Genomic DNA, 41,410 nt, shown 5'->3' with positions numbered 1-41,410 from the left:
ACCCGCCCCCCCCGCCCCCCCCACCCCCCCCGGCCGGCCCGCGGGGGGCCGGGGCCCGGCCCCCCCCCCCTGCCCGGCGGAGCCGGGTTCCTCGGGGCGCCGCCCCGAAGCCCGCGCCTCAAACGCCGGCGGGGCTGGAGTTGGCGGCCCCGGGCTTCGGGATGGGGGCGGAAGCTCTGGGATCCCGGCTCCGCCGGGTACGGGGCTCTGCCCGGACCCGCGCCTCAATCGCCGGCAGGGCTTGATTTGTCGGGCCCCCGGCTCAGGTGGTGGCGGGGTCGGTTGGGTTTCTGGGGCGCTGCCCCAGGGCTCGCGCCTCAAGCGCCGGCGGGGCTGGAGTTGGCGGGCCCCCGCTTCGAATGGTGGCGGGGGCCGGGGGTGCCGGAGACGGCTGCGAAGGGCGGGTTACCAGCGGAAGGTGCGCATGCGCATTTGTTGGCGCATGCGGGCTGCGCGGGCGCGGCGGGGTTGGACCCGGTCGCGCAGGGCGCGCGCTTCCATCAGGTCGCGCAGGAACTGCGCACGGCGCGCTCTGCGCTGCGCCGCGGTTTCCGGCGCCGCGTCCTCGCCGTCGTCTCGGCTCGGCTGCGTCTCGGGCATCGGCACCACCCCAGGCTGGTCCGCTCGTACACCCCCGCACCCCACCTTCCCTCGGACGGCCGGTTTGATGCCACCCCTTCGCAGGTCAGGCGTCGTCCGACAGGGCGGGCACCACGGCGACCGGGCCGTGCGCGTGGTGCAGGACCGCGTGGGCCACCGAGCCGATCGCCAGCCCCCGGACGCTGCGGCGCGGGTGGTGGCGGCCCACCACGACCAGGGCCGCCGACCGGGAGGCGTCCACGAGGCGGCCCGCCGCGTCCCCGGGCACGGCGGCCTGCTCGACCGGGACCTGCGGCCAGCGGTCCCGCAGCGGCTGCAGCCGTTCCGTCTGGGCGCGCAGCATCTCCCGTTCGGCCGGGACGGCGTCCGCCTCGTCCGCGAGCCCCTCGGGGGTGAGGACGGCGAAGGGGGTGTCGACCATGACGACGGGCGCGGGCGGGATGGCGTACGCCGAGACCACCTGGACGGTGGTCCCCCGTGCGGCGGCCTCCGCGAAGGCGAAGGCCAGGACGTCCTCGGGGGTCTCGGCGGCGTGCAGGCCGAGGACCACCCGCCCGGCGGACGGCCCGGGACCGGGGGCAGCGCCTCCTGAGTCCCCCGCGTCCCCCGTGTCCCCCGCGGCGCGCTCCGCGTGCGGGACGACCACCACCGGGCACGGCGCCGTCGTGGCCACGGCGCGGCTGTTGGAGCCGAGCAGCAGGGCGGTGAAGCCGCCGCGCCCGCGCGAGCCCATCACCAGCATCCGGGCCTCGGCCCCGATCACCCGCAGCGCCTCCGGAACGGAGCCCTCCAGGGCCTCGTACCGCACCTCGTCCGGCAGTTCGGGGGCCTCCTCCAGCAGGGCCCGGACCCGGTCCGCGACCGGGTCGGGGTATTCCTGCGGGGCGGCCGGGTCGGCCAGGGCGGTGCGCCGGCCCGCGTACAGCTGGGCGCTGTCGGGCAGGACGTGGGCCACGACGAGGCCCGTGCCGTGCCGGAGCGCCGCGCTGCGGGCCCACTCCAGGGCCCGCAGGCTGTGCTCGGATCCGTCCACGGCCGCGATCACGGGTGCGGTGCTCACCCGTCCAGGGTGCTGGGCCACCGGGCGGGCCGCATCCCGGGCGTTCGGGCGCACGGGGGTGCGCACACCGCGTAGCCTTTTGGCTGTGGGTCGCGAAACCGTGCGGCCGTTTTTGCTGGTCGCAGGTCGAAACCCGACTCTTGAGCCTTGGAGGATGTTGTGCGTTTGCAGGTCGTCGATCACCCGTTGGTGGCGCACAAACTGACCACCCTGCGCGACAAGCGCACCGACTCCCCCACCTTCCGTCGGCTCGCCGACGAGCTGGTGACGCTCCTCGCGTACGAGGCCACCCGGGACGTGCGCACCGAGCAGTCCGACATCGAGACCCCGGTCGCGGCGACCACCGGTGTGAAGCTGTCGCACCCGCGCCCGCTGGTGGTGCCGATCCTGCGCGCCGGCCTCGGCATGCTCGACGGCATGGTGCGGCTGCTGCCGACCGCCGAGGTGGGCTTCCTGGGCATGGTCCGCAACGAGGAGACCCTGGAGGCCTCCACGTACGCGACGCGCATGCCCGAGGACCTCTCGGGGCGCCAGGTCTACGTCGTCGACCCGATGCTGGCCACGGGCGGCACGCTGGTCGCGGCGATCCAGGAGCTGATCAAGCGCGGCGCCGACGACGTCACGGCCGTGGTGCTGCTGGCCGCGCCGGAGGGCGTCGAGGTCATGGAGCGCGAGCTCGCGGGCACGCCGGTGACGGTCGTGACGGCCGCGGTGGACGAGCGGCTCAACGAGCACGGCTACATCGTTCCGGGCCTGGGCGACGCGGGCGACCGCATGTACGGCTCCGCCGAGTAGGACGCCGGCGACGCGCTGCCGCCGTACGCGGGCGGCGGCAGCGCGGTCAGCAGGAGGCGGCCGGCACCGGCTGGGGGTGGGCCAGGAGGGCCAGCTCCTTGTCGGCGGCCTCCTTCGGGCTCAGGTCCTTGAAGGCGTCGCCGAGGATCAGGTCGATGTCGGCGCCCTCGCGGGCGTCGTTCTGCTGCGAGTCGCCCTCGATCTGCGTGCTGAGCACGGCGTACGCGGCCTTGGCGGTCTTGGCCGAGCCCACCAGCATCCCCGTCCCGGGGACCTTCTTGTCGAAGTCGGCGGGGGCGTTGCCGACGTGGCCGATGGCGAAGCCGCGCTTCTTCAGCTCGTCGCCGACGGCCTTCGCCAGCCCCGCCCGCTGCGTGGCGTTGTACACGTTGACCGTGATCTCGCCGGGCTGCGGGAGGGCGACCGGGGCGGCGGCGCTCGCAGGGGCGGCGCCCGCCTTGGGCCCCTCGCTCGGGCAGTGCTTCGCGGCCGTGGCGCCGCCCTGTTTCGCGCTGCCGCCCTCCCCGCGGAACACGTGGATGAGCTGCAGCGATCCGTAGCCGAGCACGGCGAGGCCGAGGACTGCGCCGAGCAGGGTGAAGACGATCCGGCGGCGGCGGCGCGGACGGCTCATGCGGGGGTAGGCCGCTCCCGTCACGCGGTACTTTCCGCCCATGCCGGGGGGAGTGAGCATGCTCATGGGCGCAGCGTAATACCGGCCGCTGCCGATGCCCACCGAATGATCTGTTGATAGGGCAAGACCGACCCGAAAGGCGCAATTCGCGCGAATCGGGAACCGAAGAAGCGACCGGCGGCATCCGCTCGCCGGTTCGGGGGACGCAGTGCGTCGCGCGGTGTCGCGAGGCGGTGCGTCAGTCCATTTCGAGGACGCGCGCGTGCAGCACCTGGCGCTGCTGGAGGGCCGCGCGCACGGCGCGGTGCAGCCCGTCCTCCAGGTACAGGTCGCCCTGCCACTTCACGACGTGGGCGAAGAGGTCCCCGTAGAAGGTGGAGTCCTCGGCGAGCAGCGTCTCGAGGTCCAGCTGCCCCTTGGTCGTCACCAACTGGTCGAGCCGGACCGGGCGCGGGGCGACATCCGCCCACTGCCGGGTGGTTTCCCTGCCGTGGTCGGGGTACGGCCGCCCGTTTCCGATGCGCTTGAAGATCACACGGAAAGCCTACCGGGCCGGTGCCTGCGGGCGCAGCCTCGCCCGGTCGGTGCAAAAGTGGCATAGGGGCCTCATTCGGGAGAGTTCTATGAGCGAGAGCACCGACCCGGCGTCTTCGGCGTCTTCGGCGTCTTCGGCGTCTTCGGCGGCGTCGGCGCCTTCGGGGTCCCCTGCCTCCCCGGCCGCCGACCGGATCGCCGCCGGGTACGCCTTCACCGGCCCCGCACTCGAACTGGGCGCCCTGCTCTGGGACGGGACCTGTCTGCCGGACCGCCAGATCCGCATCCCGCTCTCGATGCTCAACCGGCACGGGCTGGTCGCGGGCGCCACCGGCACCGGCAAGACGAAGACCCTCCAGCTCATCGCCGAACAGCTCTCCGCGCACGGCGTGCCCGTGTTCCTCGCCGACATCAAAGGCGATGTCTCGGGCATCTCGGCGCCGGGCGCGGCGAACGACAGGACCGCGCAGCGCGCCGCCGAGGTCGGCCAGGACTGGAAGGCGGCCGGAGTCCCCGCCGAGTTCTACTCGCTCGGCGGGATCGGGCCGGGCATCCCGCTGCGGGCCACCGTGACCGGCTTCGGCCCCGTCCTGATGTCGAAGGTGCTGCAGCTCAACCAGACGCAGGAGCAGTCCCTCGGCCTGATCTTCCACTACGCCGACGCCAAGGGCCTGGAGCTGATCGACCTCAAGGACCTGCGGGCGGTCGTCGCCTTCCTCGTCTCCGACGAGGGCAAGGCCGAACTGAAGGGCATCGGCGGGCTGTCGACCGTCACCGCCGGGGTGATCCTGCGCGCGCTCACCGCGTTCGAACAGCAGGGCGCCGGCGCGTTCTTCGGCGAGCCCGACTTCGACACGGGCGAGTTGCTGCGCACCGCCGCGGACGGGCGCGGGGTGGTCTCCGTACTGGAGCTGCCGGCGGTCCAGGACAAGCCGCAGCTCTTCTCCACCTTCCTGATGTGGCTGCTCGCCGACCTCTACGGCGATCTGCCGGAGGTCGGCGACCTGGACCGGCCCAAGCTCGTCTTCTTCTTCGACGAGGCGCACCTGCTCTTCAACGGGGCCTCGAAGGCGTTCCTGCAATCCATCACCCAGACCGTCCGGCTCATCCGCTCCAAGGGCATCGGCGTGTTCCTCGTGACGCAGACGCCCAAGGACGTCCCGGCGGACGTCCTCGCCCAGCTCGGCAACCGGGTCCAGCACGCGCTGCGTGCCTTCACCCCCGACGACGCCAAGGCGCTGAAGGCCACCGTGAAGACCTTCCCGAACTCGGAGTACGACCTCGAGGAGCTCCTGATGCAGCTCGGCACCGGCGAGGCGGTGGTCACCGTGCTCAGCGAGAAGGGCGCCCCGACCCCGGTCGCGGCGACCCGGCTGCGCGCCCCGCAGTCGCTGATGGGCCCGGTCGGGGCGGCGGAGCTGGACCGGGCGGTGAAGTCCTCGCCGCTGTGGCCGCGTTACGCCGAGCCGGTCGACCGCGAGTCGGCGTACGAGAGGATCAGCGCCGAGCAGGCGGCCGCCGAGGCGGCGGCGGAGGCCGCGGCGGCCGAGGCGGAGGCCGCGAAACAAGCCGAGAAAAAGGCCAAGGAGGCAGCCAAGGAGGCGGCCGAGGAAGCGGCGAAGGCACACCGCCGCGCGCCCCGGCAGGAACCGTCGCTCACTCAGCAGGTGGTGGGGAGCGGGCTGTTCCGCTCACTGGCCCGCTCGGTCGGGACCCAGCTGGGCCGGGAGATCTCGCGCTCGCTCTTCGGGACGGCCAAGCGGCGCAGGTGACGGACGTACGGGGCACCCGGACGTACGGGGTCACGGGTCTGGGCCGCGGATACAGCGGATACAGGTGACGGATTGCGGGCCGGGTTCCGCGGCCGGGTGACGCCGGGCGGCCCCGCGCTGACAGACTTCGGGGCATGCGCACCGAACTCACCGACACCACCTCCGGCAAGGTCGACCGGGCCCTGCTCGAAGCGCGGCGCGCGATCGGCAGCCCCACCAGCGGCCTGGTGCTGACGCTCGTGATCGCCACCGACGAGGAGAACGCGTACGACGCGATCCGCGCGGCGACGGAGGCCTCGCGCGAGCACCCGTGCCGCATCATCGTCGTCATCAACCGCACCGCCCGCGGCCCGCACAAGCTGCGCCAGACCCGGCTGGACGCCGAGCTCCGCGTCGGCTCGGACGCCGGGACCGGGGAGATCGTGGTGCTGCGCCTGCACGGGGCGCTCACCGGGCAGGCGGGCTCGGTGGTCCTGCCGCTGCTGGTGCCGGACGCCCCGGTGGTGGCCTGGTGGCCGGCCGACGCCCCGGCCGATCCGGCCCGGGATCCGCTGGGCGCGCTCGCGCAGCGCCGGATAACGGACGCCGAGGCGGCCGTGGACCCGGTGGCCGCCCTGGACGAGCGGGCCGCCGTGTACGCGCCCGGCGACACCGACCTGGCCTGGACGCGGCTGACGCCCTGGCGCTCGCTGCTGGCGGCCGCGATGGACCAGAAGCCGCTGCCGGTCACCGGCGGGGCGGTGGAGAGCGAGCCGGACAACCCGAGCGCCGAGCTGCTGGCGCGCTGGCTGGAGGACCGGCTGGGGGTGCCGGTCGAGCGCGTCGCCACGGCCGGTCCGGTGGTCACCGGGGTCCGGCTGGACACCCCGCAGGGCGAGATCCGGGTCGACCGCCCCGACGGGGCGCTGGCCGCCCTGATCCTGCCGGGCAGCCCGGACCGCACGGTGGCCCTGAAGATCCGCAGCCTGGCCGAGCTGCTCGCGGAGGAGCTGCGGCGGCTGGATGCGGACGAGGTCTACGCGTCGGCGCTGCGCAGGCGCCCGGCCCAGGCCCCGCTCTCCGCGTAGTGGTTGTCGTACACGGGCTGGCTGTCGATGATGTCCTGCACCGTGGCCCCGCCGGCGCGGACCCGGCCCAGCAGCCGGTAGTAGTCGAAGCGGCCCATGCCGGGCGTGAATCCGACGAAGACCTCGGCAGCGTGGCCCGGCGAGGGGGCGAAGGCGTGCTTGACGCCGGCCGGGACCGAGAGGAAGTCGCCTGCGGTCAGCGTCTTGACCTCGTCGCCGACGAGCACGTCGAGCCGGCCGGAGATGACGTGGAAGAACTCGGTCGCCCTGGTGTGGAAGTGCACCGGGGCTCCGGCCGCGCCCTCCTCGAAGGTGGCGGTGTTGCAGGTGAGCTCGGGGGTGTCGGTCAGCAGGGTGATCGTGCTGCCGGGACCGTCGGTGATCGTCTCGGCGGTGGCGGCGCGGGTGAGGACCTCGTTCGACTGCGTCTCGTTCGGCTGCGTCTCGTTCGGCTGCGTCATCTCGTTCATGACCCCCAACCTACGGGCCGGGTTGACCGGCCACAGGGGTCAATCGGGGGCCTGGATTCCCGGTCAATCCGGCACGGCCGGAAGGTCACTTCCCGCCCTCGGCTGCCTTCCCGGGCTTCTCGGCCTTCCCGGCCTTCTCGGACTTCTGCGCCTTTGCCGCCGCCTTCATCTCCTGCTTGTGCGCCCGCACCTTGGCCAGGGACTCCGGCCCCGTGATGTCCGCCGCCGACCGGTACACGTTCGCCTCCCCGTAGCCGCCGGCCGCCTCGCGCCAGCCCTTCGGGCGCACGCCCAGCTGCTTGCCCAGCAGCGCCAGGAAGATCTGCGCTTTCTGCTCGCCGAAGCCGGGCAGTTCCTTGAGCCGCTCCAGCAGCTCCGCGCCGCTCTCCACGCCGCGCCAGATGCCTTCCGCGTCCCCGTCGTAGTGCTCCACCAGGTACGCGCACAGCAGCTGCACCCGCTTCGCCATCGACCCCGGGTAGCGGTGCACGGCCGGCTTCTGCGAGAGCAGCGCCGCGAAGGCCTCGGGGTCCTGGGCGGCGATGGCGTGCGCGTCCAGGTCGTCCGCCCCCATCCGCCGGGCGATCGTGTACGGACCGGAGAACGCCCATTCCATCGGCACCTGCTGGTCCAGCAGCATCCCGACGAGCGCGGCGAGGGGACTGCGGCCGAGCAGCTCGTCGGCCTCCGGCTGCTGGGCGAGGCGCATCGTGATGTCCATGGATCCAGCCTCTCGCGTGGGCGCGTTCCCCGCGCGCGAGGCACACCGCGGCCCTAGCGTGAGAACCCGGAACCGGAACACGAGTCACGCACGACCTCACGACACGACACAGGAGTCGATCGATCATGGGTGAGTTCCCGGAAGGCACGCCCTGCTGGACGGACGCGATGTTCAAGGACGTGGAGGCCGCCAAGTCCTTCTACGGGGAGGTGCTGGGCTGGACCTTCGGCGAGGCCGCCGGAGAGTACGGCAACTACACGCAGGCCTACTCCGGCGGCAAGGCCGTGGCGGCGGTCGTCCCGCCGATGCCCGGCGCCGACGCCCCGTCGCAGTGGTGTCTGTACTTCGCGTCGAACGACGCGGCGGCCACCGCGGAGAAGATCAGGTCGGCGGGCGGCGAGGTGATGATGGGCCCGATGCAGGTGGGCTCGTTCGGCACCATGGTGATCGCCAAGGAGCCGAGCGGCGCGGTCTTCGGCGTCTGGCAGCCGGGCGAACACAAGGGCTTCGAGAAGGTCGGCGAGAACGGGGCCTTCGCCTGGGCGGAGGTCTTCAGCCGCGACGTCGCCAAGGCGGACGCCTTCCTCCCGCGGGTCTTCCCGTACGGCGCCCAGCAGATGGACATGGGCGACAGCCCCGAGGCGGCCGGGATGGACTACCGGGTCTACCACCTCGGCGGCGCGGACCGGCCGGTGCTGGGCCGGATGGGCATGGGCGAGGAGTTCCCGGCGGAGATCCCCTCGTACATCCAGGTCTACTTCGCGGTCCCGGACTGCGACGAGGCCGTGGCCAAGGCGAAGAAGCTCGGCGGGCAGCTCCACTTCGGGCCGATGGACAGCCCGTTCGGCCGCTTCGCCGCGCTGACGGACCAGCAGGGCGCGGCCTTCGCCGTCATCGACATGTCGACGAAGGTCGGCGACATGCCGAAGATGACGGAGGTTTAGCCCGTGGGCAGCCTGAGCATCCGGAACCAGATCGCCGGCACCGTCACCTCCCTCACCTCCGGCGAGGCCATGACCACGGTCAAGGTCCGGCTGGAGGGCGGCCAGGACCTCACCGCCGCCATCACCACCGACGCCGCGAAGGACCTCGGCCTTGCCGCCGGCTCCGCCGTGAAGGCCCTGGTCAAGGCGACCGAGGTGGCGCTGGCCACCGCCGCCGTCGACGGGATCAGCATCCGCAACCAGCTGTCCGGGACCGTCGCCGACGTCTCCGTCGGCGGCGCCATGGCGTCGGTCAAGGTGGACGTGAACGGGGCCGGGCTGACCGCCGCCATCACCAAGGACGCCGCCGAGGCCCTCGGCCTGTCCGCCGGGTCCTCCGTCGTCGCCCTCATCAAGGCGACGGAGATCTCCCTGGCCACCGCCTGACGCCTGACGCCTGACCGGCTGACCGGCAGGGTCCGGCGGAGCGAGCGCGCCGAACCACACCTGTGTCACGGCGCTGACGTACCGCGCCCCGCACCGGTCCGCCGGCACCACCAGCTGCGCGCCCGCCCCGTCGACCTCCTCCCCGTCGAGGCGGGTCGCCAGCAGCACCGGGCTGTCCCCGAAGTCCGCGTCGAGCTCGGCCCAGGACAGGACGCCGTGGTGCCCGTCCCCGCCGCTCACCGCCAGCAGGAACGCCCAAGCCTCCCGTCGGGATCGAGGATCTGATCCTGACCAGCGCCCGGGACAGCGTGCCGGTCTTCGTGCCGAGCCGCGGCGGCGGTCGGGCCGACCGCCACATGTGGGTTCCTCGCACCGACTGCCGGACCTGGCGGGAGCTGACCGGTCAGTGGGATCCCCTGTCCGAGGTGCCGGAGCCGGAGGCTGACGACGAGATCACCTTCTCCGAGCAGGAGATCGATCGCTCCTGCCGAGCCGGCGAGGAAGGGGGGTTTCGGAGCGATGCCAGGCCGGTCAGGGATCTTGGGCAGCCCACGGGCGGCTTCACCCTCGCCCGCATGCCGACCCAGCGGAAGCGGCGTGCGATGTGGATCACACAAGTGGAGCGGGCTGCAGCCGCGGCCACTCTGGGATGTCCCCGTGGGAGGTCGGTCCGTGCATCGGTGGCGGCCAGTTGATGCGCCAGTACGGGGGCAACGCCCCTATCGCCTGTGACTCCTGCCGGGTCCCGGCCATCCCGCGGCAGCGAGGGGCGTAGATCGGGAACTGCAGCCAAAACTGCAACCACGGAACGACGAAGGTCCCGGCCGCTGAGCGGTCGGGACCTTCGTTTGCCCTGGTGGGCAGAGGCGGAGGATACGAGATTCGAACTCGTGAGGGGTTGCCCCCAACACGCTTTCCAAGCGTGCGCCCTAGGCCTCTAGGCGAATCCTCCGCGACGAACAATACAAGACGATGAGGGGTGCTTGCGAACTCGATACCCGGGGGCTCCATCCGCTAGGGTGGGGCTAGCCCCTCACGTGGCGCTATCTCACCCAACTCCCCCAGGGCCGGAAGGCAGCAAGGGTAAGTGGGCTCTGGCGGGTGCGTGAGGGGCGCTTTGCGTTCCGGGGCGGGCGGCCGGGCACCGGGGACGGTCGGTTCCGGGGAGACGAGGGCCGCCTTTGTCGGCGGGCCCGGATAACCTCGTAGACGTGTCGTCCCTTGCGCTGTACCGCCGCTATCGCCCCGAGTCGTTCGCCGAGGTCATCGGGCAGGAGCATGTCACTGTCCCGCTGATGCAGGCCCTGCGGAACAACCGGGTCAATCACGCGTACCTGTTCAGCGGGCCGCGCGGGTGCGGGAAGACGACCAGCGCGCGCATCCTGGCCCGCTGCCTCAACTGTGAGCAGGGTCCCACTCCCGACCCCTGCGGCGCGTGCCAGTCCTGCCGGGACCTCGCAAGGAACGGGCCGGGCTCGATCGACGTGATCGAGATCGACGCCGCCTCGCACGGTGGTGTCGACGATGCGCGTGATCTTCGCGAGAAGGCCTTCTTCGGGCCTGCGAGCAGCCGGTACAAGATCTACATCATCGACGAGGCGCACATGGTCACCTCGGCGGGCTTCAACGCCCTGCTGAAGGTGGTCGAGGAGCCCCCGGAGCACCTCAAGTTCATCTTCGCGACCACCGAGCCCGAGAAGGTCATCGGGACCATCCGGTCCAGGACGCACCACTACCCCTTCCGGCTCGTGCCGCCCGGCACCCTGCGCGACTACCTGGGCGAGGTCTGCGGCCGCGAGGGCGCCAAGGTCGAGGACGGCGTGCTGCCGCTCGTGGTGCGGGCCGGCGCCGGGTCGGTCCGTGACTCCATGTCCGTCATGGACCAGCTGCTCGCCGGCGCCGCCGACGAGGGTGTGACGTACGCCATGGCCACCTCGCTGCTCGGGTACACGGACGGCTCGCTGCTCGACTCCGTCGTGGACGCGTTCGCCGCCGGGGACGGGGCCGCCGCCTTCGAGGTCGTCGACCGGGTGGTCGAGGGCGGCAACGATCCGCGCCGCTTCGTCGCCGACCTGCTGGAGCGCCTGCGGGACCTGGTGATCCTGGCCGCCGTGCCGGACGCCGCGGAGAAGGGGCTCATCGACGCCCCCGCCGATGTGGTGGAGCGGATGCAGGCCCAGGCCTCGGTGTTCGGGGCCGCCGAGCTGAGCCGCGCCGCCGACCTCGTCAACACCGGGCTCACCGAGATGCGGGGCGCCACCTCGCCGCGGCTGCAGCTGGAGCTGATCTGCGCCCGGGTGCTGCTGCCCGCCGCCTTCGACGACGAGCGGTCCTTCCAGGCCCGGCTCGACCGCCTGGAGCGGAGCGGGCCGCCGGTCTCCGCTGCTCTGCCGTCCGCCGCCGTCCCGGCTGCGGCCCCGCCCGCCATGGGGTACGTGCCCGGGCCCGAGGCGCATCCCATGGCGCCGGCCGCCCCGCAGGCGGCTCCCGCGGCTCCCACGGCTCCGCCTGCAGCGCCTGCGCCGGTGGCCGCGCCGGCTGCTGTCCAGCCTCCGGCTGCCGCGCCCGCTCCGGCTCCTGCGCCCGCTGCGGCTCCTGCGTCCGCGCCCGGCGCCTGGCCCGGGGCCGCGCAGCCCGGGTCCGGGGCGCGGGGGGCCTGGCCCAGCGCGGCCACGCCCGGGCAGGGCGTGCCTGCCCCGGCCGCAGCTCCCGCGCCCGCCGACCGGGCGCCGGCGCCCGCCGCCGCGGCCCCCGCCGCGCCGGCCGCCGCCGCGCCCTCCCCGGGGATGGCCGCCGGTGTCGGGCAGGTGCAGGCGATGTGGCCCGGCATCCTCGAGGCCGTCAAGAACCGCCGCCGGTTCACCTGGATCCTGCTCAGCCAGAACGCCCAGGTCACCGGCTTCGACGGGACGACCCTGCAGCTCGGCTTCCCCAACGCCGGGGCCCGCGACAACTTCGCGAGCAGCGGCAGCGAGGACGTGCTCAAGGCCGTTCTGGCCGAGCAGTTCCAGGTCAACTGGAAGATCGACGCCGTGGTCGGCGGTGGCGGCGGAGGATCGCCGTCGGCCCCGCAGGCCGCGTATGGTGCGCCCGCGCCGTCGTACGGGGCCCCGGCCGCCCCGGCTCCGGCGGCCCCCGCCTACACCCCGCCCCCGGCCGCGCCTGCCCCCGCGCCCGCCCCGGTGCAGCAGCCTCCGTCGGCCCCGCAGCAGCCGTACCGGCCGCCGCAGGCCGCCGCCGCTCCGCAGCCGCCCGTCCCGCAGGCACCGCCGCCGGTGGCGCCTGAGGACGACGTGGCGGAGGCGGACGATCCCGACCTCGTCGAGAGCGCCCTGACCGGACACGACCTCATCGTGCGCGAGCTCGGAGCCACCGTTGTAGAGGAATATACGAACGAGTAGAGGGGTGCTTTTGGGTGGCCGCACGAAGGGCCGCCCGGCGAGCGGGCTAGGCTGCATGGCGTGAAGGTCCTCGTCATCGGCGGCGGCGCCCGCGAACACGCCCTGTGCCGCTCTCTGTCCCTCGACCCCGACGTCAACGCGCTGTACTGCGCTCCCGGCAACGCCGGCATCGCCGAGGTGGCGGAGCTGCGCCCGGTCGACGCCCTCGACGGCGCGGCCGTGGCCGGCCTCGCCACCGAGCTCGGCGCCGACCTGGTCGTCGTCGGTCCCGAAGCGCCGCTGGTCGCCGGCGTCGCCGACGCCGTGCGCGCCGCCGGCATCCCCGTCTTCGGCCCCTCGGGCGAGGCGGCGCAGCTGGAGGGCTCCAAGGCGTTCGCCAAGGACGTGATGGCCGCGGCCGGCGTCCCGACCGCCCGCAGCTACGTGTGCACCACGCCGGAGGAGGTGGACGAGGCCCTCGACGCCTTCGGCGCCCCGTACGTGGTCAAGGACGACGGCCTCGCGGCCGGCAAGGGCGTCGTCGTCACCGAGGACCTGGAGGCGGCCCGCGCCCACGCGCTGGCCTGCGACCGGGTCGTCATCGAGGAGTACCTCGACGGCCCCGAGGTCTCGCTGTTCGCCATCACCGACGGCGTCACCGTCCTGCCGCTCCAGCCGGCGCAGGACTTCAAGCGCGCGCTCGACGGCGACGAGGGCCCCAACACCGGCGGCATGGGCGCGTACTCGCCGCTGCCCTGGGCCGACCCGAAGCTGGTCGACGAGGTCCTGGAGACGGTGCTCCAGCCGACCGTGGACGAGCTGCGCCGCCGCGGCACCCCGTTCTCCGGCCTGCTCTACGCCGGTCTCGCGATCACCTCGCGCGGCGTGCGCGTCATCGAGTTCAACGCCCGCTTCGGCGACCCCGAGACCCAGGTCGTGCTGGCCCGGCTGCGCACCCCGCTCGCGCGGGTGCTGCTGCACGCCGCCAACGGCACCCTGGACGCCGAACCGCCGCTCAGCTGGCGCGAGGACGCGGCCGTCACCGTGGTCATCGCCTCCCACAACTACCCGGGCACCCCGCGGACCGGCGACCCGATCGAGGGCCTGGACGAGGTCGTGGCCGAGGACGGCCCCGACGTGTACGTGCTGCACGCCGGGACCAGGCGCGAGGGCGACGCGGTCGTCAGCGCGGGCGGGCGCGTGCTGTCGGTGACGGCGACCGGTTCCGACCTGGCGCAGGCCCGGGCGAAGGCGTATAAGGCCGTCGACCGGATCCGGCTGGCGGGGTCGCAGCACCGGACCGACATCGCGGCCAAGGCGGCAGAGGCGGCCGCCGGACGCTGAGCAGCAGGGGGTTCCGGCGCGGAATCCGACGCGGGCCCGGTGCGCACCCACGTGCGCGCCGGGCCCGCGCGCATGTGCGGGCGGGGCGGGGGCGTGGGGGTGCGCGTACGTGCGTGTGCGAGTGCCTCCGGCCGCGTTCGAACGCAGCCAGCTTTACCCAAAGCCATTCCATCGGGTGATCGTCCTGTGGTCCGGCTGACTGCCGGGCGCTCCCCAACTAGGGTGCGGCGCAAGCATTCCGGCACTTGGCCCACCGGCATTGCGATGTCAGTGGCGGGTGTCACAGTGGGGGAGTGAGCAAAACCGCCGCAGGGCAGAGGGGGTGAGGTCCGGCCGTGTCCGGAACCGGTTCGTATCTGGAAGGGGGCGCGCCGTCCGCGCGCTCCCGGGCCCTGGCCGTGCTGCGGGTCCGCAGCAGGGCGCTGGCCGTCGGCCTGCTGCCCGCCGCGCTCGCGGTGGTGCTGGTGAGCGCCCGGATGACGGGGCGGCTGGCCGGGGATCCCTGGCCGCTGGTGACCGTGGTCGTGTGCGTCGTGGCCGCGGTGGTGCTGCTCGTCGGCGGGGTCTTCGCCGCGGTGGTGGTGCGGGCGGGGCCCGCGCTGACGCCGACGGTGCCGCTGTCCGAGGCGGAGGCGCCGGACCTGTACCGGCTGGTGCGGGATCTGGCGGACCGGATGGACGTGCCCGCGCCGTCGGCGATAGCCCTCACGCCGGACTGCGACAGCTGGCTGGAGGACCGGACGCATGCGGCGCACCGGCGTAGCCGGCGGTCGTCCGGGAAGCGCTCCGAGGCTTCCGGCGGCTCCGGCGACTCCGGCCGCTCTGCCCGTCCCGGCAGTCCCGACCACCCCCACCGTCCCATAGCCGTCGGGCCCGAGGCCGAGCCCGGGGCGGCTCCCGTGCTGGTGATCGGGTCGCCGTTCCTGTGGTGGATGAGGGTGGCCGAGCTGCGGGCCGTGCTCGCGCCGGTCGTCGCCGGTACGGGGCCCTCGGCGCACCCCGACATAGCCGATGCCCGGGGCTTCGTCCGCGGGCTGGACGCCGCCGCGGACGTGGGCAGCCGGCCGGGCCTCGGCTGGATCGGCGGGCCGGCGCGGCTGCTGCTGCGGCTGTGCCGGACGGACGCCGCCGAGATGGAGCGCGGGGTCGCCGCGGCCGCCTCGGAGCGGGCGCAGCGCGTGGACTACGGGGTGCGGATCGTCGCCCAGGAGCAGGTCGGCCTCGCGTACGCGGGCTGGGACCGGCTGCTGACGCGGGTCGCGCTGCCCGCGTGGCGGATGGGCCGGTGGCCCTCGCACCTCGACGCCGGGGTCGTCTCGGCGCTGACCGAGCTGTCCCGGCGGGACCGGCTGGCCGACGGGTTCGCCTCGCGGCTCGGCGAGCGGCCCGCGTGCGATCTGCTGGAGCGGCCGGGGGACGTCGACCGGGCGGCCTCGCTGCTCGCGGCGCGGCTCTTCCACGGCGGACCGGCCGAATCCGGGCCGGACTGGGCGCCGGTGGACTGGGCGGCGTATCCGGAGGAAGTCGTGGACCGTACGTGGCGGGCGGAGGCCGCCCGTCTGCACGGGGCCTTGGACGCCCTCGCCGTGCCGCCGGGAGCCGGGCCGACGCTGGACCGGGTGCTGGACCACCTCGCGGACGCCGGCGGTGACGGCGCCGCCGCAGAGGCGCTGGCCGGACGGCTGAGCGGGGACCTGGCCCGGGAGGAACGTTCCCGTTCCGGCAGCGGTACGGCTGGCGGCGCGGGCGGGCGGGCCGGTGGCGGGGCGCGCGGGGTGGATGCCCTGCCGCTGTTCCCGCTGCAGCCGCCGCGCAGCGGCCGGGACCTGCTGGCCGACCACGTGACGGCGATGGTGTGCTGCGCGGCCGTGGACTGCGTCGGCGCCGGTCCGGGCCTGGACTGGCTCGACGGCCCCGTACTGCTGGTCGGCGGCGAGCGGCGCTCGGACCTGGCGCCGCGGGTGCTGAGCCTGGTCGAGGACGGGGATCCGACCCCGCTGCGGGACTGGCTGACGGAGCTCGGAGTCCGGCCCGAGAAGCCGATTCGGCTGGTCTGAGGCCCCCTCTCCACCCCCTGCATCCCGTCCGCCTCCCGATTCTGGCTCCCGCCCCGTGCCTCCTGCGGCTCCGCTCCCTCTCCTGCCGTGCCGCTGCGGCGCGCCCCCGCGACCGCTGTGTGCTTCCGCCCGAGGACGGGCGCGGTCGGCCGGTTGTGGCGAACGGTGACGGAATGAGTGCGTTATGTGATGTGCTGGGATCGGCCGCGGCCGGAGCCGCGCCGGAGACGAGACCGTTCGGGGGAGCGAGGGAGGGGCGCGGAAATGGGTGCGGACCAGATTCGGCGATGGGAGTCAGGGGCACTCGCCCATGCGGTGAACGATCCCTTCGGGCAGGGGCCGCTGCCGTGGTTCCGCGGCAGTGAGGTGTACTTCGACGACACCGGGCAGGTCGTGCCCTGGTACGTGGACCCCGCGCTGGCTCCCGGCCGGGCGCCGCGCGGCTCCGGCGGAGGCCCCCGGACCGCCGATGACGTGCACCGGCAGATCAAGGGCTTCACCTCCACCGGCGCGGTGGCCCCCGGGGAGGCCATCGACTTCCACGTCACCGTGGATCCGCCCCAGCAGTTCTCCGTGGACGTCTACCGGATCGGCCACTACGGGGGCGACGGCGCGTCGAAGATCACCACCAGTCCGCGGCTGTCGGGCATCGTCCAGCCGGCGCCGCTGACCGCCGACCGGACCGTGTCCTGTCACCACTGGTGGCTGTCCTGGCGGCTGCAGGTGCCGACGTACTGGAACCTGGGCGCGTACGTGGCCGTGCTGACCACGGCGGACGGTTATCGCTCGCACATCCCCTTCACCGTGCGCGATGACCACCCCGCCGACCTGTTGCTGCTGCTGCCCGACATCACCTGGCAGGCCTACAACCTGTACCCGGAGGACGGCCGGACCGGCGCGAGCCTCTACCACGCCTGGGACGAGGACGGCCGGCTGCTGGGGGAGCAGGACGCCGCGGTGACCGTCTCCTTCGACCGGCCCTATGCCGGGGCCGGGCTGCCGCTGCACGTGGGGCACGCGTACGACTTCATCCGGTGGGCCGAGCGGTACGGCTACGACCTCGCCTATGCCGACACGCGGGACCTGCACGCCGGCCGCGTCGACCCGACGCGGTACCGGGGGCTCGTCTTCCCCGGGCACGACGAGTACTGGTCGGCGGCGATGCGCCGAACCGTGGAGCGGGCCCGGGACCGAGGCACCTCGCTGGTCTTCCTGTCCGCCAACACGATGTACTGGCAGGTCGAGCTGGCCCCCTCGGCCTCGGGGGTCGAGGACCGGCTGTTGACCTGCCGAAAACGCCGCGGTCCCGGCCGGCCCGCCCTGTGGCGCGAGGTCGACCGGCCGGAGCAGCAACTGCTCGGCATCCAGTACGCGGGGCGGGTCCCCGAGCCCGCGCCCCTGATCGTGCGCAATGCCGACCACTGGCTCTGGGAGTCCACCGGCGCCGCCGAGAACGACGAACTGCCGGGACTGGTGGCCGGCGAGGCCGACCGGTACTTCCCGCGCACCCAGCTTCCCGAGCACCGGGAGCGGATCCTGCTCGCCCACTCCCCGTACCGGGACGGCGAGGGCGCCAAGCGGCACCAGGAGACCTCCCTGTACCGGGCGCCCAGCGGGGCCCTGGTCTTCGCCTCCGGCACCTTCGCCTGGTCCCCCGCCCTGGACCGCCCGGGGCACGTCGACGAGCGGGTCCAGCGGGCCACCGCGAACCTCCTCGACCGGATCTGTAAGAGGGACTGAGCAGCCCCGTCGTACGTGCCGGGTGGGCCGTACGGGACAATGGGGCTGCGCTCGTACAGAACCACAGGGAGACCCCGTGTCCGGATTCGTCGAAAAGCCCGAGCCGGTTCAGGTTCCCGGCCTCGTCCACCTCCACACCGGCAAGGTGCGCGACCTCTACCGCGACGGGGACGGCAACCTCGTCATGGTCGCCAGCGACCGGATGTCCGCGTTCGACTGGGTGCTGCCCACCGAGATCCCGGACAAGGGCCGCGTCCTGACGCAGCTCTCGCTGTGGTGGTTCGACCAGCTCGCGGACCTCGTACCGAACCACGTGATCGGGACGGAGCTCCCCGAGGGCGCCCCCGCCGACTGGGCCGGCCGCACCCTGGTCTGCAAGAACCTGAAGATGGTCCCCGTCGAGTGCGTGGCCCGCGGCTACCTGACCGGCTCGGGCCTCGCCGAGTACGAGCAGACCCGGACGGTGTGCGGACTCGCCCTGCCCGAGGGGCTCGTCGACGGCTCCGAGCTGCCCGCCCCGATCTTCACCCCGGCCGCCAAGGCCGAGGTCGGCGAGCACGACGAGAACGTCTCGTACGAGGAGGTCGCCCGGACCACCGGCGCCGAGACCGCGGCCCTCCTGCGCCAGACCACCCTGGCCGTCTACGGGCGGGCCCGGGACATCGCGCGCGAGCGCGGCATCATCCTCGCCGACACCAAGTTCGAGTTCGGTTTCGACGCGGACGGCACGCTGGTCGCCGCCGACGAGGTGCTGACCCCGGACTCCTCCCGCTTCTGGCCGGCCGACCAGTGGGAGCCGGGCCGTACGCAGCCCTCCTTCGACAAGCAGTTCGTCCGCAACTGGCTGTCCTCCCCGGAGTCCGGCTGGGACAGGAAGTCCGAACTGCCGCCGCCGGCCCTGCCGCAGGAGGTCGTCGAGCAGACCAGCGCCAAGTACATCGAGGCGTACGAGCGGCTCACGGGCCAGGAGTGGTCGTAGGGAACGGCGTGGGGAAATGAAGAAGCCCCCGGTCGAGGACCGGGGGCTTCTTTCATGGAGCGGACAACGAGACTCGAACTCGCGACATCCACCTTGGCAAGGTGGTGCTCTACCAACTGAGCTATGTCCGCATGCGCCGTAGCGCGGGAACCACTATACCCAACCCCGCTCCCGTGCGAGACGCACTGCGGTGTGGCGGTTCTCCGCGCCCAGCTTCGAAGCCGCCGACGACAGGTAGTTGCGCACGGTGCCCTGGGAGAGGTGCGCCCGCTCGGCGATCTCCGCGATCGGTGCGCCGTCCCCGGCGAGCTCCAGCACCTCGGCCTCGCGCGCGGTCAGCGGCGAGTCGCCCGCGCTGATCGCATCGGCGGCCAACTCGGGGTCCACGTACCGGCCTCCGGCGTGGACCGTGCGGATCAGTTCGGCCAGCCGCTGCGCCGAGACGGTCTTCGGCGCGAACGCGCGGACGCCCGCCGCCAGGGCCCGCTTGAGGTGGCCCGGCCGCCCGTGGCTGGTGACGATCATGGTTTTGCAGTCGGGGAGTTCGGCCTTCAGCGATGTGGCCACACTCACACCGTCCGACCCGGGCATCTGCAGGTCCAGGACCGCCACGTCGGGCCGGTGGGCCCGGGCCATCGCCAGCGCCTCCGGCCCCGACGCGGCCTCGGCGACGACCAGCAGGTCGTCCTCCAGGGCCAGCAGGGCGGCGAGCGCGCCGCGGATCAGGTGCTCGTCGTCGGCGAGCAGTACGCGTACGGGGCTCATGCCCGTGCCTCCAGTCCTCGCAGGTGCCGTTCGGGGATCCGGGCCCGGAGCCGGAACCGGCCGTCGCCGACGGGGCCGGCCTCCAGGGTGCCGTCGAGCACGGCGAGCCGCTCCCGCAGCCCGGCGAGACCAGATCCCGGCGGCCCGGCGGGGGCCTCGGGGGCCCCGTCGTTCTCCACCACCAGCGTCAGTGCGTCCGCCTCCGGGGCGGTGAGCCGGATCAGGCAGGAGCGGGCGTCGCCGTGCCGCAGGACGTTCGTGGTCGCCTCCCGGACCACCCAGCCCAGCGTCGACTGGACCTCGGGGCGCAGGTTCCGGCCGGCGTCGACCTCGACCCGGCAGTCCATGCCGGCCGCGGTCAGTACGCCCCGCGCACCCTCGAGCTCCGCCGTGAGGTCGGCCTCCCGGTATCCGCGGACGACGTCGCGGACCTCGCGCTGCGACTCCCGGGCGATCCGCTGGACCTCGACCATCTGGTCGACGGCCTCGGGGCGTTCGCGCCGGGCCAGCTGGACGGCGAGCTCGCTCTTGAGGGCGATCACCGCGAGGTTGCGGCCCATCACGTCGTGCAGGTCGCGCCCGAAGCGCAGCCGCTCCTCGGCCACGGCGAGCCGCGCCTGGGCGTCCCGGGCGTGGTCCAGCTCGTACACGGTCCTCAGCAGCCAGGAGGAGAAGCCGCAGGCCAGGGTCAGGAGCAGGCTGGTGAGGAAGACGCCGAGCGCGTAGCCGACGGCCTCCGCGGCGTTGCGCCCGGCGGCCAGGGCCGCACAGGCCGCGAGGGCCGCGGCGGCGGGCGGGAGGCAGAGCATGTGCCGGGCCCGGGGCAGGGTCAGGGTCAGCGACCCGGAGGCGAAGGCGACCAGGTTGACGACGAGGGAGGGGGTGGCGCCGTCCTGGGTGATGGCCCCGGCGGCGCGCAGCGCGAGCAGTCCGACGATCTCGGCGGCGGTGAGGGCGCCGAGGGCGACGGCGAGCCGCACGGGCCGCTCGCGCCGGCCCAGGGCCCAGTCCAGCGCCCTGGAGGCGAGCAGTCCGCACAGCCCGATGTGCACGGTGAACGGCACGGCGAGCACCGCGGAGGCGGTCGAGGGGATCTCGGGCACGAGCCCGCCCAGCATCGCCAGCACCTGGAGGACCATCATGAAGTGGAACGACCAGCGGGTGTACAGCTCGACCTTCCCCGCACTGCTGCGGCCCTGCCACCACCCCGTCAGTCTGGACACGCTCCCCATCCCCCCATCGCCCTGCCTCGGGCGTCGTTCCCCATGGCTCAAGCCTCGCGGCTCCCCGGCCGTGGCACGCCTGCGCACGGTCATCGGTCCCGATGACATTTGTCAGGGCGGGGCGGTTGCGGCGCGCGGCGCGCTTCGTGCGTCGAGCTTCTCTCTTCGCGCTTTCGCGCATACGACAAAGGCCCTGATCGATGATCAGGGCCTTTGTCCTCTGAGCGGACGACGAGACTCGAACTCGCGACATCCACCTTGGCAAGGTGGTGCTCTACCAACTGAGCTACGTCCGCATGCCCGCTTCGGCGTTGCCGCCGGGCGATGCGTGCATCACTCTACCCGATCCACCGGAGTGGTCGGTAAAGCGTTGCAGAGCGGGTGACAGGGATCGCACACTGCGCCTTCCCCCTGGAAGGGGGATGTTCTGCTACTGAACTACACCCGCACGACCTTCGAGGCTCTGACCTGCGGTCTCGCCCCTCGGCGTGATCCACACACTAGCGGATCGGAGGGGGTGGATGCCAAATCCGCCCCCGGGCCGACCCGGGAGCGCCCGGGGGCCGCTCCCGGGCGCCTCCCTCAGTGGGCCTCGTTGTAGGCCTCGTAGACCCGCTTCGGGATCCGGCCCCGCGGCGGCACGTCGAAGTCGTGGGAGCGGGCCCAGGCGCGGACGACCGCCGGGTCCGGGGCCAGGGAGGTGTGCTTGAAGGCCTTGCCGGACCGGGCCTTGCGGCGGCCGGCGGCCACGTACGGCTCGAGCGTCTTCCGCAGTTTCTTTGCGTTGGCCAGATTCAGGTCGATCTCGTACGACTTACCGTCCAGCCCGAACGCGACCGTTTCCGCCGCTTCTCCGCCGTCGATGTCGTCGGAGATCGTGACCACTACGCGCTGCGCCACGGATATCGGTCCCTTCGTGCGACAGTCGTCCCAGTTGACGTGCGGCGATGTCGCTGATGTGGATGTTTCGGAGCAATGCATCTTTCCGTCCCCGTTGCGGAACGGCAAATACCGCTGCCCCGGGGATTCCTTTGTACCGCGATTCCCATTGCATTGCGAAGCCCAGTTAATTGTCTCCGCGTGTCCCGCCGCAATGCCGAGTGCGCGGTTTTCCGGCGGATTTTGCGAAGCGTTGGTGAAGCCGAAACGGCCGCCGGATGGCGCACCGGGGAAATCTACCCGCGTAGAAATTTGGGGCGGGTACGCTGAGGGAACCGCCTTCGCACCAACCACCCATCGGGAGTGCCAGTGGCACGCGTCGTAGTCGACGTCATGCTCAAGCCGGAGATCCTCGACCCCCAGGGCCAGGCGGTGCAGCGTGCACTGCCGCGCCTGGGCTTCGAGGGCATCGCCGACGTCCGCCAGGGGAAGCGCTTCGAGCTGGAAGTGGAGGGTCCGGTCGACCAGGCCGCCCTCGACCGCATCCACAAGATGGCCGAAACGTTCCTCGCCAACACCGTCATCGAAGACTTCGTCGTCAAGGTGGAGTCGTGACCGCTCGCATCGGTGTCGTCACGTTCCCCGGAACGCTCGACGACCGTGACTCGCTGCGCGCCGTCCGCCTCGCGGGCGCCGAGCCGGTCTCGCTGTGGCACCGCGACAAGGACCTCCACCAGGTCGACGCGGTCGTCCTCGCGGGCGGCTTCTCCTACGGCGACTACCTGCGCGCCGGCGCCATCTCCCGGTTCTCGCCGGTGATGGAGACCATCATCGAGCAGGCCAAGGCCGGCATGCCGGTCCTGGGCATCTGCAACGGCTTCCAGGTCCTCACCGAGGCCCACCTGCTGCCGGGCGCGATGCTCCGCAACAACCACCTGCACTTCATCTGCCGCGACCAGAAGCTCCGCGTCGAGAACGCCGCGACCTCCTGGACCGGCGACTACGAGCAGGGCCAGGAGATCTCCGTCCCGCTCAAGAACATGGACGGCCGCTACGTCGCCGACCAGCGCACCCTGGACGAACTGGAGGGCGAGGGCCGCGTGGCCTTCCGCTACCTCGACTTCAACCCGAACGGTTCGCTGAACGACATCGCCGGCATCACCAACGCCGCGGGCAACGTCGTCGGCCTCATGCCGCACCCCGAGCACGCGGTGGAGCCGCTGATCGGTACCGGCCGCACCGACGGCCTCGGATTCTTCACCTCGATCCTGAAGAAGCTGGTCTCCGCATGACTCTGGACACCGTCAAGCACGCCGCCGAGACCCCGGACTCGGCGCAGCCCTGGAAGGAACTCGGCCTCAAGGAGGACGAGTACCAGCGCATCCGCGAGATCCTCGGCCGCCGGCCCACGGGCGCCGAGCTCGCCATGTACTCCGTCATGTGGTCCGAGCACTGCTCGTACAAGAGCAGCAAGGTCCACCTGAAGCAGTTCGGCGAGAAGGCCCCCCAGAACGACGCCATGCTCGTCGGCATCGGCGAGAACGCCGGCGTCGTCGACGTCGGCCAGGGCTACGCGGTCACCTTCAAGGTCGAGTCGCACAACCACCCCTCGTACATCGAGCCCTACCAGGGCGCGGCCACCGGCGTGGGCGGCATCGTCCGCGACATCCTCGCCATGGGCGCCCGCCCGGTCGCCGTCGTGGACCCGCTGCGCTTCGGCGCGGCCGACCACCCCGACACCAAGCGCGTCCTGCCGGGCGTCGTCGCGGGCATCGGCGGCTACGGCAACTGCCTGGGCCTGCCCAACATCGGCGGCGAGGTCGTCTTCGACGCCTGCTACCAGGGCAACCCGCTGGTCAACGCCGGCTGCATCGGCGTGATGAAGCACGAGGACATCCACCTCGCCAAGGCCTCCGGCCCCGGCAACAAGGTCATCCTCTACGGCGCCCGCACCGGCGGCGACGGCATCGGCGGCGTCTCGGTCCTCGCGTCCGAGACCTTCGACGACACCAAGCCCACCAAGCGCCCCGCCGTCCAGGTCGGCGACCCCTTCCAGGAGAAGCTCCTCATCGAGTGCACCCTGGAGATCTTCAAGGAGAAGCTGGTCGCGGGCATCCAGGACCTCGGCGGCGCCGGGCTGTCCTGCGCCACCTCCGAGCTGGCCTCCGCCGGTTCCGGCGGCATGCGCGTCGAGCTCGACACCGTCCCGCTGCGCGACGCGACGCTCTCGCCCGAGGAGATCCTCATGAGCGAGTCGCAGGAGCGCATGTGCGCGATCGTCGAGCCGCAGCACGTCGACCGCTTCATGGAGATCTGCGAGAAGTGGGACGTCATCGCCACCGTCATCGGTGAGGTGACCGACGGCGAGCGCCTGGAGATCTTCTGGCACGGCGAGCAGATCGTGGACGTGCCCCCGGGCACCGTCGCCCACGAGGGCCCGGTCTACCACCGGCCGTACGCCCGCCCGGACTGGCAGGACGCCCTCCAGGCCGACGACGCGAACAAGCTGCCCCGCCCGCAGACCTCCGAGGAGCTCCGCGCGCAGGTCCTGGCGCTGGTCTCGTCCCCGAACCAGGCCTCGAAGTCCTGGGTCACCGACCAGTACGACCGCTTCGTGCAGGGCAACACCGTCCTCGCTCAGCCCGAGGACGCCGGCATCGTCCGCATCGACGAGGAGTCCAACCTCGGCGTCGCCATGGCGACCGACGGCAACGGCCGCTACGCCAAGCTCGACCCGTACACGGGCGCGCAGCTGGCCCTGGCCGAGGCGTACCGCAACGTCGCCGCGACCGGTGCCAAGCCGCTGGCCATCTCCGACTGCCTGAACTTCGGCTCGCCGGAGGACCCGGGCGTCATGTGGCAGTTCGCCGAGGCCACCCGGGGTCTCGCCGACGGCTGCCTGGAGCTGGGCACGCCGGTCACCGGCGGCAACGTCTCGCTCTACAACCAGACCGGCGACACCGCGATCCACCCGACCCCGGTCGTGGCGGTCCTCGGCGTCATCGACGACGTCAACCGCCGTACGCCGATGGCGTTCGCGGAGGCCGGCCAGCTGCTGTACCTGCTCGGCGACACCGCCGAGGAGTTCGGCGGCTCGGCCTGGTCGCAGGTCGTCCACGACCACCTCGGCGGCCTGCCGCCCAAGGTGGACCTGGGCCGCGAGAAGCTGCTCGCGGAGATCCTGATCTCCGCCTCCCGCGACGGCATGATCGACGCCGCGCACGACCTGTCCGACGGCGGCGTGGTCCAGGCGCTCACCGAGTCCTGCCTGCGCGGCGGCAACGGCGCCCGGATCGTGGTCCCGGAGGGCCTGGACGCGTTCACCTTCCTGTTCTCCGAGTCGGCGGGCCGGGCCATCGTGGCCGTCCCGCGCAGCGAGGAGCTCCGCTTCACCGACATGTGCGGTGCGCGCGGTCTGCCTGCCACCCGCATCGGCGTGGTGGACGGCGAGGAGATCGAGGTCCAGGGCGAGTTCACGATCCCGCTGGCCGAGCTCCGCGAGGCCCACGAGGCGACGATCCCGGCCCTGCTGGCCTGATCCCGTTCGAGCGGTACGGGGCCCCGTCCACGCTGTGGGCGGGGCCCCGGCCGTCTGCCGCGCGGGCCTCGCCGGGCGAAGCGGCCGTTGCGGTTCCGTAGCGCGCCGCCCCTCGGGCTGTGACCTGCGCCTTCGCATACTGACCCCGTGCCCGACCACGTCAAATACCTGCCCCCGGCCGCGATACCCGTCGGCGGCGCCCCGACCTGGGATCCCGCCGATGCCGAGCGCTGGCGCGGGGCGGGTGTCCCCCTGCTGTTCGCCCCCGCCGGCGGCGCCTGGGCGCTGGCCCCGCTGGTGTGCGCGGCGGCCGTCCTGCTCGGCTGGAACGATCCGGCAGCGGAGGAGATCGGCACCTCCTGGTACGGCTATCCCCCGGCGGTCCTGCTGATCGGCCTGCCCCTGTGGTTCCGGCTGGTCCCGGTCGCCACCGCCCTCGCCGCACCGGTGCTCGCCGGGTACGCCGCGCTCGGGTTCGCCGAGCGCGCGGCCGGCGACACGGCCGGCCGGGCCGGCAACGGGCTGGTCATCGCGGTGTGCGCGTACGCGTTCACCGGGGCCCTGCTGCGGCTGCGCGCCCGTCGGCGCCGGCGGGACCTCGTGCTCGCCGCCGCCGGCAAGGCCCGCCACCCGCTGCCCGAGAAGCTCCCGGACGGCCACCGCCGGCGCGGCCTGCCGCTGATCGCCGTCGGCGGCGTGCTCACCGTCGGCGCGGCGGCCCTCCTGGGCTGGGGCCTGGCCCGGGACCTGGGCGCGGCGCCGGGGATCCCGTACGACGCCGTGGGCCAGCAGGTACTGGCCATGCTGCTCCTCGCGCCCGGCGTCCCGCTGCTCGGCCGGGGTCTGGCCGCCCGCTTCGCCGCCCGCCGGCTGCGCGGCGCCCCGCAGCCGGCCCTCGTCGTCGGCGTCCGTGCGGACCACGACAACCGCCTGTGGCTGTACCCCGACGCCCGCACCACCTCCGCCCGCCCGCTGATCGCCTTCCGCGACCGCTTCGAGAACACGCGCGACGGCGACCGGATGCTGCTCGGCGGCGCCGAGGAGCAGCTGCGCAGGGACCACCACGACATCAACCACTACGGCGAGCCCTTCGAGGCGATCATGTACGGGACGCCGTACGAGGGCGCGGAGGTGGTCCTCGAAGGGGCGGTGTTCAGCGGGGACACCCGGATCGCCACCTGGGTGGCGGCCGCTCCCCTGCTGGCGCGCCGCCGGGGCGGCAGACACGGCTGGAGCCCGGCCGGGACCTCGTACCGCCTCGAGCGCCGCAGGGAGGCCGAGGAGGAGAAGGCCCGCCGCGCCGAGGGGTCCTCGTCCGACGGCGGCGGTTCCGGCTGCGGGTCGTCCTCGAGCTGCGGGAGCTCGGACAGCAGCTGCGGGAGCAGTTGCGGCAGCAGCTGCGGAGGCGGCTGCGGCGGCGGGGACTGATCGGGCAGACTCGCCGCATGGCATCCAGGACCCGCACCCGTAGCTACGACGCCGCGAAGATCCGCGCGGCCGTCACCGCGCAGTTCGGCCACCTCACCGAAGCCGTCCGGGAACTGACCCCCGAACAGCTCGGACGCGGCAGCGGGCTCGGCGACTGGACCGTGGCCGACCTGGCCGCGCACCTCGCGTGGATCGCCGACTCCCTCGCCGCCGGGCTCGCCCGCCCGCCGGCGGCCGTGCCCGAGCTGGCGGCCGTGGAGTGGCCCTTCGCCACCGCCTCGCTCGCCGGGAAGATCGCGGAGGCGGCCAAGGAGACCCTGGAGGGCGCCCCGCTGCCCGAGCTGTTCGAGCGGGCCGGCGCCCGGATGGAGAAGGCGCTGGCCGCGAACCCGGACAGCCGGGTGCTGGACCTGTGGGTCGGGGACATGACCCTGGCCGATTTCCTCGTCACCCGGGCGGTGGAGCTGGTGGTCCACACCGACGACCTCAACCGGGCCGCCGGGACGGACGTCCCGATCGAGCGGCAGGCCCTGGCGGCGTGCACCCGGCTCCTCGCCGACGCCCTCGCGCTGAAGGCGCCGGGCGGCTCGGTGGAAGTCCGCATCCCGCCCTTCGCGGTGGTCCAGTGCATCGAGGGCCCCCGGCACACCCGCGGCACCCCGCCGAACGTGGTGGAGACCGACCCGCTGACCTGGATCCGGCTGGCCACCGGCCGTACGGACTGGGCCTCGGCGCTCGCGGACGCGCAGGTCAGGGCCAGCGGCGAGCGGGCCGACCTGGCGGCTTTGCTGCCGGTGATGAGCTGACGGCACGGAAGGACCCGACCGCACGGGTGAGCCGGCGGAACCGCCGCGGCCCGCCGTCCGTCCCAGCGGCATGCCCACTCTCCGGCACCTCCCCGCAGCCCTGGCCGCCGTCCTCGCGCTCGCCGCCGCCACGACCGCCTGCGCCGAGGGCTCCGGCCCCTCCGGAACCCCCCAGGACCCGGCCTTGGAGGGCTCCTGGTCCGTCCACAGCCTGACCGCGGACGGGAAGACCCTGACCGCACCGCCCGCCGCCCGGCTGTCCGTCGAGCCCGGCACGGACCCGCACCGGGCCGAGGCCTCCGGGGTCTACGGCTGCAACGGCTTCGGCGATGCCACCGTGGTCTACGGAACGGGATCCGAGCGGTCCACCATCACGGTCATCCCGGGTGTCACGACCGCGATGGCCTGCAAGGACATGGCCTTCGAGACGGCCTTCGCCAAGCTCTTCCGCGGCCGCCTCGAGGTCCACCGCACCACCAACGGCCACCTCGTACTGAAGGCCTCCGACGGCAGCACCCTCGACCTCGTCGCGCAGCCGCCGACGCACGACGCCCCGCTCACCGCCACCACATGGACGGTGAACGGGCTGGTCAGCGGCGACACCGTCGCCTCAGTCCCGGCCGGGACGGAGGGCAGGGCGGTCTTCACCCTCGGCTCCGACTCCACCGCGAGCGGCACCCTCGGCTGCAACCGGTTCAGCGCCCCGGCCACCGTCCAGGGCTCCCGGCTCACCCTCGGGCCGCTGGTCACGACCCGGATGGCCTGCACCGGCCCGGCGGGCGACCTGGAGCGCACGCTGACCGAGCTGTTCGGCAGCGGCCCCCTCACCTGGCGGATCCGGGACCGTACCCTCACCCTGACCGCGGCCGACGGCCACGGCCTGACCGCCGAGGCCGCCTCCGCCGCCGAATGACCACCCCGTCCACAGGGTGTGGACACAGCTGCGGGGCCCGGAGGTCAGGCCGGGTACGGCAGCAGGCCGGCGTCCACCGCCTCCCAGGCCCTGCGCAGCTCGGCCAGCCGGGCCGGCTCCAGCGCGGCCCGGTCGGCCTGCTCCCGGACATCCGCGGCCAGGTCGAACAGCTGGTCGCGGCCCGCCTTGCCGCGGTAGTACTTCCAGTTCCCGCGCCGCAGGGCCCGCTCCCCGCGCACCCGCCAGAACAGGTCCCGCTCGGCCGGCTGCTCGCCGCGCAGCAGGTACCCGGCCAGGCTGACCCCGTCCAGCGGGTACGCCGCGTGCGGCCGGGTCCCGGCCAGCTCCAGCAGCGTCGCCGTCCAGTCCGGGGTGAACACCGGGACCCCGCTGACCTGGCCGCCGTCGATCCGGGCCGGCCAGCGCACGATGTTCGGCACCCGGATGCCGCCCTCCTGCAGGGAGGCCTTGTTCCCCGACAGCGGCCAGTTGTACGAGAACCGCTCGCCGCCGTTGTCGCTGGAGAAGAACACCAGGGTGTCCTGCTCCTGCCCGGAGCGGCGCAGGGCGTCCAGCACCGCGCCGACCGAGCGGTCGAGGTCCTCGACCATCTGCTTGTACTTCTCGACGGAGCCGCCGTCCTGGTGCCACAGGGCCCGCGCGTCGCCCGCCCTGATCCGGCGCTCGACCTCGGCGCTCGCCGCGGTGTCGCCGTCGGCGATCCACGGCCAGTGCGGGGTGGTGAAGTTGAGGTTCAGCAGCCACGGCTTGCCGCCGTGGTCGCGGGCGACGTACTCGGAGGCCCGCTCGGTCAGGATCCGGGTGTAGTAGCGCAGGTCCTTGTACGTGGCGTCGCCCTCGTAGAGGTCGTACTCGCCGCCCAGGCCCAGCTTGGAGTAGTACTCCAGGGCCCCGCCGAAGTTGCCGAAGAACTCGTCCCAGCCGGACCGGGTCGGGCTGTAGTCCGGCAGGTAGCCGCAGTGCCACTTGCCGATCAGCGCGGTCGCGTAGCCGGAGTCGCGCAGCAGCGAGGCCAGCGTCGGGTGCGTGGGCTCCAGCCCGGCGGACTTGTCGGCGATGGGCTCGGCGAGCCCGCCCTTGGTGCGGCCCGGGTAGCGGCCGGTGTACAGGCTGAACCGGGTCGGCGAGCAGGTCGCCGAGCCCGAGTAGGCGTCGGTGAAGCGGACGCCCTGGCGGGCGAGGCGGTCCAGGTGCGGCGTCCTGATGTGCGGGGAGCCGTACGAGGACAGGTCGGCCCAGCCGAGGTCGTCGCCCAGGATGAACAGGATGTTGGGCCGCCGGGACTGCCGGCCGCGGGCGGCGCGGAACTCCCGCTCGGCGGGTGCGGCCTCCGGGCCCGCGGGCGCCGGCTGCGGAGCCGCGTGGGCCGGGCCCGAGGCTGCTGCCGAGCCGACGGCCGCAGCGGCGGCGCCGGCCCCGACCGCACCGCCGAAGGCGCGCCGGGACAGCGGGGGCCGGTGTTCGTACGAGGTCACGAGTACTCCAGGGCACGGCCTGCCGGCCCGCCCGGGGGCGGCCGTCCGGCCCCGGGCGGCGCGGGACGGCGCACGGCACGGCAGGGCGGGGCGGCGGCAGCCCGGGCGGGCAGCGGCAGGAAGGGAAGACGGCGGAAAAAAGCCGAAGCAGGGAAAGAAAGGCGGAACGCGTGTGACTACGCGGAACAGCGACAGATGGCGCTCGCGACACGGACCAGGTCCACGTGCCGGCGCTCGACAAGGGTGACGGCTCGGTCACCGAGGGGCTGCATGGAGCGGAAGCCTGTCCGCATCCACCGCAGGCTGTCAACCTGCGCATTCCGGATTTCGAGACGGTCACCCTCCGCACGGGTTACCCGACTGTCCGCACTGTGACTTTTCCCGGGCGGTCCCCAATTCGGACCAGTGGTCGATCTCGCCTACACTCGGTGGCGTGCCTCGTGGTGATGGACGACTCAACCACGACCTGCTCCCCGGCGAAAAGGGCCCCCAGGACGCTTGCGGCGTCTTCGGTGTCTGGGCTCCGGGTGAAGAGGTCGCCAAGCTCACCTACTTCGGACTGTATGCGCTGCAGCACCGTGGACAGGAGTCCGCGGGTATCGCTGTGAGCAACGGTTCCCAGATCCTCGTCTTCAAGGACATGGGCCTCGTTTCCCAAGTCTTCGACGAAACCTCTCTCGGCTCGCTCCAGGGTCATATCGCGGTCGGTCACGCCCGCTACTCGACCACCGGAGCCTCCGTCTGGGAGAACGCTCAGCCCACCTTCCGCGCGACCGCCCACGGCTCCATCGCCCTGGGCCACAACGGCAACCTGGTGAACACCGCCGAGCTTGCCGAGATGGTCGCTGACCTCCCCCGTCAGGACGGCCGCGCCACCCAGGTGGCGGCCACCAACGACACCGACCTGGTCACCGCCCTGCTGGCCGGCCAGACGGACGACGACGGCAAGCCCCTGACCATCGAGGAGTCGGCCGCCAAGGTCCTCCCGCAGGTCAAGGGCGCCTTCTCCCTCGTCTTCATGGACGAGGGCACCCTCTACACCGCCCGTGACCCGCAGGGCATCCGCCCGCTGGTCCTCGGCCGCCTGGAGCGCGGCTGGGTGGTCGCGAGCGAGACCGCCGCCCTCGACATCGTGGGCGCCAGCTTCGTCCGCGAGGTCGAGCCGGGCGAGCTCATCGCGATCGACGAGAACGGCCTGCGCACCTCGCGCTTCGCAGAAGCGAAGCCTAAGGGCTGTGTCTTCGAGTACGTCTACCTGGCGCGCCCGGACACCGACATCGCCGGCCGGAACGTCTACCTCTCGCGCGTCGAGATGGGCCGCCGTCTGGCCAAGGAAGCCCCGGTCGACGCCGACCTGGTCATAGCGACGCCGGAATCGGGCACGCCCGCCGCCGTCGGCTACGCCGAGGCCAGCGGGATCCCGTACGGCTCCGGCCTGGTCAAGAACGCCTACGTCGGCCGGACCTTCATCCAGCCCTCGCAGACCATCCGCCAGCTGGGCATCCGCCTCAAGCTCAACCCCCTCAAGGAAGTCATCCGGGGCAAGCGCCTGGTGGTCGTCGACGACTCGATCGTCCGCGGCAACACCCAGCGCGCGCTGGTCCGCATGCTCCGCGAGGCCGGTGCGGCCGAGGTCCACATCCGGATCTCCTCGCCGCCGGTGAAGTGGCCGTGCTTCTTCGGCATCGACTTCGCCACCCGGGCCGAGCTGATCGCCAACGGCATGAGCGTCGAGGAGATCGGCACCTCCCTGGGTGCGGACTCCCTCGCGTACATCTCGCTCGACTCGATGATCGAGGCGACGACCATCCAGAAGCCGAACCTCTGCCGCGCGTGCTTCGACGGCGAGTACCCCATGGAGCTGCCCGACCCGCAGCTGCTGGGCAAGCAGCTCCTGGAGACCGAGCTGGCCGGCGGTGCCGACGCCGCCGACGCGCTGCGCCGCCCGTAGCGCCGCACCCCGCTCCACCTGCGCCGGGCCCTGTCTTTGAGGCTTCTCCCAGGGCCCGGCACCACACGCAGCAACGACACGAAAGCTCTCGCCTGTCATGACAGAGAAGACCACCGGTGCCAGCTACGCAGCCGCCGGCGTCGACATCGAAGCGGGCGACCGCGCCGTCGAGCTGATGAAGGAGTGGGTGAAGAAGACGCAGCGCCCCGAGGTCCTCGGCGGCCTCGGCGGCTTCGCCGGCCTCTTCGACGCCTCCGCCCTCAAGCGCTACGAGCGCCCGCTGCTGGCCTCCGCCACCGACGGCGTCGGCACCAAGGTGGACATCGCCCGTCAGATGGGCGTGTACGACACCATTGGCCACGACCTGGTCGCCATGGTCATGGACGACATCGTGGTCTGCGGTGCCGAGCCGCTCTTCATGACCGACTACATCTGCGTGGGCAAGGTCCACCCGGAGCGCGTCGCCGCCATCGTCAAGGGCATCGCCGAGGGCTGCGTCCTGGCAGGCTGCGCCCTGGTCGGCGGCGAGACCGCCGAGCACCCGGGCCTGCTCGGCCCGGACGACTTCGACGTGGCGGGCGCCGGCACGGGTGTCGTCGAGTACGACCGCCTGCTCGGCGCGGATCGCATCCGTACGGGGGACGCGGTCATCGCGATGGCGTCCTCCGGCCTTCACTCGAACGGGTACTCGCTGGTTCGCCACGTGCTCTTCGACCGGGCCGGGATGTCCCTCGACCAGCACGTGGAGGAGCTCGGCCGGACCCTCGGCGAGGAGCTGCTCGAGCCCACCAAGATCTACTCGCTGGACTGCCTGGCCCTCACCCGGACGGCCGAGGTCCACGCCTACTCGCACATCACCGGCGGTGGCCTCGCGGCGAACCTGGCCCGGGTCATCCCGGACCACCTGCACGCCACGGTCGACCGTTCGACCTGGACGCCGGGCGCGGTCTTCGACCTGGTCGGCAAGGCCGGCCAGGTGGAGCAGCTGGAGCTGGAGAAGACCCTGAACATGGGCGTCGGCATGATGGCCGTCGTCCCGCAGGAGTCGGTCGACGTGGCCCTGACCGCGCTGGCCGACCGGGGCGTCGACGCCTGGGTGGCCGGCGAGATCACCGAGCGCGGCGAGCACACCGAGGGTGCGGCCCTGACCGGCTCGTACGCGATCTGAGACAGCACGGAAACCCGGTCCGGGGCGTGGCCCTGGACCGGGTTTCGTGTGTCTGCCGTGTTGCTCTGTGCTGCTCAGCCGATGGTGGTCACGGTGGGCCACCTACGTGCTGCGGACGTGACAGCGTCAGTCAAGCGCCGCGGCGCTGCTGTGTCGACGGGCCGGACTCGTCGTCCTCGTCCTCGTCGTCATCGCTGTTGTACAGATCCGCGTACTTGGCGTACGGGTCGTCCTCGTCCAGCTCGTCATCGACGTCGACCGGCTCGCTGACAGGCAGCAGCGGCGCCGTCGGCGATGCGCCCAGCTCATTGGCCAGACGCGAGAGGTCAGTCCCGCCGCTGTTGTACTTCAGCTGGCGGGCGACCTTTGTCTGCTTGGCCTTGGCCCGGCCGCGCCCCATGGCTCGACCCCCTCGGTGACGGGGCTCGACGGCCCCAGAGTCTGACACGCGTTCATGGTTCGGAGCGGGCTCTCCGTGGAGAGACCGTCCGTAGGGGTTTAACGGTACCTGCTTCCGGGGCCATACGGTACGCCGCCCGCATGACGCGCCTCGGTGCAGGACCATCGAGGCGCCCCGTCCTCGCTGGTCAGCTGCGATTTTAACTCTTTCCTGGCGGACGACCCGCCGAAGTGCAGTGAGTTCCGTCTCGCCGCACCCCGGCGGGCGCACACGGCTGGTGCCGCAGGGCCGTCAGGGGGCCGCCGTCAGGAGGCCGTGGCCGCCTTCGCGGCGCGGCCGTCGGCCATCCGCTGCTCGGCGATCCGGTCGGCCGCCGCGGCCGGCGGAATGCCATCGGCCTTCGCACGGGCAAAGATTTCGAGCGTGGTGTCGAAGATCTTCGTGGCCTTGGCCTTGCACCGGTCGAAGTCGAAGCCGTGCAGCTCGTCGGCGACCTGGATGACGCCGCCCGCGTTGACCACGTAGTCGGGCGCGTACAGGATGCCGCGGTCCGCGAGGTCCTTCTCGATGCCCGGGTGCGCGAGCTGGTTGTTCGCCGCACCGCAGACGATCTGCGCGGTGAGGGCGGGCACGGTGTCGTCGTTCAGGGCGCCGCCGAGTGCGCACGGGGCGTAGATGTCCAGGCCCTCGGTGCGGATCAGGGCGTCGGTGTCGGCGACGGCGGTGACCTGCGGGTGCTTGTCGAGGATGCGGCGCACGGACTCCTCGCGGACGTCCGTGATGGAGACCTCGGCGCCGTCCTCCAGGAGGTGCTCGACCAGGTAGTGGCCGACCTTGCCGACGCCCGCCACGCCTACCTTGCGGCCGCGCAGGGTCGGGTCGCCCCACAGGTGCTGGGCGGAGGCCCGCATGCCCTGGAAGACGCCGAAGGCGGTGAGCACGGAGGAGTCGCCGGCGCCGCCGTTCTCGGGGGAGCGGCCGGTGGCCCAGCGGGTCTCGCGGGCGACGACGTCCATGTCCGCCACGTACGTGCCGACGTCGCAGGCCGTCACGTAGCGGCCGCCGAGGGACTCCACGAACCGGCCGTAGGCCAGCAGCAGTTCCTCGGTCTTGATGACGTCCGGGTCGCCGATGATGACGGCCTTGCCGCCGCCGAGGTCGAGTCCGGCCATGGCGTTCTTGTAGGACATGCCGCGCGAGAGGTTCAGCGCGTCCTGGACGGCCTCCTCGTCGGAGGCGTACGCGTGGAAGCGCGTGCCGCCGAGGGCGGGGCCCAGGGCGGTGGAGTGGATGGCGATGACGGCTTTCAGGCCGGTGGCGCGGTCCTGGCACAGCACGACTTGCTCGTGGCCGCCCTGTTCCGTGCGGAACAGGGTGTGCAGGACGCCGTCGGTCATTTCGGTCACGGTGGTGACTCCCATGGAAGAGATGCGGCGGAAAGACGCCCGCCCTGCGGGTGGGGGAGGGCGCGCTGGGAGCAGAGTAAGACCTGAAGGGCCCGCGCACTCGACCTGTCCAGAGATCGGAACACTCGGGGAGTACCTACCCGGCAGTCCGGGGCGCAAGCAGCCGGGGCCGGGGGCGGGCGTGCGCGGGGCGGAGTAGGCCCGTGCGGGGCGGGGGAGTACGAAGAGCGTGAGCGAATCCTCCGAGATCGGGCTGCCGTCCGCGCGCTCGGCGCCGACCGTCCCGTACGCCTCCTACCTGCGCGTCTACGAGCCGCTGGCGGCCTTCGCGGAGCCGGAGCGCACGCACTGGGCCTCGTACGCCCGGCGCGCGGTGGTGCCGACGGCCCAGGACGAACTGCGCCGCTCGCTGGCGGACTTGGTGCGGGTGCCGGTGGTCGGGGTGCCGGTGCACGAGAGCGCGGACGCGTTCACCGCAGAGGTGGACGGGGTGCTGCTGGTCTGCCCCTGGCGGACCCGGCTGCGCGGCTGGCTGGCGCTCAAGGAGCTCGTGGAGGAGTTCCCGCAGCCGGTGCTGGACGCGGCGCTCCCGCCGTCGGCGCGCCAGCGGGCGGCCGAGGAGTACGAGCGCTGGCGCGAGCGGAACCCGGACGCGCGGCCGTGGATCCGCACCGCGGTGTGGCAGGTGCCACTGCGCTGGTTCGTGCTGGTGGCCGACGACGAGCGGGAGTACGTGCCGGGCGAGCGGCTGCGCTACCGGACGCCGATGGTGCAGGCCCGGCGGCGCCTCGCGCGGGGCCTGCGGACGCTGCGGGAGGCGGAGGGGTACGAGGGGTTCGCGGACGCCCTGGTCGAGGTCGGCAGCTGGCTGGAGGAGTTCCACCCGCGCTCCATGGTCGAGCTGGACTACGGCGGCCTGGTGCACGCACTGCCGGGGGACCGGCTGGCGGCCGACCGCTCGGCCCGGGACGTGGCGGTGGGGCTCGCGGCGCTGCGCTCCGGTGACGAGGTCGCGGCGGCGGAGGCGTACGAGGAGCTGTCGGAGCACTGGCGGGAGGTCCGGGAGCGGCTGTTCGCCAACTGAGGGGGCGCGGGACAGGGCGCGCGATACGGGCGCGATACGGGCGCGGGATGCGGAAATGGTGTGCCGATCTCATGCCGGATCTATCGCACCCATCGGCCGATCGGGTAGAAACAGCCGGTCAGTGTCTTGTCGGGGTCTCGTCGGTGTCTCGTCGGGGTCTCGTCGCGGTCTCGTCGGGTCGCGCCGGGATTCCCCCGGGGGCCTTAGGACCGGGACCTACGTCCCGATACGGGCCATTGGCCCAAGCGTGACGGACTGCACTAAACACACCCTTGCGCCGTTCCCCTACCCTCGTGCCAAAATAGGACAAGGAGTCCGGGGAGGGTTCCTTCCGCCCAACTAAGGGCGGAATGCTCGGCATTGCACGCTACGGGGGGTCTGACGACTCCTGATCGCTCTGTGACTGATCGTCACAGTGGGGTGACTGTCCGTTATAGGGCGGTCCATCGGCTTCCGCCGCTGATGAACACCTCGGAGGGCAATTCCGTCGGTTTGGCCGTCAAGGCTGGACGGATGGTGTAGTTGTAGTGCCGAGGACAAGCCGTTCGTCCTATAACCGACTCGGCCCGCGTATGTCCATTTCGGGCAACGCGGGCCAAGGTGCAGAATTTAGAGGAAAGAACCGAGATGGTTCGGTTCTCCCGAGGAGGCCGCTCATGACCGCTCGCACCCCTGATGCCGAGCCGCTGCTGACCCCGGCTGAGGTTGCCACGATGTTCCGCGTGGACCCGAAGACGGTGACCCGCTGGGCCAAGGCCGGCAAGCTCACGTCCATCCGCACGCTGGGTGGGCACCGCCGTTACCGCGAGGCCGAGGTTCGCGCCCTGCTCGCGGGAATTCCGCAGCAGCGCAGCGAGGCCTGAGGTCGCGCACAGCACCCCTGCTTTATCGCTTGACCGGGCCTGCATCGGATCCCCCAATCCGATGAAACCCACTGGCTTCATGCGGCCGGACCTGCCCCAACAGGTTCCCGGCCGTTCGATCGCGCTGGACTCCGCCGGGTCCAGCGCGATCTTTTTTTGCCCGGGTCGGGGCCGAATCGCGCCGACGAGGTGCGTCGGCGGATGGGGTGCCATTGCACATATTAAATCGAGCACGCGTATGGGTGCGATAAATGTGCTCGTTCCAAAAACTCGTGTGGTGACTCCCGTCACAGGGCACGCTCATGCGGACGGGGGATTTTGCGGATGCGACCGTTCCGCCAAAAGGGTGACTCCGGTGACTCCTGCTGGGCCCGCACATGCAGCAGGGCCCGCATCCTGGGGATGCGGGCCCTGCTGTGATGCGATCCTGACGGGACTTGAACCCGCGACCTCCACCTTGACAGGGTGGCGAGCTAACCAACTGCTCCACAGGACCTCGATGTGCAGCCGATTCCGCGTGGCTGCGCATCAGACTGTACAGCAGTTTCGGGGGTGTGGTCGAACCGGACGCCGCCGGGTCGACCGAGGTCACGGCGCCGCCGCGTCCACCGCCTTCACGATCCGCTTGTCGGAGATCGGGTACGCCGTCCCGAGCGCGTGCGCGAAGTAGCTGACCCGGAGCTCCTCGATCATCCAGCGGATCTCGGTGACCGCCTCCGGGACCGGCCGGCCCTTCGGCAGCTGCTCCAGCAGCCACGCGTACTCGTCCTGCATCTCGTGGACCTTCTCCATGCGCGTGGTGTCGCGCTGGACGGCCGTCGGCATCTGCTGGAGCCGCCGGTCCGCCGCCACCAGGTAGCGCATCAGGTCCGGCAGCCGGCGCAGGCCCGTCCGCGTCACGAAGCCGGCCGGCATGAGGGCCGCCAGCTGCGTCCTGACGTCCTGGAGGTTCGCGACCAGGGCCAGGCTCTGGGTGGCCTTCAGACGCCGCTCACAGGCCTGCCAGGCGGCCAGCACCTGCTGCACCTGGCCGACGGTGCGCACGGTCGTGTCCACCAGGTCGGCGCGCACGGCCTCGTACAGCTTCCGGAAGCCCGCCTCGTCCCAGGCCGGACCGCCGTGGTCGGCGATCAGCTTGTCGGTCGCCGCCGTCGCGCAGTCGTCGAACAGCGCCTGGACGGAGCCGTGCGGCGTGCGCGACAGGGCCAGCTTCTGCTGGTTGTTCAGCTGGTCGGAGGCGAACTTCGCCGCGTTGACGGGGAGGTTGAGCAGGATCAGCCTGCGGGTGCCCAGCCACATCGCCTGCTGCTGCTCGGCCTCGGTGTCGAAGAGCCGTACGGCGACGCTCGCGCCCTCGTCCACCAGCGCCGGGTACGCCTTCACGGGCTGGCCGGCGCGCCGGGTCTCGAAGACCCTCTCCAGCGTGCCGATGGTCCAGTCCGTGAGGCCGGAGCGCTCCACCGAGGCGCCGCCCGCCCGCTCGGCGGTGGCCGCGGCGGCCTTGGACAGCGCCTGGCGGGCCTTCGGCTTCAGCTGCAGGCGCAGGGCCTCCAGGTCCTTGTCCTCGGCGATCTTGCGGCGGCGCTCGTCAACGATCCGGAAGGTGATCTTCAGGTGCTCGGGGATACGGGCCGTGTCGAAGTCGTCGGCCGTGACCGGCACCCCGACCATCCGGTGCAGCTCCCGCGCCAGGGTGACCGTCAGCGGCTCCTGCAGCGGCACGGCCGTGTCCAGGAAGCGCGCGGCGTAGTTCGGCGCGGGCACGTAGTGCCGGCGGATCGGCTTGGGCAGCGACCGGATCAGCTCCGTGACGACCTCCTCGCGCAGGCCCGGGATCTGCCAGTCGAAGCCCTCGCCGGTGACCTGGTTGAGCACCTGCAGCGGGATGTGGACCGTCACGCCGTCCGCATCCGCGCCCGGCTCGAACTGGTACGTCACCCGGAACTTCAGCTGCCCCTGCCGCCAGGAGTCCGGGTAGTCCGCCTTCGTGACCCCGGCCGCCTTCTCGGTCAGCAGCATCTCGCGCTCGAAGTCGAGGAGCTCGGGCTCCTCGCGCCGCTTGTGCTTCCACCAGGAGTCGAAGTGCGCCCCGGACACCACGTGCTCGGGGATCCGCTGGTCGTAGAAGTCGAACAGGGTCTCGTCGTCGACGACGATGTCGCGGCGCCGCGCCCGGTTCTCCAGCTCCTCCACCTCGGTGAGGAGCTTGCGGTTGTCGGCGTAGAACTTGTGGTGGGTGCGCCAGTCGCCCTCGACGAGCGCGTTGCGGATGAACAGCTCGCGCGAGACCTCGGGGTCGATCCGCCCGTAGTTCACCTTCCGCTGGGCGACGATCGGCACGCCGTACAGCGTGACCCTCTCGTACGCCATCACCGCCGCCTGGTCCTTCTCCCAGTGCGGCTCGCTGTACGTGCGCTTGATCAGGTGCTGTGCCAGCGGCTCGACCCACTCGGGCTCCACCTTGGCGTTGACCCGGGCCCACAGCCGCGAGGTCTCCACCAGCTCCGCCGACATCACGAACTTCGGCTGCTTCTTGAACAGCGCCGAGCCCGGGAAGACCGCGAACTTCGCGCCGCGGGCTCCGAGGTACTCGTTCTTGTCGGTGTCCTTCAGGCCGATGTGCGACAGCAGGCCCGCCAGCAGCGAGACGTGGACGTGCTGCTCCGGCGCGTCGGCCTCGTTCACGTGGATGCCCATGCCGCGGGCGACCGTGCGCAGCTGCGAGTAGATGTCCTGCCACTCCCGGATCCGCAGGAAGTTCAGGTACTCCTGCTTGCACATCCGGCGGAACGAGGACGAGCCGCGCTCCTTCTGCTGCTCGCGCAGGTAGCGCCACAGGTTCAGGAACGACAGGAAGTCGCTGGTCTCGTCCTTGAAGCGGGCGTGGTGCTGGTCGGCCTGCGTCTGCTTGTCCGAGGGCCGCTCGCGCGGGTCCTGGATCGACAGGGCCGCCGCGATGACCATGACCTCGCGGACGCAGTTGTTCTTGTCCGCCTCCAGGACCATGCGGGCCAGCCGCGGGTCCACCGGGAGCTGCGAGAGCTGGCGGCCCATGGGCGTCAGCCGCTTGCGGGCGTCCTTCTCCTGGGGGTCCAGCGCGCCGAGCTCCTGCAGGAGCTGGACGCCGTCGCGGATGTTGCGGTGGTCCGGCGGGTCGATGAACGGGAACTTCTCGATCTCGCCGAGGCCGGCCGCGGTCATCTGCAGGATGACGGAGGCGAGGTTCGTGCGCAGGATCTCGGCGTCCGTGAACTCGGGGCGGCCGGTGAAGTCGTCCTCGGAGTACAGCCGGATGCAGATGCCGTCGCTCGTACGGCCGCAGCGGCCCTTGCGCTGGTTGGCGCTGGCCTGCGAGATCCGCTCGATGGGCAGGCGCTGGACCTTCGTGCGGTGGCTGTAGCGGGAGATGCGGGCGGTGCCCGGGTCGATCACGTACTTGATGCCGGGGACGGTCAGCGAGGTCTCGGCGACGTTCGTGGCGAGGACGATCCGGCGGCCGGTGTGCTGCTGGAAGACGCGGTGCTGCTCGGCGTGCGAGAGGCGGGCGTACAGCGGCAGGACCTCGGTGAAGCGGAGCTTCTTCTTGATGAGCGCGTCGGCGGTGTCGCGGATCTCGCGCTCGCCGGAGAGGAAGACCAGGATGTCGCCCGGCCCCTCGGCCTGGAGCTCGTCGACGGCGTCGCAGATCGCGGTGATCTGGTCGCGGTCGCTCTCCTCGGAGTCCTCTTCCAGGAGGGGCCGGTAACGGACCTCGACCGGGTACGTACGGCCGCTGACCTCGACGATCGGGGCGTCGCCGAAGTGGCGGGAGAAGCGCTCCGGGTCGATGGTCGCCGAGGTGATCACGACCTTGAGGTCGGGGCGCTTCGGCAGCAGCTGGGACAGGTAGCCCAGCAGGAAGTCGATGTTCAGGGACCGCTCGTGCGCCTCGTCGATGATGATCGTGTCGTAGGCGCGCAGCTCGCGGTCCGTCTGGATCTCGGCGAGCAGGATGCCGTCGGTCATCAGCTTCACGAAGGTGGCGTCCGGGTCCACCTGGTCGGTGAAGCGGACCTTCCAGCCGACGGTCTGCCCGATCTCGGACTTCAGCTCCTCGGCGATCCGCTCCGCGACGGTGCGGGCGGCGATCCGGCGGGGCTGGGTGTGCCCGATCATGCCGCGGACGCCGCGGCCGAGCTCCATGCAGATCTTGGGGATCTGCGTGGTCTTGCCGGAACCGGTCTCACCGGCGACGATCACGACCTGGTGGTCGCGTATCGCCTCGGCGATCTCGTCCTTCTTCTGGCTGACGGGCAGGGACTCGGGATACGTGACCTCGGGCATCCGCGAGGCACGCGCGGCCAGCCGCGCGGCGGCCTTCTCGGCCTCCGCGGCGATCTCGTCGAGCACGGCCTGCTTGGCCTCTGGCTTGCGGATGCGGCGGGCGCCTTCGAGGCGGCGGCCGAGGCGGTGCGCGTCGCGGAGGGAGATCTCACCGAGAAGCGTCTGCAGGGCGGCGAAGGAAGTAGACATACCTGCTCGAGGATCTCACCTGCTCCCTCCGGGTGGCGAACGCATTTGTCAGGCGGACCCGTAACATTTCGGGACGAGTCCCCCGACGCCTTTCCGCGAGAGGTCCCGCCCATGCCGAGCAGCCCGCGCCGCCGCGGTGTGTGGTGCCTGCTGGCGGGCGCCCTGCTGGCGCTGCTGTGCGCGGCCGCGGGGGCGGGGTCCGCTGCGGGAGCGTCCGGCTCGGTCGGGGCTGCCGGAGCCCCTACGTCCGTGGCGGTCCAGGCGGGCCCCGACGGTGCGGCGGCGGTCCACGGGGCCGCGGTGGTGCGGGATGCCGACCGGGGGGCGCCGCAGTGCGGGCCCGGGCCGGCGGGGCCCGACCGTGACCCGGCCGTGCCGGCGCGGGCCGGCGGCCACACGGAGCACGGCGTCGGCCCCGGGGGGGCGCCCGGCCCCCCCCCCGGCGCCCCCCCCCC

34 protein-coding genes, 5 tRNA genes, 1 other RNA gene and 2 pseudogenes are annotated in these 41,410 nt (G+C 72.4%); 22 read left to right on the top strand and 20 right to left on the bottom strand.

Going from position 1 to position 41,410, the window contains the following annotated elements:
- Nucleotides 1–405: 405 nt before the first annotated feature.
- Both ABZ924_RS18550 and ABZ924_RS18545 read right to left on the bottom strand, forming a co-directional pair.
- Nucleotides 406–600 carry a hypothetical protein gene (locus ABZ924_RS18550; RefSeq protein WP_361910398.1) on the bottom strand — a complete coding sequence of 65 codons (195 nt, stop codon included), beginning with the start codon at nt 598–600 and terminating at the stop codon, nt 406–408.
- Nucleotides 601–685: 85 nt separating this feature from the next.
- The gene (locus ABZ924_RS18545; RefSeq protein WP_361910396.1) at nt 686–1,660 is read right to left on the bottom strand and encodes a universal stress protein; all 975 of its coding nucleotides are present in this window, start codon (nt 1,658–1,660) and stop codon (nt 686–688) included.
- Between the two features lie 159 nt (nt 1,661–1,819).
- Here ABZ924_RS18545 and upp point away from each other — a divergent pair, with 159 nt between their 5' ends.
- Nucleotides 1,820–2,455 carry a uracil phosphoribosyltransferase gene (upp, locus tag ABZ924_RS18540; protein WP_179176580.1) on the top strand — a complete coding sequence of 212 codons (636 nt, stop codon included), beginning with the start codon at nt 1,820–1,822 and terminating at the stop codon, nt 2,453–2,455.
- A 46-nt stretch (nt 2,456–2,501) separates the two neighbouring features.
- Here the strand turns inward: upp and ABZ924_RS18535 are convergent, their stop codons facing one another.
- A complete protein-coding gene (locus ABZ924_RS18535; protein WP_361910392.1) occupies nt 2,502–3,155 on the bottom strand; it encodes a LytR C-terminal domain-containing protein in 654 nt (217 codons plus the stop codon).
- Nucleotides 3,156–3,327: 172 nt separating this feature from the next.
- Nucleotides 3,328–3,624 (bottom strand): type II toxin-antitoxin system VapB family antitoxin, encoded by a 297-nt coding sequence (locus ABZ924_RS18530; RefSeq protein WP_114058229.1) that lies wholly within the window; start codon nt 3,622–3,624, stop codon nt 3,328–3,330.
- A gap of 88 nt (nt 3,625–3,712) precedes the next feature.
- Here ABZ924_RS18530 and ABZ924_RS18525 point away from each other — a divergent pair, with 88 nt between their 5' ends.
- Nucleotides 3,713–5,395, top strand: a complete 1,683-nt coding sequence (locus ABZ924_RS18525; RefSeq protein ID WP_361910389.1) for a helicase HerA-like domain-containing protein — start codon at nt 3,713–3,715, stop codon at nt 5,393–5,395.
- A gap of 134 nt (nt 5,396–5,529) precedes the next feature.
- Nucleotides 5,530–6,462: a glucose-6-phosphate dehydrogenase assembly protein OpcA gene (gene opcA, locus ABZ924_RS18520; RefSeq protein ID WP_361910386.1), complete on the top strand. Its 933-nt coding sequence runs from the start codon at nt 5,530–5,532 to the stop codon at nt 6,460–6,462.
- On the opposite strand, the gene ABZ924_RS18515 is transcribed toward opcA, so the two are convergent.
- Together ABZ924_RS18515 and ABZ924_RS18510 are read right to left on the bottom strand one after the other, a co-directional pair.
- On the bottom strand, nt 6,411–6,932 hold the full coding sequence (locus ABZ924_RS18515; protein WP_361910383.1) for a cupin domain-containing protein: 522 nt from the start codon (nt 6,930–6,932) through the stop codon (nt 6,411–6,413). The two genes, opcA and ABZ924_RS18515, sit on opposite strands and share 52 nt — an antisense overlap.
- Before the next feature lie 85 nt (nt 6,933–7,017).
- A complete protein-coding gene (locus tag ABZ924_RS18510) occupies nt 7,018–7,653 on the bottom strand; it encodes an HhH-GPD-type base excision DNA repair protein (RefSeq protein ID WP_361910380.1) in 636 nt (211 codons plus the stop codon).
- 125 nt (nt 7,654–7,778) lie between these two features.
- Between ABZ924_RS18510 and ABZ924_RS18505 the strand changes: the two genes are divergently transcribed.
- Entirely contained in the window at nt 7,779–8,597 is an 819-nt protein-coding gene (locus tag ABZ924_RS18505; RefSeq protein ID WP_361910377.1) for a VOC family protein, read from the top strand.
- A 3-nt stretch (nt 8,598–8,600) separates the two neighbouring features.
- Nucleotides 8,601–9,023 carry a TOBE domain-containing protein gene (locus ABZ924_RS18500; RefSeq protein ID WP_361910374.1) on the top strand — a complete coding sequence of 141 codons (423 nt, stop codon included), beginning with the start codon at nt 8,601–8,603 and terminating at the stop codon, nt 9,021–9,023.
- Nucleotides 9,024–9,077: 54 nt separating this feature from the next.
- On the opposite strand, the pseudogene ABZ924_RS18495 reads toward ABZ924_RS18500, so the two are convergent.
- Both ABZ924_RS18495 and ABZ924_RS18490 read right to left on the bottom strand, forming a co-directional pair.
- Nucleotides 9,078–9,275, bottom strand: a pseudogene (locus ABZ924_RS18495) (molybdopterin-dependent oxidoreductase); the annotation flags it as partial.
- 615 nt (nt 9,276–9,890) lie between these two features.
- Nucleotides 9,891–9,975 (bottom strand) — tRNA-Ser (locus ABZ924_RS18490).
- Nucleotides 9,976–10,047: 72 nt separating this feature from the next.
- On the opposite strand from ABZ924_RS18490, the gene ffs reads away from it, so the two are divergent.
- The 6 genes from ffs to ABZ924_RS18460 all read left to right on the top strand — a co-directional run bounded on the left by ffs (nt 10,048) and on the right by ABZ924_RS18460 (nt 18,523).
- Nucleotides 10,048–10,146, top strand: an RNA gene (gene ffs / locus ABZ924_RS18485) — signal recognition particle sRNA small type.
- A gap of 88 nt (nt 10,147–10,234) precedes the next feature.
- The gene (locus tag ABZ924_RS18480; protein ID WP_361910371.1) at nt 10,235–12,424 is read left to right on the top strand and encodes a DNA polymerase III subunit gamma and tau; all 2,190 of its coding nucleotides are present in this window, start codon (nt 10,235–10,237) and stop codon (nt 12,422–12,424) included.
- Nucleotides 12,425–12,484: 60 nt separating this feature from the next.
- Nucleotides 12,485–13,747 (top strand): phosphoribosylamine--glycine ligase, encoded by a 1,263-nt coding sequence (gene purD / locus ABZ924_RS18475; protein WP_361910369.1) that lies wholly within the window; start codon nt 12,485–12,487, stop codon nt 13,745–13,747.
- Between the two features lie 335 nt (nt 13,748–14,082).
- Nucleotides 14,083–15,804, top strand: a complete 1,722-nt coding sequence (locus ABZ924_RS18470) for a hypothetical protein (protein WP_361910366.1) — start codon at nt 14,083–14,085, stop codon at nt 15,802–15,804.
- 264 nt (nt 15,805–16,068) lie between these two features.
- The gene (locus ABZ924_RS18465; RefSeq protein ID WP_361910363.1) at nt 16,069–17,544 is read left to right on the top strand and encodes a N,N-dimethylformamidase beta subunit family domain-containing protein; all 1,476 of its coding nucleotides are present in this window, start codon (nt 16,069–16,071) and stop codon (nt 17,542–17,544) included.
- 76 nt (nt 17,545–17,620) lie between these two features.
- A complete protein-coding gene (locus ABZ924_RS18460) occupies nt 17,621–18,523 on the top strand; it encodes a phosphoribosylaminoimidazolesuccinocarboxamide synthase (protein WP_361910360.1) in 903 nt (300 codons plus the stop codon).
- Nucleotides 18,524–18,578: 55 nt separating this feature from the next.
- Here ABZ924_RS18460 and ABZ924_RS18455 read toward each other — a convergent pair.
- From ABZ924_RS18455 to ABZ924_RS18430, 6 genes are all read right to left on the bottom strand, one after another.
- Nucleotides 18,579–18,654: transfer RNA gene (locus tag ABZ924_RS18455), tRNA-Gly, on the bottom strand.
- 22 nt (nt 18,655–18,676) lie between these two features.
- Nucleotides 18,677–19,288 carry a response regulator transcription factor gene (locus ABZ924_RS18450; protein WP_361910357.1) on the bottom strand — a complete coding sequence of 204 codons (612 nt, stop codon included), beginning with the start codon at nt 19,286–19,288 and terminating at the stop codon, nt 18,677–18,679.
- Entirely contained in the window at nt 19,285–20,520 is a 1,236-nt protein-coding gene (locus ABZ924_RS18445) for a histidine kinase (RefSeq protein ID WP_361910354.1), read from the bottom strand. Before ABZ924_RS18445 ends, ABZ924_RS18450 begins: the two co-directional genes overlap by 4 nt.
- A 214-nt stretch (nt 20,521–20,734) precedes the next feature.
- Nucleotides 20,735–20,807, bottom strand: a tRNA-Gly gene (locus tag ABZ924_RS18440).
- Between the two features lie 80 nt (nt 20,808–20,887).
- Nucleotides 20,888–20,959, bottom strand: a tRNA-Gly gene (locus ABZ924_RS18435).
- A gap of 134 nt (nt 20,960–21,093) precedes the next feature.
- Nucleotides 21,094–21,411 carry an Lsr2 family protein gene (locus ABZ924_RS18430; protein WP_361910351.1) on the bottom strand — a complete coding sequence of 106 codons (318 nt, stop codon included), beginning with the start codon at nt 21,409–21,411 and terminating at the stop codon, nt 21,094–21,096.
- Between the two features lie 348 nt (nt 21,412–21,759).
- On the opposite strand from ABZ924_RS18430, the gene purS reads away from it, so the two are divergent.
- From purS to ABZ924_RS18400, 6 genes are all read left to right on the top strand, one after another.
- Entirely contained in the window at nt 21,760–22,005 is a 246-nt protein-coding gene (gene purS / locus ABZ924_RS18425) for a phosphoribosylformylglycinamidine synthase subunit PurS (RefSeq protein ID WP_179174904.1), read from the top strand.
- The gene (purQ, locus tag ABZ924_RS18420) at nt 22,002–22,682 is read left to right on the top strand and encodes a phosphoribosylformylglycinamidine synthase subunit PurQ (RefSeq protein WP_361910347.1); all 681 of its coding nucleotides are present in this window, start codon (nt 22,002–22,004) and stop codon (nt 22,680–22,682) included. The genes purS and purQ overlap by 4 nt, the downstream gene beginning before the upstream one ends.
- Complete coding sequence (gene purL / locus ABZ924_RS18415; RefSeq protein ID WP_361910344.1) at nt 22,679–24,928, top strand: phosphoribosylformylglycinamidine synthase subunit PurL; 2,250 nt, start codon at nt 22,679–22,681, stop codon at nt 24,926–24,928. The genes purQ and purL overlap by 4 nt, the downstream gene beginning before the upstream one ends.
- Nucleotides 24,929–25,075: 147 nt before the next feature.
- Nucleotides 25,076–26,356 (top strand): hypothetical protein, encoded by a 1,281-nt coding sequence (locus tag ABZ924_RS18410; protein ID WP_361910341.1) that lies wholly within the window; start codon nt 25,076–25,078, stop codon nt 26,354–26,356.
- A gap of 17 nt (nt 26,357–26,373) precedes the next feature.
- Entirely contained in the window at nt 26,374–27,162 is a 789-nt protein-coding gene (locus ABZ924_RS18405) for a sterol carrier family protein (protein WP_361910339.1), read from the top strand.
- A gap of 70 nt (nt 27,163–27,232) precedes the next feature.
- Nucleotides 27,233–28,075, top strand: a complete 843-nt coding sequence (locus ABZ924_RS18400; RefSeq protein WP_361910336.1) for an META domain-containing protein — start codon at nt 27,233–27,235, stop codon at nt 28,073–28,075.
- Between the two features lie 44 nt (nt 28,076–28,119).
- On the opposite strand, the gene ABZ924_RS18395 is transcribed toward ABZ924_RS18400, so the two are convergent.
- Nucleotides 28,120–29,571 (bottom strand): sulfatase-like hydrolase/transferase, encoded by a 1,452-nt coding sequence (locus tag ABZ924_RS18395; RefSeq protein WP_361910333.1) that lies wholly within the window; start codon nt 29,569–29,571, stop codon nt 28,120–28,122.
- Nucleotides 29,572–29,747: 176 nt separating this feature from the next.
- On the bottom strand, nt 29,748–29,843 hold the full coding sequence (locus ABZ924_RS18390) for a putative leader peptide (protein WP_352211348.1): 96 nt from the start codon (nt 29,841–29,843) through the stop codon (nt 29,748–29,750).
- Nucleotides 29,844–30,004: 161 nt separating this feature from the next.
- Between ABZ924_RS18390 and purF the strand changes: the two genes are divergently transcribed.
- Nucleotides 30,005–31,522 (top strand): amidophosphoribosyltransferase, encoded by a 1,518-nt coding sequence (purF, locus tag ABZ924_RS18385; protein WP_361910330.1) that lies wholly within the window; start codon nt 30,005–30,007, stop codon nt 31,520–31,522.
- Nucleotides 31,523–31,619: 97 nt separating this feature from the next.
- On the top strand, nt 31,620–32,690 hold the full coding sequence (purM, locus tag ABZ924_RS18380) for a phosphoribosylformylglycinamidine cyclo-ligase (RefSeq protein ID WP_361910327.1): 1,071 nt from the start codon (nt 31,620–31,622) through the stop codon (nt 32,688–32,690).
- A 130-nt stretch (nt 32,691–32,820) separates the two neighbouring features.
- On the opposite strand, the gene ABZ924_RS18375 is transcribed toward purM, so the two are convergent.
- A complete protein-coding gene (locus tag ABZ924_RS18375) occupies nt 32,821–33,090 on the bottom strand; it encodes a DUF3073 domain-containing protein (RefSeq protein WP_361910407.1) in 270 nt (89 codons plus the stop codon).
- A gap of 305 nt (nt 33,091–33,395) precedes the next feature.
- Nucleotides 33,396–34,496, bottom strand: coding sequence for a Glu/Leu/Phe/Val dehydrogenase dimerization domain-containing protein (locus ABZ924_RS18370; RefSeq protein WP_361910325.1), 1,101 nt, complete (start codon nt 34,494–34,496; stop codon nt 33,396–33,398).
- A gap of 229 nt (nt 34,497–34,725) precedes the next feature.
- Here ABZ924_RS18370 and ABZ924_RS18365 point away from each other — a divergent pair, with 229 nt between their 5' ends.
- Entirely contained in the window at nt 34,726–35,580 is an 855-nt protein-coding gene (locus tag ABZ924_RS18365; protein ID WP_361910323.1) for a hypothetical protein, read from the top strand.
- A gap of 656 nt (nt 35,581–36,236) precedes the next feature.
- Nucleotides 36,237–36,443, top strand: a complete 207-nt coding sequence (gene bldC / locus ABZ924_RS18360; protein ID WP_003949541.1) for a developmental transcriptional regulator BldC — start codon at nt 36,237–36,239, stop codon at nt 36,441–36,443.
- 422 nt (nt 36,444–36,865) lie between these two features.
- Here the strand turns inward: bldC and ABZ924_RS18355 are convergent.
- A tRNA-Asp gene (locus tag ABZ924_RS18355) sits at nt 36,866–36,939 on the bottom strand.
- A 92-nt stretch (nt 36,940–37,031) separates the two neighbouring features.
- Nucleotides 37,032–40,955: an ATP-dependent RNA helicase HrpA gene (hrpA, locus tag ABZ924_RS18350; RefSeq protein ID WP_361910320.1), complete on the bottom strand. Its 3,924-nt coding sequence runs from the start codon at nt 40,953–40,955 to the stop codon at nt 37,032–37,034.
- 111 nt (nt 40,956–41,066) lie between these two features.
- On the opposite strand from hrpA, the pseudogene ABZ924_RS18345 reads away from it, so the two are divergent.
- A pseudogene (locus ABZ924_RS18345) lies at nt 41,067–41,410 on the top strand (hypothetical protein); the annotation flags it as partial.

This window comes from Streptomyces sp. NPDC046876, assembly GCF_040645035.1.
GTDB lineage: Bacteria > Actinomycetota > Actinomycetes > Streptomycetales > Streptomycetaceae > Streptomyces.
The sequence above is the reverse complement of the archived record's forward strand: the minus strand, read 5'-3'. Positions and strand labels throughout refer to the sequence as shown.

Bases quoted from the DNA above. Each gene is read 5' to 3' on its own strand.
- ABZ924_RS18550 (WP_361910398.1), bottom strand. From the start codon at position 600: ATGCCCGAGACGCAGCCGAGCCGAGACGACGGCGAGGACGCGGCGCCG.
- ABZ924_RS18535 (WP_361910392.1), bottom strand. From the start codon at position 3,155: ATGAGCATGCTCACTCCCCCCGGCATGGGCGGAAAGTACCGCGTGACG.
- ABZ924_RS18525 (WP_361910389.1), top strand. From the start codon at position 3,713: ATGAGCGAGAGCACCGACCCGGCGTCTTCGGCGTCTTCGGCGTCTTCG.
- opcA (WP_361910386.1), top strand. From the start codon at position 5,530: ATGCGCACCGAACTCACCGACACCACCTCCGGCAAGGTCGACCGGGCC.
- ABZ924_RS18515 (WP_361910383.1), bottom strand. From the start codon at position 6,932: ATGAACGAGATGACGCAGCCGAACGAGACGCAGCCGAACGAGACGCAG.
- ABZ924_RS18510 (WP_361910380.1), bottom strand. From the start codon at position 7,653: ATGGACATCACGATGCGCCTCGCCCAGCAGCCGGAGGCCGACGAGCTG.
- ABZ924_RS18505 (WP_361910377.1), top strand. From the start codon at position 7,779: ATGGGTGAGTTCCCGGAAGGCACGCCCTGCTGGACGGACGCGATGTTC.
- ABZ924_RS18465 (WP_361910363.1), top strand. From the start codon at position 16,069: ATGGGTGCGGACCAGATTCGGCGATGGGAGTCAGGGGCACTCGCCCAT.
- ABZ924_RS18450 (WP_361910357.1), bottom strand. From the start codon at position 19,288: ATGAGCCCCGTACGCGTACTGCTCGCCGACGACGAGCACCTGATCCGC.
- ABZ924_RS18445 (WP_361910354.1), bottom strand. From the start codon at position 20,520: ATGGGGAGCGTGTCCAGACTGACGGGGTGGTGGCAGGGCCGCAGCAGT.
- purL (WP_361910344.1), top strand. From the start codon at position 22,679: ATGACTCTGGACACCGTCAAGCACGCCGCCGAGACCCCGGACTCGGCG.
- ABZ924_RS18405 (WP_361910339.1), top strand. From the start codon at position 26,374: ATGGCATCCAGGACCCGCACCCGTAGCTACGACGCCGCGAAGATCCGC.
- ABZ924_RS18400 (WP_361910336.1), top strand. From the start codon at position 27,233: ATGCCCACTCTCCGGCACCTCCCCGCAGCCCTGGCCGCCGTCCTCGCG.
- ABZ924_RS18390 (WP_352211348.1), bottom strand. From the start codon at position 29,843: ATGCAGCCCCTCGGTGACCGAGCCGTCACCCTTGTCGAGCGCCGGCAC.
- purM (WP_361910327.1), top strand. From the start codon at position 31,620: ATGACAGAGAAGACCACCGGTGCCAGCTACGCAGCCGCCGGCGTCGAC.
- ABZ924_RS18375 (WP_361910407.1), bottom strand. From the start codon at position 33,090: ATGGGGCGCGGCCGGGCCAAGGCCAAGCAGACAAAGGTCGCCCGCCAG.
- bldC (WP_003949541.1), top strand. From the start codon at position 36,237: ATGACCGCTCGCACCCCTGATGCCGAGCCGCTGCTGACCCCGGCTGAG.
- hrpA (WP_361910320.1), bottom strand. From the start codon at position 40,955: ATGTCTACTTCCTTCGCCGCCCTGCAGACGCTTCTCGGTGAGATCTCC.